Source organism: Micromonospora sp. NPDC018662 (assembly GCF_044391475.1).
Lineage (GTDB): Bacteria > Actinomycetota > Actinomycetes > Mycobacteriales > Micromonosporaceae > Micromonospora.
Map to the genome: position 1 here is coordinate 1 of NZ_JBISAC010000006.1, position 57,671 is coordinate 57,671.

A 57,671-nucleotide genomic window follows, 5' to 3' on the forward strand; every position below is an offset into this window, starting at 1 on the left:
ACCTCGGCCAGGTCCAGCTGCTCGAACCGGGCCGGCAGCCCGGCCGCGGCGCCGAAGCGCTGCGCCATCTCCGGTCCGGTCAGCTCGTCGCCGGCCAGCTCGATCGCGCGTCCCACGAACTCGTCCGGCTCGTCGAACGCGGTCGCGGCCAGCCGGCCGATGTCCTCCGCGGCGACGAGCTGCACCCGCGTCGACGGCGCGAGCGCCAGCCGGACCACCAGCGCACCGTCGACCACCTCCGGGCCGAACCCGAGGAAGTTGTCCATGAAGAAGGTGGGCCGCACCACAGTGGTGGGCACCCCCACCCGGCGCAGGTGCCGTTCGATGGCCCACTTGCTCTCGAAGTGCGGCACCCCGCTGGACCGGTCCGCGCCACCGACCGAGCTGTAGACCACGTGGCGTACCCCGGTGGCGGCTGCCGCGTCCGCGACCGCGCGCCCCTGGCGGACCTCCGCCCCCAGCCCACCGGGGGCCATGAACGTCTGCACGCTGAAGACGCCGTGCACGCCGGCCATGGCGGCCCGCAGCGACGCCGGATCCGTCAGGTCGCCGCGCGCCAGCGAGACGCCCCGGGCGGCGAGCGCCCGGGCGGCGTCGCCGTCCGGGTCGCGGACCAGCGCGCGCACCGGCCGCCCCCGGTCGAGCAGGGCCCGCACGGTGGCGCCGCCCTGGGTGCCGGTGGCGCCGGTGACGAGGATGGTGCGGTCGTCGGGCATCGACGGTTCCTTCCCGGAGGTCGTCATCGGAACAGGTGGGCGTTCGCGGCGGCCCACTCGCGGAACGTCCGGGGCTTGCGGCCGAGCAGGCGCTCGACCGTGTCGGTGGTGCGTCCCCACGGGACGTCGGGGCTGTGCAGCGCCGCCACGTTCGACTCGGCGGCGGGCCGGTCACCGGTGATGCCGGCGAACATGGCGACCACCTCGTCCCGGCTCGCCACCTCGAAGGCCAGCTCGCGGCCGAGTTCGTCGGAGAGCACCCGCGCCTGCTCCGCGGAGGTGAGCACCTCGGGGCCGGTCACCTCGTACCGGCGGCGGGCGTGCCCGTCCCCGGTCAGCGCGGTGACCGCCAGCTCGGCCAGGTCGTCCGGGTCCACCGGGGCGCCGGGGGTGTTGCCGACCAGGCAGCGGACCAGTCCCCGCTCGCGGATCGTCTTCGCCCACCACAACGCGTTGGTGTGGAACGGGCCCGGCCGCAGCAGCGTCGCGTCCGGCGCGGCGGCGCCGATCGCCTCCTCGGCGGCCCGGTGCTCGTCGCCGATCCGGTGCCGCACCGGGTGCAGCACCGCCGACGAGGAGAGCAGCACCACCCGACGCACGCCGCCGACCCGGCGGATCGCCTCGGCGAACGCCCGGGCCTGCGGCTCCACGTCGCCCACCAGGCAGACGAACGCCGCGTCCACGCCGGTCAGCGCCGCGGTGGCGGCGTCGACGTCGGCCGGGCTGCCGGCGACGGTCTCGACGTCGGCCGGCAGCCCGGCCCGCGCCGGGTCGCGGCTGAGGGCGCGGACCGGCCGGCCCGCCTCCCGCAGGCGGGCCAGCACGTGCCCACCCACCTTTCCGGTCGCGCCGGTGACCAGGATCATCGGTTGCTCCTTTCGCTCGGGACAGGAACCGCCGGGGACCGGGCCGGTCCCCGGCGGCGGGAACGTCGGGTCAGTGCCGCCAGCCCTCGGCGGTCGGCCAGGGCTCGTCGAGCTGCCGGTAGGTGCCCAGGTAGTCGGGCCAGTCGCGGTGGTCGCGGATCTTGCCGTCGACGAGCTTGATGAGGTGGATCTGCTCGCCGGAGAACCGGCGTCCGGTCGGCTCCATGCCGACCAGGTTCCCGACGTGACGGCCGTAGAGGACCAGGTACGCGCGCACCCAGTCGCCCCGCTCCTCGTAGCGGATCTCCTCCAGGCGGACCTCCTCGGAGAAGGTCATCCGGAGCCACTTGACGGCCATCGCGAACGCCTCCGGCCCGCGCAGGTCCATGTGCTCCAGCGAGGCCGGGTTCAGGTAGTCGGGGTGGATGTACTCGGCCACGTCGTCGGTCTGTCCGGTGTTGTACGCCGCCACCATCCGGCGTACCGCGTCGATGTTTCTGCTCATCCGCTGCCTCCTCGGTCTGTCGTGGACGGGTGGTCAGGCCGGGCCGGTCAGGGCCTGGTTGGCGAGGTCGAGCAGCGCCCGCGGCGTCTGCGCCTGGGTGACCGCGTCGTCCTGCAGCCGCGCGCCGTAGCGGCGCTGGATCACCCCGGCGGTCTCCAGCAGGGCCAGCGAGTCGTAGCCGAGGTCGGCGAAGGGCACGTCGAGGATGTCGCCGGTCAGCTCGGCGTCCTCGTCCTCACCGGCGCACTCGCGCAGGATGTCCTTGAGGGTCGGCAGGTCCAGGGTGGTCATCTCTCCTCCTCGCAGGGGTCGTTCGACGATCCGGTCAGGCGGTGAGCACGAGCGCGGAGTTGAAGCCGCCCTGCCCGCGGGCCACCACCAGCGCGGTGCGCACCCGCGCGGCGCGCGGCGTCCGCACCAGGTCCAGCCGGTACGCGGGCGCCGGCGCGGCCACGTTGACGGTCGGCGGGATCACCCCGTCCCGGATGCTGAGCAGCGCGGTGGCCACGTCCAGCGCCGCGCCGCCCGCGCCGAGCCGCCCGGTGGCCGTCTTCGGCGCGGTGACCGGCACGCCGTCCGGGCCGAACACGGCGGCCAGCGCCGCCGCCTCCACGGCGTCCGCCTCGGGCAGGCCCACCGCGTCGGCGAACACCACGTCCACGTCGGCCGGGGCCACGCCGGCGTCGTCCAGCGCGGCCTCGATCGCCCGCCGCAACGTCGGCTCCCGGCCGGAGCGCGGCGGCGGGTCGAACGTGGCGGCGTAGCCGGCGACGACGCCGTACCGGTGGCGGACGCCGCGCGCCCCGGCGTGCGCCGCGGACTCCACCACGAACAGCGCGCCACCCTCGCCCGGCACGTAGCCGGCGGCATCCGGGGAGAACGGCAGGTACGCGCGGGCCGGATCGGTGTGCCGGCTGAGCAGGCCGCTGGCCTGGTGCGCCACCCAGCCCCAGGGGCACAGCCAGCCGTCCACCCCGCCGCTGACCACGGCCGGCAGGTCGGACCGGACGTGCCGGCGGGCCTGCCCGAGCGCGTCGAGCCCGCCCGCCTGCTCGGTGACCAGCACCCCGCTCGGCCCGCGCAGGCCGTGCCGGATCGAGACCTGGCCGGTGTTCACCGCGTAGAACCAGGCGAACGACTGGTACGCGCTGACGTGCTCCGGCCCCCGGCTCCACAGCTTCTCCAGCTCCCGGTGGCCGAACTCGAACCCACCGGCGCTGCTGGCGGTCACCACGCCCACCCCGAACCCGCCCGACGCGGCCACCTCGACCCCGCTGTCCAGCAGCGCGGCGTCGGCCGCGAGCAGGGCCAGCCGGGTCATGTGGTCGGTCTGCGGGAGCAGCCGACCGGGCAGGTGGTCGGACGGGTCGAACGGCGGCACCTCACCGGCGAGGCGGCTGGTGTAGCCGCTGGCGTCGAACCGGGTCAGCGGCCCGATCGCGCACCGGCCGGCGAGCAGTCCCGCCCAGTGCGCCTCGGCGTCCAGCCCGGCCGGGCTCACCACGCCCAGGCCGGTGATCACCGCGGCGGTCACGTGCCGGCCCGATCCGGGCGGCGCAGCACCATCGCGCTCTGGAACCCGCCGAAGCCGCTGCCCACGCTGAGCACGGTGTCGACCCGGCGTTCGCGGGCCCGCAGCGGCGTGTAGTCCAAGTCGCACTCCGGGTCCGGCTCGTGCAGGTTGGCCGTCGGCGGCACCAGGCCGTGCTCCATGGCCAGCGCGCACGCCGCGATCTCCAGAGAACCGATCGCGCCGAGCGAATGGCCGATCATCGACTTGATCGAGCTGACCGGGGTGGCGTACGCGTGGTCGCCCAGGCTGCGCTTGACCGCCGCGGTCTCGTGCCGGTCGTTCTGCTTCGTCCCGGAGCCGTGGGCGTTGACGTAGTCCACAGCGGTCGGCCGGGTCCGGGCCTGCCCGAGCGCGGCCCGGATCGCCTCGGCCATCTCGACGCCGTCCGGTCGCAGGCCGGTCATGTGGTAGGCGTTGGCCCGGGAGGCGAAGCCGGCGACCTCGGCGTACCCGGTCACGCCCCGCCGGCGCGCGTGCTCCCGCTCCTCCAGGACGAAGACCGCGCACCCCTCGCCCAGCACGAACCCGTTGCGGGTGCGGTCGAACGGGCGGGACGCGGTCGCCGGGTCGTCGTTGCGCGGGGTGGTGGCCTTGATGGCGTCGAAGCAGGCCATGGTGATGGGTGAGATGGGCGCGTCGGTCGCGCCGCAGATCATCACGTCGGCGGCGCCCTCGGTCACCAGCTCGGCGGCCCGCCCGACCGCGTCCAGGCCGGAGGTGCAGCCGGTGGAGACCAGCGACACCGGCCCCTCCGCGCCGACCTCCCAGGCCACCTCGCGGGCGATGGAGCTGGGCACCAGGTAGTCGAACAGGTGCGGCACGGCGTGGTCCTCGTCCACCAGCCACTTGGCGCCGCCGTCGCTGACCACGACGTACTCCCGTTCCAGGCTCATCGTGGCGCCGACCGCGCTGCCGATCACCACGCCGAGTCGCGACGGGTCGGCGACCGCGAGGTCCAGCCCGCTGTCCGCGAGCGCCTCCCGGGTGCCCACCACCGCGAACTGCGCGGCCCGGTCCATCCGCCGCGCCTGCTGGTGGGACAGCCCGTCCCGGATCGGGTCGAAGTCGCACTCGGCCGCCACCTGCGACCGGAACGGCGTCGGGTCGAAGAAGGAGATCCGCCGGGTGGCGGTACGGCCGCTGGCCAGCAGGTCCCAGAACGACTTCTTGCCGGTGGCGCTGGGGGCCAGCACGCCGATGCCGGTGATGACCGCGCGTCGGGTCATCGGGTGTCCCCCGCGCCGGCCCGGGCCGCGTCCCGGCGCAGCACCGGCCGGTACAGGTTCGGCTCGCTGGTGGCCAGCGCCCGTAGCGCCGCCGCGTGCGGCGCGAAGCCCGGGTCCGCCAGCGCCCGCCGGAACGACTCCTCGTCCCGCCAGTACGCGACGTTCACGTACGCGCCGGGCTGCCCGACGTGCCGGACCAGGGTGTGCGCGACGAAGCCGGGCCGGCCCGCCATGAACTCCGACGTCTCGGAGAAGGTCCGTTCGAAGTCCTCCGCTGGCGCGTGCACCGTGAACCGGTTGACGAAGACAACCGCGTCCCGGTCGGCCGGGTCCGACTCGCCTGCCCGCATGTCCCACTCACTCCCCATGTCCTCGAACCGCGATCCGCGGCTGCCGTGGTCGTGGTGTCGACCGTCCCCGGCCGGGGTCGCATCTGCCTTGAACCTGGCTGGAAGTGGGCGTGCCGGCGCGGACGTCGAGAGACCCTCGAGCGGCCGCTGGCACGCTCGGCCGCACCGTGCACGTCGACGTGAGGAGACACGGAATGCCAGGGCAGAACGGTGCGGTCGCGCTCGTCACGGGCGCGACCAGCGGGATCGGACTCGCGGTGACCAGGGCGCTCGCCGAGCAGGGGCACCGGGTCTGGATCTGCGCCCGGGACGCGGCGGCGGTCGACCGCACCGCGGGCGAGCTGCGGGACAAGGGCCTGGAGGTACGCGGCACCGGCGCCGACGTCCGCGACCGCGCGGCGGTGTCGGCGCTGGTCCACGCCGCGGTCGACGCCTGGGGGCCGCTCGGGATCCTGGTGAACAACGCCGGCCGCAGCGGCGGCGGGGCCACCGCCTCGATCGCCGACGAGCTGTGGGACGACGTGATCGAGACGAACCTGAACAGTGTCTTCCGGGTCACCCGGGAGGTGTTGACGGCCGGCGGGATGCTGGCGGCCGGCTGGGGCCGGGTGGTGAACATCGCCTCGACCGGCGGGAAGCAGGGGGTCGTCTACGGCGCGCCCTACTCGGCGTCCAAGCACGGCGTGGTCGGCTTCACCAAGGCCCTCGGCCTGGAACTGGCCAAGTCGGGCGTCACCGTCAACGCGGTCTGCCCCGGCTACGTGGAGACCCCGATGGCGCAGCGGGTCCGCGACGGCTACGCCGCCTTCTGGGAGACCACCACCGACGACGTGCTCCAGCGCTTCGAGGCGAAGATCCCGCTCGGCCGCTACTCGACCCCCGAGGAGGTGGCCGGCCTGGTCGGCTACCTGGTCACCGACCCCGCCGCCCCGATCACCGCGCAGGCGATAAACGTCTGCGGCGGTCTCGGCAACTACTGATCCCCGCCCCGCCCACCGAAGGAGGACCGCGTGAGCAAGCCGCCCCCGGAACACACCGAGCACCGCGAGGTGGTCGACGCCCCCGCCCAGACCGTCTACGACCTGGTCGCCGACGTGAGCCGCTGGCCCCTCGTCTTCCCGCCCACCGTGCACGTGGAACACGTCGAGCAGGGCCGGACCACGGAGGTCATCCGGATCTGGGCCACCGCCAACGAGACGGTGAAGGGCTGGACCTCCCGCCGTGACCTCGACCCGGCGGGCCGCCGGGTGCGTTTCCGCCAGGAGGTCTCCGCGCCGCCGGTGGCCGAGATGGGCGGGGAGTGGATCATCGAGCCGGCGGGCGCGGGCCGGTGCCTGGTCCGCCTCACCCACGACTTCCGGGCCGTCGGCGACGATCCGGCGTCCACCGCCTGGATCCACCAGGCGGTGGACCGCAACAGCCGGTCCGAGCTGGCGGCGCTGCGCACCGCCGTCGAGTCGCCGGCGGACGGCGACGGCCGGTTCCTGGCCTTCGACGACGTGGTGCACGTCAACGGGGACCCCCGCGACGTCTACGACTTCCTGAACGAGGCCGGGCACTGGGACCGCCGGCTGCCGCACGTGGCGCGCGTCGCGCTCACCGAGGACACTCCGGGGGTGCAACTGCTCGAGATGGACACCCGCACCCCCGACGGCGCCACCCACACCACCCGGTCGGTGCGGGTCTGCTTCCCGCACCGGCGGATCGTCTACAAGCAGCTGCGCACGCCGGCGTTGATGTCCGTGCACACCGGGCAGTGGCTGGTCGAGGCGTACGAGGACGGCGCGGTGGTCACCTCCACCCACCGGGTGGTGCTGATCCCCGACGCGGTGCCCGGCGTGCTGGGCGAGCGGGCCACGCTGGGCGACGCCCGCACCTACGTGCGGGGTGCGCTGGGGCGCAACAGCACCGCCACCATGTACGCCGCCAAGGAGTACGCCGAGGGCAGGCGGATGGCCACCCGGTCGTGAGACCGGGGCACCGGCCGGAGGGCGTGACCCGCACGGGTCACGCCCTCCGGCGTTCGCACGTCGCCGGCCGGTTCAGGTGACCGACAGGGCGCCGTCGACGGCGACCACCACGCCGTTGGCGTAGCGGGCGCCCGGCTCGGTGAGGGCCACCACCCACCAGGCGATGTCCTCGGGCACGCCGACGCGCCCGGACGGGATGCGCGGCAGCATCGAGGCCAGGAACTCGTCGTACGCCTCGCGGGGCATGCCGGCGCGGACCGCGACCTCCGTGTCGACCAGCCCGGGGGCCACCGCCACCACCCGGACGCCCCGGGGGGCCAGCTCGACCGCCCAGGTGCGGGTGAGGGCGTCCAGTCCCACCTTGGTCGCCGCGTACACCCCGCTGCCGGGCATGGCGCGCAGGCCGAGCGAGCCGGCGGAGCTGATGTTGACCACCGTGCCGCCGGCGGCGGCCAGCGGCTCCACGGCCCGCTGGGTGAGCAGGATCGGCGCGAGCAGGTTGGTGGTCACCTCGGCCCGGACCACGGCCGGGTCGAGGGCGCCGAGCTGGTCGAAACCGGCCGTGGCGGCGTTGTTCACCAGGACGTCGAGCCGTCCGAACTCGCGCACCGCGGTCTCCACGATGGCGTCCGGCGCGGCCGGGTCGGCGAGGTCGACCGGGAGGACGTGGATGCCGTCGCGGCCCTTCGCGGTCTCGGCCAGGGTGTTCTCGGAGCGGCCCACCACGAGCACCCGGTCCCCGCGGTCGGCGAAGGCGTGGGCGGTGGCCCGGCCGATGCCGGTGCCACCGCCGGTCACCACCACCCCGCGGGGCGGATCCGGACGGCCGGTCGTTGCGCTGGAGTCAGTCATGTCGACACGGTAGGGAGCGCCGCTCGAGGCCGGCTCGGGCCGGCGCCGGACGGGTCAGCGTCCGGCCGCCGCGTAGCGCCGCTCGGTGGCCGCCTTCTGCGGGCCCCACCACCACTCGTTGCGGCGGTACCAGTCGATGGTGGCGGCCAGGCCGGCCGGCAGGTCCGGGTGCCGGGGTCGCCAGCCCAGCTCGCGCCGGATCTTGCCGCTGTCACAGGCGTAGCGCAGGTCGTGCCCGGGACGGTCCGGCACGGTGTCGAAGTCGTCCGCCGGCCGGCCCAGCATCCGCAGGGTGAGCGCCAGCAGGTCCCGGTTGCTCCACTCGGCGCCGGAGCCGACCAGGTACGTCTCGCCGACCACGCCGGCGGCCAGGATCAGCAGCACGGCGTCGTTGTGGTCGTCGACGTGCGTCCACTCCCGCACGTTGGCGCCGGAACCGTAGAGGCGCGGACGCCGGCCGCGCAGCACGTTGGTGATCTGCCGGGGCAGGAACTTCTCCACGTTCTGGTAGGCGCCGTAGTTGTTGGCGCAGTGCGAGATCGTCGCCCGCACCCCGTACGAGCGGACCCACGCGCCCACCAGCAGGTCGGACGCCGCCTTGGTGGCCGAGTACGGGCTGGACGGGTCGAAGCGGCTCAGCTCGGTGAACCGCTGGCCGCCCTCGCCCGGGAGGCTGCCGAAGACCTCGTCGGTGGAGACGTGGTGCAGCCGGCGGTCGTGTCGCCGGACCGCCTCCAGCACGCTGAAGGTGCCCTCGACGTTGGTCCGCAGGAACGTGCCCGGGTCGCGCAGCGAGTTGTCGACGTGCGACTCGGCGGCGAAGTGCACGACGGCGTCGGTCTCCCGGACCAGCCGGTCGACGAGTTCCCGGTCGGCCACGTCGCCGACCACGAACCGGATCCGGTGCGCCACGTCGGCGAGGCTGGCCCGGTTGCCGGCGTAGGTGAGCGCGTCGAGGACGGTGATCCGCAGTCCGGGGCGGGTGGCGAGCGCCCGCCGTACGAAGTTCGCGCCGATGAAGCCCGCGCCGCCGGTGACCAGCAGGTGATCCATGGCGGCGAGGTTAGGCGGGCGGGCTCGAGCGCCGGTGGAGACCGGATCGCCGTTCGGTCCGGCCGCGACCGGCCGTCGACCCGGCTACCAGGACGGCGGTCGACAGTGGCCGGGTCCCGCGACGGAGCGCGGGGCCCGACCGACGAGGAGGTCCGACCATGCCGAACGGGAAACCGCTGCGCGGCATCCTGCTGGCGGGCGGCACCGGCAGCCGCCTGTGGCCGATCACCCGCGGGGTGTCGAAGCAACTGGTGCCGATCTTCGACAAGCCGATGGTCTACTACCCGCTGTGCACGCTGGTGATGGCCGGGATCCGGGAGATCCTCGTGATCACCGCCCCGGAGGACCGGGAGCAGTTCGTGCGGCTGCTCGGCGACGGCAGCCAGTTCGGGCTGCGCCTGGAGTATGCGGTGCAGGAGCATCCGGGTGGGGTCGCCCAGTCGTTCCTCATCGGGGAACGGTTCATCGACGGCGGGCCGGTGGCGCTCGTGCTCGGGGACAACATCTTCTACGGCCCCGGCCTGGGCCGCCAACTCGCCATGCGGCACCGTCCGACCGGGGCCCGCATATTCGCCTATCCGGTGGCCGATCCGCACGAGTACGGGGTGGTCGAGTTCGACGAATCCGGGCGGGTGCTGTCGATCGAGGAAAAGCCGGACCGGCCCCGGTCGCGGTACGTCGTGCCGGGTCTGTACTTCTACGACTCCCGGGTGGTGGACATCGCCCGGGAACTCAAGCCGAGCGACCGTGGGGAGCTGGAGATCACCGCGGTGAACGAGGCGTACCGGCAGTTGGCGGAGCTGTCCGTCACCGTGCTGGCCCGCGGCACGGCGTGGCTGGACACCGGGAACGTCGAGTCGATGATGCAGGCGGCCGAGTTCGTCCGGGTGATGGAGGCCCGTCAGGGCCTCAAGATCGGCTGTCTGGAGGAGACCGTGTGGCGAGCCGGCCTGATCGACGACGACGGACTGCGCCGGCTGGCCGAGCCGCTGCTGCGCAGCGGGTACGGCCAGTACCTGCTGCGCCTGCTCGACGGGCTGCCCGGCCCGATCTGAGCCCGGCCGGCACGTAGGGGCATTCGTGAAGACTGCTCACTGATTCGCGCGCGACAATGCGTAGCCATTATCCGACGACAGTCTCGACCGGCTTCGGAGTTGGTCGGGCGACCTGACCAGCGCCTTCGATCCATAGCGGCGTCACTTTCCGTCACGGCCCGCCGAAGGCAACCCCTACACTTCCCCACGAGATCGACTCGAGCGTCGATGGAAGGTAACTCAAGGTTAGGTACCGCTTGCGCATCGTGTAGACGTGTGCATACGATGTGGCCAGTTCCGGACCGCGGGGACTTGAAATGGGGGGTCTATTTTGATTGCCTTCGCCAACTTTCCGGCAACGCAATTGTCTCCCCGTGCAATAGTCCCCTAGGGCCGATCCGTCCCCGCCCCACCATGACCGGCGAACCGCGCCGGCGGCGGAACGACGACGCGGCCCAGGCCGTGACAGGTGCAGCTCACATGGGTGGCAGCCAGGTGCGCCGGTTTCGGCGCGGGGACCCCGGCCGCGCCGCCCGGCACCGTTCCGTGCCCACCGAAAACTGATCCGCCGACACACGGAAATGGGTGCGGCGGTCGCCGAGGGCCGTCACCGGCCGGCTCGGCGACCGCCGCTGTCTGGAATCCCCGATCGGCTCCGCCACAGTTTCGGAGGAGGCCCCTGGACGACGGTACCGATCCCGACGAATGACAAGGCGAAATGCCGCTGACGCCGAATTCGCAGGAGAAGGACGCACACGTGCAGATCAATTTGCTGGGCCCACTGTCGGTGTCCATTGATGGAAACGACGCGACTCCTACCGCCCCCAAGACAAGAAGGGTGCTGGCGCTGTTGGCCGTGCACGCTAATCGCGTGGTGCCCAATCAGTTGCTGATTGAAGAACTGTGGGAGGACCAACCGCCGCCCAGCGTGACCACCACCCTGCAGACCTACGTCTACCAGTTGCGGAAGCACCTGCACGGTGGCTTCGCGTCGTCGACCGGCCCGGTGCCCAGCGGGTGCGCGCCGAAGGAGGTCCTGCGCACGTACGCCGGCGGCTACATGCTCTGCCTGCGTCCCGAGACGCTCGACTCGCTGCGCTTCGAGCAACTGGCCCAACGGGGCCGGACGGAGCTGGAGCACGGTGACGTGGAGACCGCCGCCCGGACGCTGCGCGAGGCGCTCGGGCTCTGGCAGGGCCCCGCGCTCGTCGACGTCAACCCGGGCCCGCTGCTCCAGGTGGAGGCGCTGCGCCTGGACGAGATCGGCAAGAGCGCACTGGAGTTGCGCATCGAGGCGGACCTACGCCTGGGCCGGCACCACGAGCTGCTCGGCGAACTGACCGGGCTGACCGCCCGTCAGCCGACCCACGAGGGGTTCCAGAGCAAACTGATGCTGGCGCTGCACCGGGCCGGCCGGCGGTCGGAGGCGCTGGACGTCTACCACCGCACCCGCGAGACCCTCGTCGACGAACTCGGCGTGGACCCGTGCGGGGAACTGCAACAGCTGCACCGCGCCATCCTCGCCGGCGACCCCGCGCTGAACCCGCCCGGCACCGACACCCTGACCGGCATCCGGCGCCACGCCACGGTGCCCCTCCCGGCCCGCGAGGCGCGCTGGGCGCAGGCCCGATCCGCGTGACCCCCACCCGGCCGGCCCGCGTCACGGGCCGGCCGCGGTGGCCCGCCCGCGGCGCGTCGCCGGCCTCCGCGCCGCCACGTCCCACCGGACCGGACCGGACCGCGCCCGACCGCACCGGCCCGCCGGCCGGTCACTGCCGCGCGCGGTGGTGCTCGAACGCCGCCAGCCAGCGCGGCAGGTCGTCGCCGGCCCGCAGCAACTCGGTGCCGATCAGCAGTCCCCGGTAGCCCGCGCGCAGCAGCCGGGCCGCGCCCGCCGGACCGTCGATGCCACTGGCGCTGACCGGGCAGTCGGTGCCGGTCGCCGCCACCTCGTCCAGCAGGTCCAGGCTGCGCCGCAGGTCGCCGCCGCCGCGCTCGCGGTCGCCGATGTCGGCGTTGTTGACCGCGACCACGCACTCCTGCGGCCGGGGCACGGACCGGATCTCCGCCCGCGTCGCGACCTCCACGAACGGCGTCAGGCCCCGCTCCACGGCGGCGGCCACCAGCGCGTCCAGGGTGGAGCGGGCCAGCAGGCGGGCGGTGAGCAGCACCGCCTGGGCGCCCAGCGCCACCGCCCGGTCCAGGTCCCGGCGACCGGTGATGAAGTCCTTCTGCAGCAACGGCCGGTCGGTCAGCGACCGCACCTCGCGCAGCAGCTCCGGGGTGCCGCCGAACCAGCGCCCGGTGACCACCGACAGGCAGGGCGCCTGCGCCCGCTCGTAGGTGGCGACGATCCGGGCCACGGACCGGCCGCCGAAGAGGTCCGACCCGGCCGCGTTCCGCCGCTTCACCTCCATCACCACCGGCCGTCGCGCGTCCCGCAGGGCGGTACGGAAGTCGCTGCTCATGCCTCACTCCCCTCCCCCGGCCGGGGCCGGTGCTCACGTTCCCCAGGCGGCCACCAACGCCGCGACCCGCCGACCGTCGAACCGGCCGTCCGCGCCACGGGCCGCGCTGTCCACGTCGACCCCGCGGAAGAGCGGATGCGCGACCACCGCGTCGTACCCCCCGCGGTGGCCCGCGGCGATGCCACCGGCCAGCAGGAACGGGCGGCTGCACCGCGCCACCACGGAGAGCACGTCGGCCACCCCGATCGTGGTGCCGGTGCTGCCGACGCGACCGTCCGCGCCCAGCGCGTCCAGCAGGAACAGGTCGGTGCCGGCCCGCTCGTACGCCGGCACCAGCGGCGCCTCCGGACAGCGCCCGTCCCGCACGTGCAGCACCTTGACCACTGTCGGGTCGGCCTCGGCCTTGAGCCGGCGCACCAGCGCGGGTGGCTGCCAGCCGTGCAGCTGCACCCAGTCCGCGCCGGTGCGCCGGAGCAGCTCGCCGATCCGGTGGCCGTCGCCGAGCGTGGTGACCAGCACCGGGCGCGGGCCGCCCGCGACGGCGCCGTCGCGCACCAGCGCGGCGGCCCGCCCGACCGGCAGGTCACGCGCGCCGCCCGCCACCCCGCACCAGACGCCCACCAGGTCGACGCCGAGGGCGCGCAGCAGCGCCACCTCCGCCGTCGTACCCGCCCCGCAGACCTTGACCAGTGGCACCGGTCAGAGCCCCAGCATGGCGGCGATGCGGTTGCGCTGCGTCTCCGAGGTGCCGGAGTAGATGGTGCCGGCGACCGCGTTGCGCAGCTCCTTCTCGACGCCGTACTCCGTGGTGTAGCCGTTGCCGCCGAAGATCTGCACCGCGGCCAGGGCCGAGGCGAGGTTCGCCTCGCTGGCCACCACCTTCGCCACCGCGATGTCGGTGGTGACGGTGGCGCCGGCCGCCATCCGGGCCGCCGCGTCGTAGAGCAGCGCCCGCGCCGTGCGTACCCCGATCTCCATGTCCACGATCCGGTGCGCGACCGCCTGGAACGTGCCGATCGGGCGGCCGAACTGGGTCCGGCCGCGGGCGTACTCCCGGCAGCGGTCGACGCGGGCCCGCATCTCGCCGGCGTTGACCGCGAAGCCGCAGAGGATCTCCCACTTCATCACGTGGTCGAGCACGAGGAAGCCGCCGCCGACGGCGCCGACCACGTTCGTCGCCGGCACCCGCGCGCCGTCGAGGTAGAGCTCCCCGAACGGTGAGGTCCGCAGCCCCATCTTGGCCGTGGGCGGGCCGACGACCAGACCCGGCGTGTCCCGCTCGACCAGGAAGGCGGTGACGCCCAGCGGGCCGCCCCCCTCGGAGGTGCGGGCGTAGACGACCACGACGTCGGCGACCGGGCCGTTGCTGACGAACGCCTTCTGGCCGGTGAGCACGAAGTGGTCGCCGTCGCGGACGGCCCGGGTCCGCATGGCCAGGGCGTCGGAGCCGCTGTCCGGTTCGGTGATCGCGTGCGCGCCGATCACCGCGCCCGAGGCGACGTCGGGCAGGTAGCGGTCACGCAACGCGGGCGAGCCGAAGCGCTGCACCGCGATGCCGGTGCTGACCAGGTGGGTGGTGACGGAGAAGTTGAGCCCGGCGTCCCGGCAGCCCTCGCCGAGCCCTTCCAGGACGTACATGGTGGTGGGCAGATCCTGCCCGAGGCCACCCCAGCGCTCCCCGATCGGGAGGCCGAGCAGGCCGGTACGCCGGACCGCCTCCCACTTGGCGCGGGGGAACTCGGCCCGGGCGTCCAGCTCCACGTGCTCGTCGTTGAGCACGTGGAGCCAGGGCGCCAGACCGTTTCGCAGGGCGTCCTGGTCAGCGGTCCATGAGATCACTGGCTGACTCCAACGAGGTCTGGTCGTGGTCGGTACGCGGGCGCCGGACGGCGCGCGCCGGTCAGTACTGCGAGAAGCCGTCCGGGTCGATGCTGTGCTGCTCGCCGCCGTGCAACGCCGGGGTGAACACGCACACCAGGCGCAGGTCGCTGTCCGGGGCGGCGACCAGGCAGTGCGCGTCGTGCTTGTCCAGCGCGTACATCACGCCCGGCCGGATCGGATAGGTGTTGCCGGCCAGGTCGATGACGCTGCCCTCGCCCTCGATGCAGTAGCACGCCTCGAGGTGGCGGCGGTACTGGAGGCGGGCCATCGTGCCGGCCCGCACGGTGGTGTCCGTGATCGTGTAACCCATGCCGTCCGATTCGAGCAGGAACCGCCGGCTCAGGCCGTTGCCCCAGTCCACCGTGGTCACCTCACCCAGTTCCCGGATGATCATCGGTCTGTCCCTTCTGTGAAGGTCGGCTGACGATCGCCATTGATCGCAGGAAGGTGTCGAACCCGGCCAGCAGATCCTGACCGGTCCGTTCGGCCCGCTCGACGGCCAGCGCCGCGGCGGTTCCGACGACGGCGGCGTCCGCGCCGGCCGCGCCGATCTGCCGCACGTCCGCGGCGTTCCGTACGCCGAAGCCGACCGCGATCGGGGCGGGGCCGGCGGCCCGCAGCCCGTCCACGGCGGCGCGCAGCGCGGCGTACCCGTGCTCCGGCGCGGTCCCGCTGCGGCCGTAGGCGGCGACGAGGTAGACGTAGGCGCCGGCGTCCCGGGCGGCGGCGGCGCGCACCGGCGCCGGCGAGGTGGCGTAGCAGGTGGTCACCACCGGCAGGCCCGCGTCGGCGGCGTGCGCCAGGTGCGCGGTGCGCAGCCGGGGCGGCAACGCGTGCACCAGCAGCCCGTCCGCGCCGGCGTCGGCGACCCGGCGGACGAAGGTCCGCTCCCCGGCGGGGCGCACGGTGTGCCGCCAGTCGGCCAGCAGCGCGATCCGCAGCCGGCGCAGCCGCGGCCGGACCCGGGCCACGAACGCGAGCACCCCGTCGGCGTCGGTGCCCCGGCGCAGCGCCCGGTCGGCGGCCCGGCGCAGCACCGGCCCGTCGGTGACCGAGTCCGGGAACGGCACCGCCAGCTCCAGGCAGTCGACGCCCCGCTCGTCGAGCAGCTCGACCAGCCCGGTCAGCCGGTCGGCGGGCGGGTCGCCGGCGGTGAGGAACACCGCCAGGCCCGGCTCGGCGCCGCGACGGCCGGCGAAGAAGTCAGCCACCGGCAGCCACCGCCCGACGCCGCCCGGACCGCTCCGCGCGCATCCGGGTGAGCAGGTCCGACGCGGCACCCGAGGCGACCGCCTCCCGGGCCGCCGCCAGGGCGTCCGGCCACCGGGTGGCCGGGTCCGCCACCACCCGCATGGCGGCGGCGTTGAGGCAGACCACGTGGGTGGCGACGGGGCCACGCCGGCCGGCCAGCACGTCGTGGAAGTCCGCCACCGGATCCGTGCCGGGCGGTGGGGGACGCAGGTCGGCCAGGCTGCCCGACACGTCGGGCAGACCGAGGTCGGCCAGGCGGACGGGCGGTCCGTCGGCGGGGTGCAGCACGTCGTCCGCGAAGCCGGTCAGCTCGTCCGCACCGACGTCGTTGGTGCAGAACCAGACCCGGGCGCCGCCCCGCCGGGCGGCCAGCCGGCGCAGCAGGTCCAGCACGCCGGGGTCGGAGACGCCGGTGAGCTGCGCGGTCGCCGGCGCCGCCGCGAGGACCGGCCCCAGCACGTTGACGAAGCGGCCGATCTCCCGCAGTTGCAGCGGCAGGACGGCGCGGGCCAGCAACGCCAGCTCCGCCGGGTAGACGAAGTAGCCGGCGAACGCCAGGCCGTGCCGGTCCAACGCCTCCTCGACGTCGTCGTGGCCGGACGCGAGCGGGATGCCGAGCAGCTCCAACAGGTCGAACGAGCCCCGCCCGCCGCTGTAGGTGCGGGCGCCCGTCTTCACCACCGGCAGGCCGGTCGCCGCCGCCACGAACGCCGCCGCGGTGGACACGTTGAACGTCCGGGGACCACCGCCGGTGCCGACGACGTTGACGCACCCGCCGGGCACCGGCCGCACCGGCGGGCGCCGCTCGTTCAGGGAGTCCAGCAGCGCCTCCGCCGTGTCCGCGTCCGGTGGGCTGGTGGCGAGCGAGGCCAGCAACGCCACCGCCTCGCCGCGCCGGAGCGTGCCGGCGTGCAGCGCGTCCCAGAGGGAACGCCACACCGGCAGGCCGACCGGCTGGCGCGGCGCGAGCAGCGCGGTGATCGCCGGGTGCACGTCTACTTCGCCTCGGCCGGTTCGGCCCCGGCACGGGCCAGGAACGCGTCGATCGCGCGGATCGAACGGAAGTGCTCCGGCGCGAGTTCCACCTGGTCGGCGGCGATGCCGAAGCGTTCCTCCAACCAGGCGATCACCTTGAGCAGGCCGAGGCTGTCGACGACCCCGTTGTCGATCAGGTCGAGGTCGACGTCGAGCTCGCCGGGCGGTACGTCGGGCAGGAACTCCTCGACGATGAACTGGGCGATGACCGGTGCGTGCTGCAACTCAGGCTCCTTCCGGGAGGCCGCTGGTGAGGTGTGCCTGCCGTACCGCGAGGCGGTCGACCTTGCCGGTGGAGGTACGGGGGAACGGGGCGTCGACCACGCGGACCGTCTCCGGGATGGCGCCGCGCGGGAGCACCCCGGCGCAGTGCCGGCGCAGGCCGAGACTGTTCAGACCGGTGCCGGGCCGGCGGTGGACCACGGCGTGCAGCCGCGACCCGACCAGCGCGTCGGGCACCGCGAGCACCACGGCGTCGGCCGCGTCGGGGTGGTCGAGCAGCGTCTGCTCCACCTCGGCCAGGTCCACGCCGACACCGCGGACCTTCACCCGGTGGTCGTCGCGGCCGACCAGGAACAGCCGCCCGTCGGCGTCCCGGCGGACCAGGTCCCCGCTGCGGTACCAGGCCGGTCCCGGCCGGCCGGACGGGTCCGGGCCGAACCGGCCGCTGGCCGCGGCGGCGCCCAGGTAGCCGCCGCTCTGGAACGGGGTACGCACCCACAGTTCGCCGGCGCCCGGTCCGTCGACGAGCGCCCCGTCCGGGCCGACCACCGCGGCGTCCACCCCGGGCAGGGGCTCGCCCAGCGGCACCGGCCCGTCGAGCGGGCCCGTGCGGTCCACCTCGTGCAGGAAGCTGTCGTTGGTCTCGGTGCAGCCGTACAGGTTGTAGAGGCGCGCCGACGGGAACGCGGTCGGCAGTCGGCGCAGCAGCCGGGCCGGCATCGTGTCGCCGGTGAAGATGACGTGCTCGACGTGCGGAAAGACGCGGGTGTCGCCGGCGGCGGCGGACGGGCCGGCGTCCGGGCCGGCGAGCAGGCCGAACAGCATCGGCACCGCCTGCACCACCGACACCCGTTCCCGGGCCACCAGGTCGGCCAGCGCCGCCGGCTGCAACGCCTGGTCCGGGTCGACCAGCACCACCGTGCCGCCCCGGCCCAGCGTGGTCCAGACGTCCAGCAGGCAGAGGTCGAAGTTGAGCGGCGCGTAGTTGAGCACCCGCACCCCGGGGCCGATACCGAACCGGTCCCCGGCCCAGCCGACGAACCGGTCCACGGCCGCGGCGTCGAGCGGGACGACCTTCGGCAGGCCGGTGGAGCCGGACGTGGTCAGCATGAACGAGGTGCCGGGTGGAACCCGGCCGGCCGGCACGTCGGGCAGCCGCAGGGTGTCCCGGGGCGACAGCACGTGCCGGCAGCCGGCCTGGCCGAACAGCTCGCGCAACGTCGCCGACGGCAGGCTGGCGGCGGGCAGCAGGAACGGCCGGCCGGCGCGCAGCACGCCGAGGATGGTGGCCACCGCCTCCGGCGACTTCTCGGCCAGCACGCCCACCGGCTCGTCGTCGGCCAGGTCGAGCGCCGCCAGCCGGTCGTGGGCCGCCGCGGCCAGGTCGACCAGGTCGCCGTAGCTGACCGTCCGGTCGCGCCAGACCAGCGCGGTCAGCCAGGGATGGGTACGGGCGGTGCGCGCGACGCTGTCCACCAGGGCGGAAGGCGCGGTCATGGCGGGTCCTCTCCGGGTCGGCACGGCGCTCACTCGTCCAGCAGCGCGACGGCCCGGGTCCAGCCGGCCCCCGCCCCCACCAGCCGCACCGGGAAACAGACCACCCGGAATCCGTACGGGGGCAGCGCCTCCAGGTTCGCCAGGCGTTCCACCTGGCAGTACTCCCGGTCCCGGCCGGCCACGTGCGCGGGCCAGAGCACCGCCGGGTCGGCGGTCTCCTGCCAGCGCCGCAGGATCGTCGGGAACGGGGCGTCGAGGCTGAACGCGTCAGTGCCGATGACCCGGACGCCGGCGTCGAGCAGCAGGTGCACCGCCGGCCCGTCGAGGCCGACGAAGTCGGTGAAGTAGCGGGCGGTGCCGGCCCAGGCGCTCGCGCCGGTCCGCAGCAGCACGATGTCCTGCGGCTCGGGCCGGCGGCCGATGCGGGCGAACTCCTTCTCCAGGTCCGCCACCCCGATCACGCCGGGCTCGTCGCGCGCCACGTCCAGCACCAGCCCCGGCCGGTGGAACCACTCCAGCGGCAACTGGTCGACGTGCCGGGGCACCCCGTCGCCGTACCCGGCCCGGCTGCCGTAGTGGGAGGGGGCGTCCACGTGGGTGCCGGTGTGACTGGTCAGCGTGAGCCGGTCCAGGGAGAGGAACTCGCCGTCGGGCAGCACGTCCGGGTCGAACTCCAGCCCGAAGTGCTCGCGCATCTCCGCGCTCATGTGCAGCGCGCCCTCGCGCGGGCTGAGCACCTCGTGCCCGACCGGGTCCGGCTCGTACGCCGACGCGTCGATCGGCGACGACAGGTCGATGATCCGCACAGTTACCTCCTCGGCTCCCGTCCACGGTCGCGGTGCGGGCTCGAGGGGCGTTGGAAGCCGGGTGGACGGCCGGGGTCACGGCCTCCGCCGGGGCGCGGTCGGGTGACGCCGGGACGGCGCGGGCGTGGCGGAGGGCCTCGCGATGGCGGATCGGCCCGAGAGAAAAGGCGGGGACACGCGTCCCCCGCCACCACCACCATATAGCGGACCCCGGGTCTTGCGGCAAGGCCCCGGTGGGGGCGCAGAATGGCCGGCCGAAGCGATTCCCCTTCCCTGGAACACGGCCGCGAGGAGCGGCGGACGGGTCGTGCCCGCGTCCGCCCGGACCGGCCCGCCACCAGCGATGCCGCCCACCGGCCGACCGCCCGGCCGCAGATCGGAGCTGATTTCGTGAGTCAATCCGCCACCAGTGTCTTCGACCTTCCCGAGCGCCTGTCCGCGAAGGCCGATCCCGGCCTGATCGCCGCCGACGAGCGGCACTTCGCGACCATCGGGGAGAGCCTGCGCCGGTCGGTCGCCGAGCTGTCCGACCGGCTCGACGCCGAGCGCCGGGCCGCGGGCGGCAAGGGCCGGCAGGCCGTCGACCGGGACCAGGAGATCCGCCGGCTGGCCGCGCGGCTGCGGACCCTGCGCCGGTACGGCCTGGACCTGTGCCTGGGCCGGATGGTCGGGGCGGACGGCACCGACCCGGTGTACGTGGGCCGGCTCGGTCTCACCGACGGCGCGGGCGGCCGGCTGCTGCTGGACTGGCGCTCCCCGGCCGCCGAGCCGTTCTTCGGCGCGACCCACGCCAACCCGATGGGGCTGGCCAGCCGCCGCCGGTACCGCTGGACGCGGGGCCGGATCACCGACTACTGGGACGAGGTGTTCACCGCGGAGGGGCTGGCCGGGCACGCCGCGCTCGACGACCAGTCCGCGTTCGTCGCCAGCCTGGGCGACACCCGGTCGGCCCGGATGCGGGACGTGCTCGGCACCATCCAGGCCGACCAGGACGCCATCATCCGGGCCGGGTCCCGGGGCACGCTGGTGGTCGACGGCGGGCCGGGCACCGGCAAGACGGTGGTCGCGCTGCACCGCACCGCGTACCTGCTGCACGCCGACCCGCGGTTGGGTGAGCGCCGGGGCGGCGTGTTGTTCGTCGGCCCGCACCAGCCCTACCTGAGCTACGTCGCCGACGTGCTGCCCAGCCTCGGCGAGGAGGACGTGCAGATCTGCACGCTGCGCGACCTGGTGCCGGAGGGCGCGGCGGCGACGGCCGAGACCGACCCGGCGGTGGCCCGGCTGAAGTCGTCCGCGGAGCTGGTCCGGGCCGTCGACGCGGCGGTGCGGTTCTACGAGGAGCCGCCGACGACCGGGATGACGGTCGGCGTCGAGGACGCCGAGCTGCGCCTGACCGCCGACGACTGGGCGGACGCGTTCACGGCGGCCGGGCCCGGCGCCCCGCACAACGAGGCGCGGGACGACGTGTGGGAGGAGCTGCTCACCATCCTGCTGGAGCGCTACCGAGGCGACGGGCCGGAACACGCGGTCCGGCGGTCACTGGCCGGCAACCGGGACCTGGCCACCGCGTTCGGTCGGGCGTGGCCGCTGCTCGACCCGGCCGACGTGGTGGCGGACCTCTGGTCGGTGCCGGCCTACCTGCGCCGGTGCGCCCCGTGGCTGAGCGTCGACGAGATCCGTACGCTGTGCCGTGCCGACGCCCGCGCCTGGACGGTCGCCGACCTGCCGCTGCTGGACGCGGCGCGGCAGCGGGTCGGCGACCCGGCGGCCGCCCGGCGGCGACGCCGCAACGCCGCGGCCCTGGCCGCGCAGCGGGAGCGGATGGACACGGTCGTCGACGCCCTGATCGCCACGCACGCCTACGACGACGGCGAGGGCCTGATGACCATGCTGCGCGGCGAGGACATGCGGACCAGCCTGGTCGACTCCAGCGTGCTCGCCGTCGCCGACCCGGACCTGCTGGCCGGCCCGTTCGCGCACGTGGTGGTGGACGAGGCGCAGGAGCTGACCGACGCGCAGTGGCAGATGCTGCTGTCGCGCTGCCCGTCGCGCAGCTTCACCGTGGTCGGCGACCGGGCCCAGGCCCGGCACGGGTTCACCGAGTCCTGGCGGGAGCGGCTGGAACGGGCCGGTCTCGACCGGATCACGGTGGCCTCGCTGACCGTCAACTACCGCACCCCGGCGCAGGTCATGGCCGCGGCCGAACCGGTCATCCGGGCCATCCTCCCGGACGCCAACGTGCCGACGTCCATCCGCACCGGCGACCTGCCGGTGCGGTACGGCGACCGGTCGGAGCTGGCCGCGGTGGTGGACGACTGGCTCGCCGCCCACCCCGAGGGGACCGCCTGCGTCATCGGCGAGCCCGCGTACCCGGCCTCGGCCCGGGTCCGGTCGCTGACCCCGGAGCTGGCCAAGGGGCTGGAGTTCGACCTGGTCGTACTCGTCGACACGGCGGCGTTCGGCGACGGCGTCGAGGGCGCGGTGGACCGCTACGTCGCGATGACCCGGGCGACCCGGCAGCTCGTGGTGCTCGGCTGAGCGCCGACGGCGGGGCGGCGACGGGCCGTCCCGCCGCCGGCGCCCGTCCGCCGTCAGCGGGCCAGCAGCGCGCGCAGCGCGGCGCTGACCTCGGCCGGCGCCGACTCCGCCAGGAAGTGCCCGGCGGAGGTGGTGCGGTGCTCCAGGTCCGGGGCCCAGGCCCGCCACAGCGCCGCCGCGTCGTAGCCGAGCGTCGCGCCCCAGTCCTGCTGGACCACCGTGACCGGCATGGTCAGCCGCCGCCCGGCCGCCCGGTCCGCCCGGTCGTGCGCGACGTCGATCCCGGCCGACGCGCGGTAGTCGGCGACGATCGAGTCGACCGCCTCCCGGGAGGCCCGCAGGTACTCGGCGCGCACGTCGGCCGGGATCGCCGCCGGGTCGCTGCCCCAGGCGTCGAGGAAGTGCCCGAAGAAGTCGTCCGCGCTGGCCGAGATCATCCGCTCGGGCAGGCCGGGCGGCTGCGCCATCAGGTAGAGGTGGAACGCGACCGACGCGGACGCGCCGTGCAGCACCTCCCACATGTCGAGGGTGGGCAGGACGTCCAGCGACGCCAGGTGGGTGACCGCGTCCGGGTGGTCGAGGCCGGCGCGGACCGCGACCAGGGCGCCCCGGTCGTGGCCGGCCAGCGCGAACCGCTCGTGGCCGAGCGCCCGGGCCAGCGCCACCACGTCGGCGGCCATGGTCCGCTTCGCGTACGTGTCCTCGTCGCGCGCGGCCGGCTTGTCGCTGGCCCCGTAGCCGCGCAGGTCCGGGCAGATGACGGTGTGGTCGGCGGCCAGGTCGGCGGCGACGTGCCGCCACATCAGGTGGGTCTGCGGGAAGCCGTGCAGCAGCACGATCGGGCGGCCGGCGCCGCCCACGGCCACGTGCAGCGCCACGCCGTCGGCGACGGTGACCCGTCGCGTGTCGAATCCGGCGATGGTGGAGGTCATCGGTCGTTCCTTTCTCCGCTCAACTGGTGCCCGACCAGCGTCGCCGCGCCGGATGAGCAACCGATGAGCGCGGTACGGTGGCCCGGTCGGAGAGGGGACGGTCGGTGCAGGTCAGCGTCGGTGTGCTCGGTCCGGTGACGGCCTGGGACGACACCGGCGCGCCGGTCGACCTCAGGGGTCCCCGGCACCGCGCGGTGCTGGCCCGGCTGGTCGTGGCCCGAGGTCGGGTGGTGCCGGTCGGGCACCTCGTCGAGGACCTGTGGGACGACCCGCCGGTCGGCGCGGTCGGCGCGGTCCGCACGTTCGTGGCGGCGCTGCGCCGCGGTCTGGAACCGCACCGTCCGCCACGGCAGCCGGCCCGGCTGCTGGTCACCGACGGACCGGGGTACGCGCTGCGCGCCGCCCCCGACACGGTCGACGCCTGGCGCTTCGAGACCGCGGTCACCGACGCCGCCGACGCGCTCCCCCGGCCCGCGCTCGACCGGCTCGACGCGGCGCTGGCCCTGTGGCGCGGGCCCGGGTACGCCGACGTCGACCGGCCGTGGGCGCACGCCGAACGCGCCCGGCTCGACCAGGTGCGGCTGACCGCTGTGGAACGGCGGGCCGAGGCGCTGCTCACGCTCGGGCGGGCCGCCGACGCCGTACCGGATCTGGACGCCCACGTCGCGGACCACCCGTGGCGGGAGGACGGCTGGCGGCTGCTGGCGCTGGCGCTCTACCGCGCCGGGCGGCAGGCCGACGCGCTCGCGGTCCTGCGCCGGGCCCGCGAGCTGCTGCGCGACCAACTCGGCCTGGACCCCGGCCCGCGGCTGCGCCGGCTGGAGACCGACCTGTTACGCCAGGCCGACCCGGAGCCGGCCGGTCCGGCGCACGTCTGGGCGGAGGCCGCCGCGGCGTACGAGCGCAGCGTGGTGCCGGGCGCGCGGGCCCGGTTGGAGTCCACCGTCGGCCTGCTGCGCAGCCTCGCGGTGACCGGGCCGGGCGGCCTGGTCGCGGCCCGCGACCAGCGACTGGCGACCATCGACGCGGCCGAGCAGCTCGGCGACCCGGACCTCACCGCGCGGGTGATCGGCGGCTACGACGTGCCGGCGATCTGGACCCGGTCGGACGACCCGGAGCACGCGGCCCGGGTGGTGACGGCGGCGGAACGGGCACTCGCCGGCCTGGGCCCGGACGCGCCGGAGACGACCCGGGCGCGGCTGCTCGCCACCGTCGCGGTCGAGTCGCGGGGTCTGTCGTCGACGCGGGGGCCCGGGGCGGCACGGGAGGCCGAGGCGGTGGCCCGGCGGCTGGCCGACCCGGCGCTGCTGGCCCAGGCGCTCAACGGCGTGTTCCTCCAGACGTTCCACCGCGCCGGGCTGGCCGCCGACCGGGACGCGACCGGTGCGGAACTGGTGGCGCTGGCCGCCCGGCACGGCCTGGCCCCGGTCGAGATCCTCGGTCACCTGATCCGGATGCAGGCCCGGGGCGCGCTCGCCGACTTCGCCGGCGCCGACGCGCACGCGGACGCCGCGGACCGGCTCGCCGCCCGGCACGAGTCCCCGCTCACCGGCGTGTTCACCACCTGGTACCGGGCCATGCGGACCGCGGCGGCCGGCGCGCCGTACCCGCGGGCCGAGGCCGCCTACCGGTCGGCCGCGCCCCGGCTGGCCGGCTGCGGCATGCCCGGCGTGGAGCGCGGCCTGCTCCCGTTGGCGCTGCTGTGCCTGCGGGTGTGGCACGACCTGCCGGCCGACTTCCCCGACGACACCGACTGGGGCCCGTACGCGCCGTGGGCCCGCCCGCTGCTCCTGCTCGCCGCGGACCGCCCCGCCGACGCCGCCGCCGCGCTGCGCCGGACCCCCGCGCCCCCGCCCGACCTGCTGCTCGAAGCGCTGTGGTGCCTCACCGGCCGGGCCGCGGTGGCGCTCGACGACCGGGCCGCGATGCGGCGGGCCCGGGCCGCGCTCACCCCGGCGGCGCACGAGCTGGCCGGCGCGGGCAGCGGCATGCTCACCGCCGGGCCGGTCGCCGCGCACCTCGCCCGGCTCGACGCCGCGCTCCGGTCCGCATGAGCGCGGTCGCGGGCGGACGCGGGCCCTCGGCCGCGCCGGACCGCCGCCCCGGGGGCTGCCGGTCCCCGGCCCTGCCCGCCTCTGACGCGGATGGCCGGCGGCCGGGCTAGGGTGCGGCGATGGACGAGCTGAGGCACCTGTTCCGGCGGGCCGCCGACCACGCCGCCGACTACCGGCGGTCGCTGCCGGAGCGGCCGGTCGGCGTACCTGTCGACCAGGCCGCGCTGACCCGGGCGTTCGCCACCGGGCTGCCGGCCGCGCCCACGCCCCCGGAGCGGGTGCTGGCCGAGCTGGTGGCTGCCGCCGACCCGGGGCTGGTCGCCACCGCCGGGCCGCGCTACTTCGGCTTCGTGGTCGGCGGCGCGTCCCCGGCGGCCACCGCCGCCGACATGCTCGCCGCCGGCTGGGACCAGATCGCGTTCAACGCGGTCACCTCGCCGGCCGCGGTGGCCGCCGAGACCGCCGCCGGCACCTGGCTCAAGGAGCTGCTGGGCCTGCCGACGGCGGCGTCGGTCGGCTTCGTCACCGGCGGCCAGGCCGCCAACACCGCCGGGCTCGCCGCGGCCCGGCACCGGGTGCTCGCCGACGCCGGCTGGGACGTGGAACGGCGTGGCCTGCTCGGGGCGCCGCCGGTGCGAGTGCTCGCCGGCGCCGAACGGCACGCCACCGTCGACCGGTCGCTGCGCCTGCTCGGCCTCGGCACGGACGCGCTGCGCGAGGTGCCGACCGGCCCGCAGGGCGCGATCGACCCGGACGCGCTGGCGGCGGCGCTGCGCGACGCCGGGCCCGGCCCCACCGTCGTCTGCCTCCAGGCCGGCAACGTGAACACCGGCGCCTGCGACGAGCTGCGCCGCACCTGCGACCTGGTCCACCGGCACGGCGGCTGGGTGCACGTGGACGGCGCGTTCGGGCTGTGGGCCGCCGCCAGCCCGGCCACCCGGCACCTGGTGGACGGCATCGAGGCGGCCGACTCGTGGGCCTGCGACGGCCACAAGTGGCTGAACCTGCCGTACGACACCGCGTTCGCGTTCTGCGCCCGGCCCGACGTGCACGCGGCGGCAATGTCGTACGCGGCCGCGTACCTCGTGGGTTCCGGTGGGGTGCCGGCGGGCGCGGACCTGACCGCGGAGTCCTCACGCCGCGCCCGTGGCTTCGCGGTCTGGGCCGGCCTGCGGGAGCTGGGCCGCGACGGCGTCGCCGCGCTGGTGGACAGGTGCTGCGCGCTGGCCCGCCGGTTCGCCGAGGGGTTGACCGCGGCCGGGTTCGAGGTGGTCAACGACGTGGTCCTCAACCAGGTGCTGGTCGGCTTCGGCGACGACACGCGCACCGACCGGGTGGTGGCGGCGGTGCAGGCCGACGGTACGTGCTGGGTGGGCGGGACGACGTGGCGGGGCCGGCGGTTGATGCGGATCTCGGTGTCGAACGCGACCACCACGGCGGCGGACGTGGACCGGTCGGTGGCGGCGATCACCCGGCTCGCCCGCTGAGACACCCACACACGATCGGACGCCGCGTCTCATCGCCCGAGGTGGGTGAACGCGGCCCAGGCCAGCGGTCGGGCGTTGTCGTCCCGACCGCACTGGGACGCCAACGCGGCGGGCATACCGGGTGGCGGTTCCCGGCCCGGGTCCAACATCCACAACTGCGCGCGGTGCAGCGCTTCGGCCGGCCGGCATCCGTCCTCGTACAGGTGGTGGTGCACGAGATACATCAGCAGCGAGGTGCCGACATCGGGCACCGACCACAGCGAGCCGAAGACGGTCTGCGCGCCGGCTGCCAGAAATGCCGTGGCCAGGCTGAACGCCTCGTCGTGGAGGCCGCCGACCAGGTTCGTGGTGCAGGCCGCGAGGAAGACCTGCCCCAGCTCCAGACCGGCGAGCCGGGACGTCTCCAGAAGCTGGCGGGCGGGCAGCCGGCCGCCGGCCAACGCGAGCCAGGAGTCAGCGGGACGAGCCGGGTCGACCTGGCCGTGGCACGCCAGGTGCAGCAGGATCGGTCCCGGCGCGGTTCGTAGCCACGCCAACACCTCGTCCGGGCGGGCGACCCGGTCCGGATCCGCCGACGGGCCGCCGAGGTACCGCCCCAGCGGATGGAACCGCCGGTGGATGGCGCGCGCTTCGGCACCGGCGAACGGCAGGTCCCCCAGCGGATCCCCGACCACGAGGGCCGACCGGATCGGGGCCTGCGGGCGGATCGCCGACCCGCAGAGCATCCGCGCCGACGGACTGTAGGAGATGACCAGATCCTGCACCGCGTACCGGCGACCCGAGGGGGTTTCCCGGTAGGCGGCGTGCCACGGCACGAGGCCGAGAACACCCATCGGCACGACGACGACCCGGGCCGGGCCGTCGGCGCGCATGGTCCGGGTGGCGTCGACGACCCGTCCCATCGCGGCCCGCCAGGCCCACCGGCACAGGTCATCGAGCGGCGTCCCAGCCATGGTGGAGCCTGCCTCACCCGCAGGGCCGGCGTCCCGTTCCCTCCCCGAACCGGTGTCCCGACGGCGCGCGGCCCGTCCGACGCCGAGCCCGACGCCCAGCAGCGCGCGCACCGGGGACCCGTCGCCGGCGACGAGGTGCGGCAACTCGATCAGGTCGATCCTTCCCCGAGCCGGTACGACGACCGCGAAACCTGGCGCCGGGTGGGCGGCCGGCACCAGATAGACCAGGGCGTCCAGGTCCAACTCGGCCAGCGCAGCACGCACGTCGTCGAGCCGCACCGGCGTCCACGGGTCGTACCCCCGGTCCTCCAGGACACGCAGCACGCGCGGACGCAGGTCGTCGGGGATCTCGCCGGCCCTCGCAACGGCGTCGAGGGGGTCACCGGTCCCCTGGTCGCGTCCCAGTCCTGCGGTGTCCCGCCACTCCTGCGCCAGCTCGGGGCATCCGGCCTCGTCGAGCAGGTCGGCAACGGTGCGGGACCCGGTCGCGGCGTGCAGGACGAGCCCTCGCCCCGCGTCCAGGGCGGCCACCAGGTCGTCGTCGGCCTGGTCCTGCAGGCACCACCGGACGACTGTGGTCGCGTCCGCCGCGACTGCCCGGACCGCGTCCATGGCCTGGTCCGTACCGGCCTGCAGCAGGACGCGCCGGGCGTGGCCGTGCAGGGCGGCCAGCCCGAGCCGGCGGGTGTGGGCCCGATCGGGGTGGCCGGCCAGCCGGAGCGCCCGCGCGTGATCACGGGTCAGGTCGATCCACAACAGGTCCTCCGGGCCGACCTCAGCCGTCGCCGCCCGCAGGTGTTCGGCGGCACGCGCGGCAGCGGCCCGACCCGGGTGCGCCAACTCGGCCTGCGCCGCCAGCTTCAGGCATCCCACCCGCGCCGCGTGTCCCGGCGGCAGCCGGCCGGCGAGGTCGGCGAGATGGTCGGCCCACCTGCGCAGCAACGACCGGTCACCGCGCCGCTCGGCGGCGTACACCTGGGTGGCGGCGACCATCACCGTGGACATCACCGCGTGCTGCGACAGCGGTCCGGCCGGCAGCCGGACCGGCGCCCGGGGCGTCACCTGCCCGGTGCCGGAAATCAGCGCCACCGCCTCGCGGAGGGCTCGGACCAGCGGTGCCAGCGCGAGGTCACCGTGGTGCCCGTGCCGCAGCGTGGTCGCCTGCTCGACCGCCTTCCGCATACCGTCAAGATCGCCCCGATAGCCGCGACCGGCGGCCGCCATCAACAGCGACATGACACGCGCGTCGATGGATCCGACATGCGCACTCCCACGGTCGTCGACCGCGGCCGCGGAGCTGGTTGCCAGGTCGAGCGCGGCACCGTAACCACGCAGGTCGCCCAGGCGGGAGGCCCTGGCGTTCAGGACGTAGGACAGCACCGTCCGCAGTCGTGGTCCCTCCGCTCGCATCAGCGCCTCGTTCCGTTCGGCGCGCAGCAACGCGTCCATGCCCGCGTCGGAGCCCTGCTCGGCCGCGATGGCCGCGCTGTACTGGGCCAGCAATCCCTCCGCCATGTCCAGTAATCCAACGACCAGCGGAGGCACCGCGTCGCCGGGCGACCGGGCCAGCGCGAACAACCGACGAAGCTTGGCCATGTCCACCCCTCCCCCGACCGTTCCGAAGTGGCCGAACTCGCCGCAGATCATGACCGCGGCCAGTTCGGCGCGTCGGACGGGATCGGCGGAGCCGGGATCGCGCAGCGCGTGGTCCGCGTCGTCCAGCGCCGCGCGCAGGCGTTCGAGGCCGGCGCCGGCATCGCGGCCCCGCACGACGCCGTCCGTGTGCACCTCGTTCGCGACCACGATGCGGAGCATGTGCGCCGCCAGCAGGTCGTCCTCCGCCTGGCCGGAGGCGGCGACCGCGTCGTCCGCCCACCGCACGGCGCGCTCGAGATCCTCGGACGCGCCGGCGAGCTGCCACCTCAGCAGATGTGTCTTTCCGAGCTGGTGCCATACCGGCGCCGGGTCGGCCACGAAGGGAAGCGCCCCGGTCAGCAGGTCGACGGCTTCGGCGAGGCCGTGCGGCTGGCCGGTGCGGGTCGCCTCGTCCCGCAGCAGTTCCGCCAGGTCGAGGTGCACGGCAGGGTCGGGTCCGCTCTCCTGCACCGTCCGCCAGGCCGAGATGGCGGCCGTCAGGTCGGCCGGGTCCTCGTCGAGCGCCCAGAGGACCTGGTGGGCGGTGCCGAGGACACGGTGCAGCGGAAGCCAGTCGGGTGTTCCGGGGACGCACGCGTCGAGGGCGCGCCCCGCCACCGACACCGCCCGTTCGACACTCGTCCGGTCCTCCCGGAGCCCGGCCAGCTCCAGATGGGCTGCGGCGAGGTCCAGGGCGGCGTCGGCGAAGTACGGGTCGGTCTCGACCGGGAGCCGACCGAGCGCGTCAGCGAGGACGGCGATGCCCTGGTCCAGGTCTTCCAGTCGCCTCCCGCCCTGGTCGTACCGGGCGAGCAGCGCCATCCCGAGCATCGCGCGGACGTGAGCGGCCGGCTCCGGGGACGCGGATGCCACGTCGATGTCCCGTAACGCGGCCACCATCTCGTCCACGTCATCCGCGACGCCCGCCAGCGGACGCGCGGGGTCCGTCAGCCGCGCCCAGTAGCGATCCCAGATGGCCTCGGCCAGATCGATTGCCAGGTCGTCGCGGCCCGGGTCGTCCGCCGGCCAGTGGCGGTACGCCTCGACCAGCTCCGTGACGAACGCGTCGTGGTCGATGGTCATCGCGCGGCCTCGGGCACCTCGGTCACCACCGGCAGGACGGCTGTCACCCAGTCGCAGGCGCCTGCCTCCGCCGCACCCGCGTCGCGGTGCACGGCGGCCAGCCCGAGCCGCCCGAGGAGGCCGCTCACCGCCAGTGGCGCCCGGGTGCGTCCCGGCCACACCTGGTCCACCGCCGGCAACTCGAACGGCGACGAGGTGAACTCCTGTTCGGCGGCGAGAAGCACGAGCCAGTCGCGGGTCACGGCGCCGGGCGCCACCGGACGGCCGGGCGGCAGCCGCAGCTCGACGGGACGCCCGTGCAGCGCCGCGGCGGCGTGCCGGGGCGCGACATGGGCACCCGGAAAGAGGCCGGCGTGGACCCGGTGACGTTCGGTCACGTCGAGCAGCACGTAGTAGAGCCGCCGGTCGCCGTCGTTGCGCATCCGGACGAACACCGTGGGCGGCACCCATCCGCCGTTCTCCCGGCGATAGCGCAGATGCACCGCGCCGTCGCCGCCCGGCCGCAGCGGCGGCCGGTCCGCGGGCGCGACCACCTCCCCCGGCCCGGCCTCGACGAGCTCCAGCGACACGTCCTCGACCAGGGTCGAGACCGGGTTGACCAGCGACCGGACCCGTTTCACCCGGGCGAGGTGCTCCAGCACCGCGGCCACCCGCCGGCCACCGTCACGGGACACGTCGGTCAGGTCCGCGCAGAGCGGCGCGTCCTCCGCGTCGCAGACGCGTACCCGGTCCCGGTCGACGACGGTCAGGCGGAGCTCCGGCGTCCGCTGCCCGTCGTCGAGGGCGAGCACCCGGACGTGCGGCGACGCGCCACCCCCGGGCCCCGCCGTTTCCAGCGCGGTCAGCACCAGGTCCAGGGTGGGTCGGTGGCCGGCCTCCACCGCGACGGTGGTCGCCGGTGTGGGCACCCGGCTCAGCACCACCGGGTACTGCCGGTCGTCGTCGGGCTCCCAGCCGATGGGGCGTACGACACTTCGCTCGGGATGGATCCGCACGACACGTGCCTCGTGCAGGTCCGGCCCGGGAACGGCGACCCGGATGTCGTCGTCGCCGTGCGCCACGAGCCCATGGCAACTGCCGACGTCGATCTCCCAGTCGTGCCGGACCCGGCGCATCCGCATACCGGTGGCAGCGGGACTGATGTGGCCGCCGAGGAACGGCTGGTCGACGACGCCCGCAGTGACCGGCTCCAACTGCGGAACCTGCTGGTAGACGTATCGTTCCACCTCACACCGGGCGGCGGCCAGCAACTCGCGGTAGGTCGCAGAGGGCCCGAGCCGCCGCATCGCGCCGATCAGGGACCAGGTGAAGAGGCCGTGCGGTCGTCCCTCCACCCAGGTCTCGATCGCGGCCTCGAACGACCGACAGGCCGTCAGCACGACGTACTCCATCGGGGGCCGGGCTGCGGCGCGGAGCAGTTCCGGCAACAGCGCCTCGATCAGCGGCGCTTCCTTGACCGGCGGGAGGGATCGGCGCGGGTTACGGGTGGCACTCTGCGAGTGGCAACTGTCCAGCACCACCACCAGGTGGCAGCCGGTCGCGGCGATCTCGCCGAGGATCAGGGACAGCTCCTTGTCGTAGAGCTCGGGTACCCCGTCGGACCGGCTGTCGTGGCAGACCAGCGTCTGCATCTCCCCATTCGGCTCCAGGTGCCACAACTCGGCCGGGACCGGCGCACACGATCCGTGCCCGCTGAACCAGAACAGCGCGGTGTCCCCGGGCCCGGCCTCACCGAGATGGCCGCGAAGGCCCGCGATGACCGCCGCCCGGGTGGCCTGTCCGTCCCGCAGGACCCGGACCCGTGACGGGTCGTGCTCGGGATGCCGTTCGCGCAGAAACCGCTCGACGAGCAGGACGTCGTGGCCGGCTCCCTGCAAGGAGGTGGCGGCCCGATAGCTGTCGATCCCGACCAGGAGGGCGAAGACGCGCCGGCTCATCCGGCCTGCCCCGGCGGAACGTGGATCCAGGCGTGTTCGACGAACTGTTTCTCGGGCAGCTCGACGGCGACCTCGCGGAACTGGTCGGGCAGGGGCGGCAGCGCCGAGTGCCGCAAGACGTCGCGGTACAGCACATCCGGCACCCCGAGGACGTAGTCGACGCCGGGGTTGTCGCGCAGCGCGGCCCGCAGCGGCGGGCTGTCGAGGATCCGGTGCACGGCGATCGCCGCCGTGCCGACCCAGCCACTGTCCGCCGGCTTCATCAAGCCGCGGTGCAGGGCCACCCGCAGCCGCATCCGTTCGTCCGCCGTCAGGTCCTCGTTCGTCCGCCGCAACGCCTCGGCCAGGCCACCGACCAGACGCGGGATGACCTCGGACTCGTCGATGCCGACCGGAAGGACGGCGAACTGGCCGTCGCCCTGCGGCTGCACCGCGACGGCGGTCTCGTCGAGGCCCGCGGCGCGGCGCGCGTCGGCCAGTGCCCGCACCAGCCAGGACTGCGTACGCTCGGCCAGGTGGTTGGGTCGGCGGCTGTAGCTCGCCACGTCGGCGGCCATGCACAGGCGTACGGCCGCGACGCTCGGTTCGACCACGCCGGGCAGCGGCTCGTCGAACCTGACCGTGTCCTGCACGGCGGCTTGGTGCCGGACCGTCCGGCCACGTCCCGTGGCGGACGTCTCGACCCGCAGGCCGACGCGACCGGACAACGTCGTGGCGGATGCCGGCAGCTCCAGCATCGCGTGCATGCCGTAGGTCAGGGGCAGGAGGGCCCGACCGGCCGGATCCTCGTACGACCAGCCGAACCGGTGCCGGTACGCCCCGAACGACCAGGCCCGAGGTCTGTCGTTGCGGGGTGCCAACCGGAGCAGCCAGCCGGGGCGGGACGCGCCCGCGGTCACCGCCCGGTCGGCGGCGACCGTCAGCGGTCGGGGCGGCCCCAGCCCGTAGGCGAGGCCCAGTGCCCCGCCGTCGGCGTCGATCCGGACCGCGACCGCCTCCTCGTCGTCCAGGGTCACCTCGAAGCGGACCCCGGTGTAGCGCTGCCCGCCCGCCAACGCGTCCAGGTCGAACGCGACCACCATCCCGACGTAACGCCGCCCGGTCGCCTCGGCACGCAACCGGAGCGGCGCCGGAAGGTCGGCGGACGGAACGGGGAAGAGCAGCGGGCGACCGAAGCTCACCGAGGTCCGACCGGTGGGGGGCGCGGGATCGTCCGGGTCGCGGGGCCGCCCCGTCCAGAGCGCCGAACGCGCGAGCACGTCGGCCGGCCGCAGCGGGGCGTCCCCGAGCGTCACCTCGTCGCCGGTCATTGACCCTCCGCCCCTAACTGCCGCGCACGGATTACCGCGCGAGGACAAATACAAGTTCGTCACGTGTGCGTTACAGCCGGCCATGCCGTCATTCCACTTCCGGTAGGACACAGATCCTTGCCGCCCGAAAGCATCACCCAATGTCGAATGTCAGCCAGCCGACAATGAGGCGGATCATTCGGCCGATCACCGGTCCACCGCCCCGCGCGCCGTTCACGATGACCGGGCTCTCCTGGGAAGATCCCGTAGAAATCCGGGGTCTGCGGAATCCCGCCGTGCCAGGCTCGCCCGACGACGAGCATCGAGGAGCGAGAGTGGACACGCGGTCACCCCGGCCACCGGCACGGCCGGCGCCGTCGAACTGCACGACGGGTCGGCACCCCGTTGCGGGCGCACGCCGGATGTCGCAGACTTGCTGGGTCATCAGCGGCCCACGTTCGCACGACGAGGTGAAGGTGGACGGTGTCATCCGGCATCCGGACGCACTACCCGCCAGCTTCCTCGGCCGCCTTCCGCCGGCGATCCGACAGGAGATGCTCGGCCAGGGCCGTCCGCGTCGGTACGGGCCGGGCGACCGACTCCTGCGCGAAGGTGGCACCGACACTCACGTGATCCTCCTGACCAGAGGCTTCGCGAAGGTGACCACCAGCGTGGAGGGCATCGAGGCACTGGTGGCCATCCGATGCGCCGGCGACCTCGTGGGCGAGGCGGCCGCCCTCGCCGACCGCCCCCGCATGGCCAGCGTCACCGCCTGCGGCACGGTCACCGGACAGTCGCTGACCGCCGAGGTCTTCCGCCGCCTCCTCGCCCGTTATCCCGAGGCGGCCCGACTGGTCACGGCCACGGTCGCCGAACGACTGCACTGGGCCAACGCGAGACGGGTCGACTTCGTGGCCTTTCCCGCCGACGTACGCCTGGCGCGGGTCCTGGTCGAGATCGCCGGGCGGCACGGGCACCGGGGCCCCGACGGAGGTGTCACCATCGGCCTCCCGCTGAACCAACGGGAGTTGGCCGGCATGATCGGCGCCTCCGAGGACACGGTCCAGAAGGCCCTGCGCTCACTGCGCGAGAAACGCCTGGTCCGCTCCGCCTACCGTCAGCTCACCGTGCTGGACCCGGCCGCCCTACGGCGGATGTCCGGCCATCCCGCCGATCCGTCCGAATAGCCGCGCGGCTACCGCACCGGGCGGTCGGGGTCCGAACAGGCACAGTCTTCGGCATCCATTCGGTCACCGGAACAACCCCTTCGGTCGACGCGCCGATCGAGCCGGCACCGCAAATATTCAGAAACGACTTTGGGAATGGTCACAGTCCCGTCCTCGGGATTGGATTTCGAACTTCGCCATCCCTTCTCTGACCCCACCGGAGAATCATGTCCGACTTGAGCGGCGTCCAGCGTCAACTCGGGAACCTCACCAATGCCGTCAGCCAGCTCAACCGACACGTCCATAGTGTCGGTGTCCAGGTCGACGTCATCGGGCAGGAACAGCAGGCCACCCGCAGTGACCTGAACGACCTGCGCCTCGCCCTCACCCGCCTCGCCGAGCAGGCGGAGCGCGCCGCGACCCTCCAGCGCGCGGAGACCGCGATCGGCAACTTGAAGAACGACATCGAGCACCAGTTCGGCCACCACAAGGTGGTCCGGCGGACCACGGTCGGCATGCTTCACTCCTTCGATCTCGGGCTGGTCAGCGAGGAGACCGTCCAGGCCGTCGGTGAGCAACTGATGATCCAGACGCCCCGCTACTGGCTGGCCCCGGTGCTCGTCGCGTTGGCGGCCTGGGCGGGCGACGACCCCGAGCTGTGCGTGCGGGCGGTGGACGAGGCGTACCGCCGCTCACCGGAGCGCACCTCGCTGCTGATGATGCTGGTGCTGCGACGGCAGGGCCGACGCGCCAGCGCGGTGCGGTGGCTCCGGCACTACCTCGACGCGCAGGATCCCACGGCGCTCAACCGCGAGTTCGCCGTCATCCTGGAGGCGATCGCGCAGGGCGCCTTCGGTCCGGCCGCGCTGGACCTCGTCCAGGACCGGCTCACCGCCTGGCGTCGGCTCCTGCTCGACGACGAGGTGAGCACGCGCATCCAGCTCGACCGGTGGCGACGCGAGGTGGAGACGCACGTGCGACCCGACGGAATCGAGAAGGAGTTCCCGCGACTGGCCGCGACGTCCCCGCAGTGGCTACCACTACGGGACGCCCTGGCCCGCGCCGAGGCGCACGGGTCGCTCATCGAGCGGTACACCGCGTTGCTGACCGCGGAAGCCCCATCCGGCGGCCGCATCGAGGACGCCATCGACGACATCCTCGATCGGCTGGTCGACGACTACGACCCGGATGAGCTCCCGCTACGCCGCAAACTCGCGGCCAAGGAGGCGATCGTCGCCGCCGGCGGAGACCCGGCGGCGGCGACCCGAGCGCCGCAGTTCCAGGGCGCCGGTCTCGACGACACCCGCGACTACCTGACGATCCAGACCGAGTCCGCGCTCGACCCGGAGAGCATCGGGGTGTCCGCGCACACCCAGCGGCTGGCGGTGGCGTCCTGCCACGACTGGCTGAACCAGTCCCACGCGGCGTTCACCCGGGACTACCGCCTGACGGTGCCCGCCACCGTCGAGGTGACGCTGGACCTGAGCGGCGGGGACTGCCCACCGGGCTTCCGGCCACCGCGCTGGACCGGCGCCTTCAACCGTCCGATGGACGCCCTGGAACGGTCTCTCGGCGCGCACTGGGACCGCAACGCCGAGCCGTTCATCGCGGGCCTCACCTTCAACCTGGGTAGGCGGATCGTCGCACCGGTCGTGGTCCTCGTCCTCGCTCTGCTGATCCTGAGTGGCGTCGCGAACGTGGGGCTGGCGCTGCTCATCACCGCGGCCGGCGCTCTGGTGTGGGGCCTGGTGCTCAAGTCACAGGCGGACGACGCGGTGAAAGCTCAGGAGCGGGCCGGCAAGCAGATCGCCGCCTCGAAAAAGAGGTCGCTGGCCACGTTGCGGGCCACCGAGGCGGAACTCACCGACTGGATGAGCCGGTTCAAGGCCGCCGACGCCAGGGAGGCCGAGGCACAGGCGTTGATCGCCGACCTCGCCACCGCCGGCGCCCCGAGTGGCCGGCACGAACGCCGGGTCACCGACCGGATCGACGAGGAGGAGTGACATGGAGCCGTCCGAGCCGACGCAGCCCACGGAGGCCACCGACGTCCCGTGGGCGCGGCGACCGATCGCCCCGAGCCAGCGCAGCACCGATCGGGTCCGACGGATCGCCGAAGGGCTTCCCGACTGGGAGCCGATGCCTCCGGGGGAACTCGTGGTCCGCCGTCCGGACCGGCGGTGACATGTCCGTCGACGGCAGCGGCTACCAACGCTGGGCCACGTTCCTGGAGAGCTGGCAGTCCGGCGCGGCGCGCGATCCGCACGGCTTGCCGCACCTCGCGGAGGACGACTACCCGGCCGACGTGTGGGCCAGGATCGTACGCCGGGTGACGGAGGCGCTCGACGTGCGGCTCGCCTCGTGGGCCGACGGGCTGGAGCGCGACCTGGCGTCCGCGCGGGACGAGTTCGAGGTCGCGCGTGCCCTCGTGCAGTCCCGGCGCGGTCTGGCCGCCATCCACACCGTCGCGGGTCACCCCGGTCTGCCGGAACCGCTGCCGCGGCAACTGCGCGCGGCGGTCGACGCGCAGATCCACGCGGCGCAACGTGCTTTGGAGGACGGGGTGGAGGCGGCCCGCCGCGCGGGCGTCGACGACCGGCAGGTCCAGGCCCGGCTGCGCACCATCCGGGAGAACGCGCTGACGGTGACCGCGATCCCCGACCCGATCCATCGAGCGGGCCGGGTCGCGACGGCGCCGCGGCAACCCCGTCGAAGGTTGATCGTCGATCGACCCCGTGACCGATCCGAGGAGTAGCGTGTCCGACTACGAAGAGGCCCGCCGGGACCTCGACAGCTACATCGCCGCTCGCGTGCCGCTCATCGGCATCCGCAGCGCCGAGCAGACGCGCGCCGTCCGACTCGTCCGTGAGGTCGCGGGAAGCACCCGTCGCGCCAACCTGCCCTTCTGGATCTACACGCGAGCCACCGGGCTGCGGGACCTACGCACCAACAGTCCGGTCCAGGAGGACCGCTCCCTGGTCGCGGCCATGGAGTTCGCCGCCGGTCAGCTCACCCGACGGGCCCACGCCACGGTGATCTTCGTCGAGCCGGACGACCTGAGCGCCGACTCACCTGTCACCCGGCACATCGCGGAACTCGCCCGGCTCGCGGACGACCAGTCCGGCGGCGTGGTCCTGATCACCGACACCCCGCTGTGGAGCGGTCTGCAACGCCTCGGCATGAGCGTTGCGCTGGATCCGCCGAACGCGGCCGAGATGTACGACATCGTGGTCGACTTCCTCAAGGACCAGGAGGGGTCGGTGACCATCGACTGGACCGAGGCCGACGCACGCCGGGTGGCCGACTTCCTGGTCGGCGTACCCGCGGGCACCGCCGTCAACGTCCTGGCGACCATCGCCGCGTCCGGGCGGCTGCGCCGGGAGGACGTCGGCCGGCTGGCCGAGATCAAGGACAAGCACTTCTCCGACCTGGCCGGCCTGGAGCGCATCACCCTGGGCGCGTCGGACCACCAGATCGGCGGCTTGGCCACCCTGCGTCAATGGCTGCACCGGCGGCACCAGGTCATGCTCGCCGACCTCCGCTCCACCGAGCTGCGCCCCCCGCGCGGGGTCCTCCTCGTCGGTGTGCCCGGATGCGGTAAGTCCCTGTCCGCGAAGGCGGTGGCGGCGCAGTGGCGACTACCCCTCTACCGGCTCGACTTCGCCGCCATCCTCGGGATGTACGTGGGGCAGTCCGAGGCACGGTTGCGGGAGGCCCTGAGCATGGCCGACCGGACCGCGCCCTGCGTCCTCTGGATCGACGAGATCGAGAAGGGGCTCGCCGGCCAGCAGGACTCCACCGGCGTGGGCCGCCGGATGGTCGGCCAGTTCCTGTTCTGGCTTCAGGAATCCCGGTCGCGGGTCTTCGTGGTGGCCACCTGCAACGACATCCGCTCACTTCCACCGGAGCTGCTGCGCAAGGGCCGATTCGACGAGCTCTTCTTCGTCGACCTGCCCGACGACGCGGATCGCGCCGAGATCATCCGGCTCTACCACAAGCGGTACGTCGGCGTGGAACCGCCGCAGGAGCTGCTCGATCGGCTGACCGCCCTCTCCGAGGGCTTCGCCGGCTCCGACATCGAGGCCGCCCTGAAGGAGGCCGGCTTTCAGGTGCTGCTCCACGGCGCCGCCAGCCTGACCACCGAGTTCATCGTGGACACGTTCGTCGACACGATCCCCCTCAGCCGCACGCACCCCGAGGAGATCGCGGAGATCCGGGCCTGGGGCCGGGACCGTGCGATACCAGCGGGTGCGATAGGCACCGCCGGCTCCCCCTCCGCGGGCGGACGCCGGCGGGTGATCGTGCCCGGTGACGCGTGACCGGAAGGAGCGAGATGAGCAGTGATCGACAGCCCGGCGGCGCCACCTGGAACGTGAGGTCTCTCATCGGCGACCTCGCGGATGAGCTTCCCCCCACGCTAGCCGACCGGCCGGTGAGAACGCCTCCCAGCCGGCCACCGGCCGAGCGTCCGGTGGCGGTGGCGCCCACCGTCCCGACCGACGCGCCGACGCTCCTCGACGCCGCGGGCGATCCGGAACTGCCCGACCAGGACGCACGGCATGGCTGGGTCAGCCACGGCGAGGTGGTGCCACGCACGAACGGCAACTCCCTGTGGACAGTGACCGCACTGGTGGGCATCGGGGTACTGGTGATCGTTCTGATCCTCGCCGTCGTCGGACTCGCGACGGACCGCGACCAGTCCGACGACGAGGCCGGCTCGACGTCGTCGTCCGTCGTGCCCGAGACGCGCCACGACGAACCCGTCGGCGGCGACACCACGGAAGAGAGCCTGCCGGAGCCCACCACCACCCCCACGGAGGCCGTCGATCCGGAGGACGAGGCACTGTCGACCCTGCAGGTGCTCAGTCAGCAGGATCTGCCCACGGTCACCCTTGACGGCGGATACGCGGCCCAACTCGCGTCGAAGGCGGTGGGGATCCAGGACCCCCGTCAACTCGCCACGAACGGTTCACACACGTTCTACGCCCGTGACATCCTCGCTGAGCACAACGACCTGCGGGACCGGTTCGGCGGCGAGACCCGCGTGGTCCTCCTGTCGAGCACCGACTACGGGCGACAGCAGCGGTACGAGGGACAACCCCTGTGGGTCACCTTCGCGCTTCCGCCCGAATCGGAGAAGGACGCGGTCGCGGCCTGGTGCGCCCGAGAGTTCTCCGGCTACCGCGGGTCCGAGTTGGCGAACCGATGCGTGCCCCGCCGGCTGAACCCGCCGGGAGCGTCGAGCTAGCCGCCCGGCAGGGACATACACGCAGCGCGACTGGTTGCTACCGTGGCGGTCACCGGTGTCCCCTGGGGAGGGTGGCCATGTGGGCGAACGAGGCCGCGCTGGACGCGGCGGGGCGCCGACTCGACGAGTGGGAATCGAGCCTGGCCGACCGGGCCGCACGCGCGACGGCGCTGTCCACCCGGGCGCGGGCCCTGACCGGGTTCGCCCGCAGCGCCGACGGCCTGGTCGAGGTCACCGTCGACGCCGCCGGGCTGCTGGCAGACCTGCGGCTCGACGAACGCACCCGGCAGCACTCCGCCGCCCACACGGCCCGGCAGGTCGTGGCCACCACCCGGGCCGCGCGCGCCGACCTGCTGCGGCAGCTCACCGACGCGACCACGGAGACCCTCGGCGCGGACGACCCGGCCGGGCGCGCGATCGTCGACTCCCACCGCCGGCGGCTCGACCCCGACCAGGACCCGCCGGATGCCCGCCGGTGAGATCCTCCAGGTCGACCCGGACGACCTGACCGCCCACGCCGCCCACCTCGACCGCTGCGCCGACAGCATGGACACCGCCCGCCAGGCCGGGCAGCACGTCCGGCTCGGCGCCGACGCGTACGGTCAGCTCTGCGCGATCATGCCGGCGCTGCTCGACGGCCTCCAGCGCACGCTGGTCGACGGCGTCGGCGCGGCGGCCACCTCGGTCCGGGACACCGCCGGCAAGGTGCGCACCAGCGCCGAGCGCTACCGCGCCTCCGACGCCCACGCCGCGCGCATGCTCGACCAGGTGCGGAACCGGCGATGACCACCAACCCGCTGGTCGCCGGCGCGGCGGACGCCGGGCCCAGCGCCTGGGCGGGGATCTGGATCTGCGAGGACATCGACCTCATCGCTCAGGGCGTCCGCACCGGCAGCTGGATCGACGGCAGCCTCGGCGTGGTCAGCGCCGGCCTGGACGCGCTCGCGCTCGTCTCCGACCCGGTCGGCGCCCTCCTGCAATACGGCATCGCCTGGCTCATCGAGCACGTCAGGCCGCTCAGCGAGGCGCTGGACTGGCTCGCCGGCGACCCCACCGAGATCACCGCCCACGCCCGAACCTGGCGCAACGTCGCCGCGTCGCTGCGCGAGGACGCCGCCGAACTGACCCACGCCGTCCGCACCGAGGTCGCCGGCTGGACCGGCGCCGCCGGCAGCGGCTACCGGAGTTGGGCGAGTGAGCAGCAGCAGGCCATCACCGGGCTGGCGCAGGGCGCCGAGGCGATGGCGGCGATCACCGAGGGCGCCGCCGGCCTGGTCGCGGCCGTCCGACTGCTGGTCCGCGACGCCGTCGCCGCCTGTGTGTCCCGGCTGATCGGGTACGCGACAGAGCTGGTCGCCACCGCCGGGCTCGCGACGCCGCTGGTCGTCGAGCAGGTCACCACGACGGTGGCGTCGTGGGGAGCGCGGATCGCGCGGTTGTTGCGGGGGTTGTTGGCGAGCCTGCGGCGGCTGATGCCGGAGGCGCGGCGGCTCGGCGACCTGATCGAGAAGCTCCGGCAGGCGCTGAACCGACTCACCAGTTCCTCGCCCCGGTCTCCGCACAGCCCGGTCGACGGGGTCCACGGCGGGCACACCAGCCGCCCGCGCAACCTGTCGGACTACGACCGCCAGGAGGGCTGGGCCAGGGACGCCTACGCGGCGATCCGGCAGCAGGACGATGCCGGAGTCATCGCCCGCAACCTCGCCGATGCACCTCGCCTCGACGGGTCCCGCGGGTTCTCGTCGGCGGAGATCGAGCAGATTCGACGGCACATCTTCTTCGAGGAGCATCCGATGGACGACTACGCCGGTGGGATCATCCGCCAACGGTACGATCCGAGCGCACCGATGGCCGAGGCGTGGTTGCGCCTGCGTCGAGGTGCTCCCCTACCGGAGGACGTCCGGCTCCTGGAGCACGAATTGGCCGAGTCGCGGTACTACTCGGCCAACCCGCACGCGGACTACCGGGAAGCTCATCTCGCCGCGAATCGCGTATCGAACTGGGAGAACTCGATTCCCGGCCCGACGTACGAGGACTACGCAGGATTTGGAGAATAGCGACATGGGCATGATGGTGGTCGCCCGTCGGGTCGAGGCTCCGGCGGAAGAGGTGCGCTACGAGTTCGGGTTCGAAGACAGGTTCGATCGCCTCCTCGTCATCGATCCGCAGACCCTTGAGGCCCGGGTCGAGGACGGCGACTTCAATGCCGCTGCCAGCGCCATCACCGCCAAGATCGTAAACTCCTGGCGCACCGCCGGCGACTTCCCACAGCGGATGATCTTCGCGAGTTGACTGATCGGGCCGTCTCGCGCACGGTCACGACGCTGCGGTCAGACGCTCCATCCGCTCACGCCACCGGGCGATGGTCCGCTTGTACGGCTCCGGCATGCGCAGGCCGGGCACCTCGTCGTAGGTGAACACGCCCAGTTCCTTGTGCTCGGCGGAGCAGACGAGACTCTCGTCGCCCGTGTAGACGGCACCGAAGCTGACGATGAACACGTGGCGCTGAGGCGTGATCTCGTAGACCCACGCGTCGACGATGTCGACGTCACTGACGGACAGGCCGAGTTCTTCGGCGACCTCACGGCACACCCCGTCCTCGGGTGTCTCGCCGACCTCCAGCTTGCCGCCGGGCAACTCCCACTCGTCGCGCTCGTTCTTCAACAGCGGCACCCGCCCGTGGTGGTCCACCACCAGCTTCACCGAGATCGGCAGTTGATATTCGACGTAGCCGGGGTTCCGCTCGACGAGATACGGCGGTCGATCGGTCATGCGGCAGCCTTCCCAGGGTCAGTCTCGGGTGATCAGAATCGCGGCGACGTCGTCGGCGCGCTTGAACCGGCCGCTCACCGTGCCGGCGTCGGCCTCCACGTCGCGGATCAGCTTCTCCAGGTACGGCAACCCGCGCTCGCACGCGTCGGCGACGACCTCCGGCCATCCCGGATAGAGCCGATAGTCGGTGACCAGCCGGGCGAAGCCGTCGGTGCACAGGAGGACGTGGTCGGTGTCCGCCCAGGCGCCTACCATGCCGTGCGGACGCAACACCCGCCGCGGATGCCCCGAGAAGACCGATTCGATGTCACCGGACGTCATGGTGTGCAGCCGCCGCTCGTGCATCGCCGCCGCGACCCGCTGGGCGTCCGCGTCGCCGAATCCCACCGCCGCCGCCTCCCGCCGGTCGAAGTAGCCGGTGGCCAGTACGAATGGCTCCCGCCCGCTGATCGCTGCCGTGGCGTCACCGATCCGACTGATCGCGAAGTGGGCACCCTGGTCGACGCAGAGCGCGACCGAGCACGCCGGCGGCACGCGATCGTCCGGAAACCCGAGCCTGGCCTGGCGCTGGGCCACGTCGGCGGCGACGCTGTCCAGCAGCTCTGCGGGGTCGTCGCGGTAGGCATCCATCCCGGCCTCCGCCAGCCGCTCCCCGACGGTGTCGACGAGCCACTGCACGTCACTACCGGCGGGAAGCGCAGCGTCGTCGTACAGGTCGGTGGCCCCGTCGATGACCCAGCCGAGCGTGCCACGGTGACCGACGCGGTCCTCATTCGCCCGCACGCCGCCCGCGGTAGTGATCATTTCTCGTACCTGCATGGACTGTCCGTTCTCATGACATCCAGGAGCTGGGCACGAACATCCCTGCCCCGACCAGCGCGCCGCCGAGAAGGATCGCTGCCGCGACCCGGCGGATACTGCTGTTGTTGACAAGAGAGAAGGTACCGAACACGATGCCGATCGCACCCGAGGCCACCAGCATCAAACGGATGGCGTCGGTTCCCTTGCTCTGACTCGCGATGTTGCTCGCGGTGGCGATGAACGCGACGACCGCCGCCAGCAGACCGAGGAGTTGCAGTTGCTGCGCCTTGAACTCGGCGAGCTCGGTGCGAAACCGTCCGTGGGCACGGGCCCAACGGCTCCGCTCCTGCATGAGATCGACGCGTACGCGGGTGGCCTGATACTGCGTGAGCCGGCGAAGATAGTCGCGGGACGTGCGGTGTTCCAGTTCGACTGCCTGACCGACGGCGGCACGCGCCGCCTCGAACTCACCGCGCAGCGCCAGCACACGTCCCTTCGTTTCGTAGTAGTGGGCGACCCGACCCTGAGTCAGGGTGATCGCCCGATCGACCTGTCGCTCGATCTGGTCGAGGTCGTTGGCGGGTGCGGCCTCCTCCAGCCGTTCGAGGTATTCCACCCAGAACGCGGCAAGCTGGTGAACGACCGCCGGCACGTCCGGCAGGGCTTCGACCGCCTGCCGTGAATACTCGACGGAACTGCGCAGCGACGCCAGATCGCCTCGGGTCCGGGCCACGATGGCGCGGAAGGTCTGGAAGTAGGGCTCAGCCCCGAACTTCCCTTCGTAGTCGCGGACGATCCCGCCGTACTCGGCATGCCGCTCCTCCCGTCGCAGGCGCAGGAGCAGCGCGTACAGGGCCGCGAAACGGACTCGCGAGCGCAGGCTGCGGTCGTCGAGGATCGTCCGCAGCACCGGCTCCGGATCGGGATGAGCTTCCACGACCTCCCGGATGACCTGCGGAAACGCCGCGTCGGCGGGCGGAGGCACCGAGGTCAACGCGCTGATCAGGCGGGTACGGTCGGCAGCCGCCGCCTCTCCCGGCCTGGACCTAGGAATTCGCACTCGAGAACCCCCTGTTGAGCCAGGCGTACGGATGATCGGATCGGACCCGGGCGAGGAACCGCACCAGGCGGCGGTCGCCGGTGAAGGCCGTGCGCCCGTGCAGGAAGCGGTGGTTGTGGACGAGGTAGCCCTCGCCGGCGGCAAGCTCCAGCGTGACCGTCGCTTCGACGATCAGGCGACGCAGCCGCGCCACCATGTCGAAGCTTCCGTGTGGGCCGGCTACCTGATCGTCGCGGTACCGGACCCGGGTGAGGCCCGCTGCCGTCTCGACGACCGGACGCTCGGCCGAACCGTCGGCCGGCATCAGTCGCAGGGCCGTCACCGCGGGGTCGCCGACGTGACGGCGTAGCCGGGTCAGGACGCGGGCGCCGTCGACCAGGGTCGTTGCCCCGCCTGAGTCCACCGGCGAGACCATCAGCGCGGCGAGCACGCTCGGAGGCGTCACCTGCAGGCTGCGGTCGGTGTGCGGACGTAGGGCCGACCGGGTGAAACCGGCCTCGGATTCCGTACCCTCGGCGTGGTGGTGCGGGGTGATGATCGTCAGGCCGTCGGCCGCCTGGTGCGGGTGGTCGACCGGCTCCGTCCATCGGCGCAGAAGTTCATCGACCTCGCCGACACTCGCCTCGCGGATCAGCACGACGCCGTCGTGGCCGAGAGCGCTCGGTATCTGATCAGGGCCCAACTCCGCGAGGGATTCCGCTCTCAGCAGTCGCACGACGCTCCCCTGCCAGCCTCACGACATCGATAATCATACGCGCCCTGGGTCGCCGTCAGGCCGTGTCGGATTCCTGCCCCGGGTCTTCGTCATCCGCTCCTGGCGATCGACAGGTACGGGCTGGGCGCGCCGCTCCAGGACACGTACAGGGCCTCGCGGGCGCGGGTGGCGGCGACGAACAGCAGGCACCGCTCCCGGAGCAGGTCGTTGTCGTGCTGCACCCGGTCCACCTCCGCCGGGGTGACCTCCTTGACGAACGGGATCGCCTTCGCCGTCACCCCGGCCAACGCCACGCAGCGGAACTCCAGCCCCTTCATGGCGTGCATGGTGGCCAGCCGTACCCCGTCGACGTCCGCGCCCGGCTGGTCCCGCACCCAGGCGGTGGGGATGCCGGCGGCGGTCAGGGCGTCGTGGACGCCGCGCAGCGTGGTGGTGAACCGGGCGCAGACCGCGATCTCGCTGAGCCCGACGCCGTGCGCCATCCACTCCCGCACCCGCTCGACCAGCGCCGTTACCTCGGCCTGCGGGGACGCGTACCCCTGGGCCTGAGGTTTGCGGCCGTGCAGCAGTGACCGGTAGCCGGCGAGGCTGTCCTCGCCGTCACCGCCGAGTTCGTCGACCCGGGCCCCGACGAGCACCTGGGTGGCCCAGGTGAGGATCTCCTCGGTGCTGCGGTAGTTGACGCGCAGCCGGCTGCTGCGCCCGGCCACCGAGATGCCGAGCGAGCCCAGCGACACCCGAGAGTCGTAGATGCGTTGGTGCGGGTCGCCGGTGATGAAGAGGTCGTCGGGGCCGGGCGGCACAGCGGCGCGCAGCACCCGCCACTGCGCCGGGTGCAGGTCCTGCGCCTCGTCGACGACCACGTGGGCGAAGCCGTGGTCGGCGAGGTCCGCGTCGGCGAGCAGGTCCGCGGCGCGGGCGCAGATCTGCAGGTACGTGGCGGAGCCGGCCGCGGACAGTTCGGCGTGGAACATCTCGACGGCGTCCCACACCCGGTCGCGTTGCCGCGCGCCCAGCACGGAACCACGGCCGCGTCGGCTGGCCGCCCGGTAGTCCTCCCGGCTGCGCACGTCGTGGGCGAGGACGACGTGCCGGTGTTCCTGGGCGAGGAACTGCTCCGGCCACGGCAGTGTCAGCCGCCGGCACACCCGCCGCCAGACCTGCCGCTCGTCGACGTCGCCGACGGGCGTCGGCACCCGGCCGGCGAGGGCGCGCACGGTGCGGTTGGCGAACGCGTTGACGGTGGTCACCTCCACCCGGGCGAGTTGCTTCTCGTCGTCGAGCAGCAGCGCCAGGTGCTCGCGCAGCGTGGCGGCCAGGGCATTGGTGTACGTGGTGAGCAGCACCCGGCCGTCGGCCGAGCGGGACAGCAGGTGCTTGACCCGGTGCAGCGCCGCCACCGTCTTGCCGGTGCCCGGTCCGCCGCTGACCTGAGCGGGCCCCTTGTAGGACACCCGGTAGGCGACCCGTCGTTGCGAGGGGTGCAGGAACACCCGCCAGGCGGCGAACGGCTTGTCGAGGATCTCGGCCAGTTCGTCGGGGCGGGTGACGAGCATGATGCGACTGCGGGTGTTGGAGATCGCGACGGCCAGGCTCTCGCTCGGCTCGGGTGTGGCATCGGCGGGCCGCCGTTCGACGACCAGATCCCGGTAGACGTCGTCGGGCGTGAACCCTTCCGCGAGGTATTGCAGCACCTCGAACTGGTCCTCGGGCAGCAGGGTGCCGAACGCCTCCAGTTGCGGCTTGTCGATGATCGTGCGTACGGCCCGCAGCACCTGGTCGTCGATGCCGAGGTGCCGCAAGGCCGTGTCCGAATGTTTGGCGAAGAGCAGGGTTGGCGCCTGCGCCGCCGCCTTCTCCAGCGCCGGCGTGAGCTGCTCGATGGCCACGACGTTGCGCACCTCCAGCGCCCGCGTGGCCGTGTTGACGGTGTAGAGCAGCTTCGTCGCCCAGGTGTACGCGTCGTCGTGCGGCACGACCTTCAGCAGCAGGAACGTGTCGCTGCCGTCGTCGGGCGCGAGCACCACGCCGCGCCAGAAGTCGGTGACGCGGATGGTCCGCATCCGCGGGTCGCGGGCGTTGTGCACCGACTCCAGGTGCAGACCCTTGTCGGCGTACAGCTCGGCGATGGTGAGCTGCTGGAACTTCTCCATCGCCTTGCGTACGCCGGCCTTGATCGGTTTTTCCAGGACGTCGAAGCTGTGCCAGAAGCTGTTGGCGAAGGCGAGCTGCGGCACGGGCGGACCTCTCAGGGGCGGCGGACGGTCAGTCGACGAGTGGTTCGTCCGAGGCGGGCACCTGCGCCTGGTCGTAGAACCAGCGGAGGTGGTCGAGCAGCGCCTCGCGCGCGTCGGCGTCGGCGAGGACGGCCAGCGGGAAGCCCGGTCGCAGGGTGAGCTTGGCGGCGGCGATCTGGACACCCGGCAACTGGTTCAACCGCTGCCGCAGCTCCTCCCGCAGGGCCACCGCGTCGAACGGCGTACGAATGCTGAGGTGCTGGAAGACGACCTCGCACTTCCCGCTGGGATAGAGCGCCACCGGCCAGATGTTTCCGTACTCGTGTTCCTTCCCCCGGGCCAGGAGGAAGCAGGAGGTCTCACCGCCATTGCCGTAGCCCAGGAGCCCGCCCATGGTGGTCCACGCCTCGAGCACGACGGCGACGGCCGTGGCGACCGCCGGCCCCTGGGACGCGGTGAGCTGTTCGATGAACCGCGCGGCGTGGTCGACGGCGCCGGTGGCGCGGGCTCGCGGCTCGGGCAGGTCGGGCGGCGTCACGCCGGCGAGCTGCGCCAACTCCTCGACGGTGATGCGCTGGGCCTGGTCGGCGCGGCCGTGCTGGTCGAACGTCACGCCCTCGGCGCGCAGCACGTCACGCGGGTCGTCGGTGCGGCCGGGTTCGAGCCACTTGAAGTTGCCCGCGACGACCCCACCCGCCTGGAGCACCCGGTGGGCGTTCAGGGTCGGGTGGTTGGCCAGCCGGTTACCCACCGGCTGCGGGGCCGTGCCGATCAGGGCGGCCAGGTCGCCGTAGGTGGTCCACGTGCCGGCCGGCAGCTCGGCGAGGGCCTTCGCCAGCACGTCCCAGGGCACCTCGGACTGGTTGCCGCTCTCCTCGGTAGGGCCGGGCCAGATGGTGACGATCCGGTCGGCGAGGGCGTCGGCCCGCGCCAGGATCTCCGAGCGGCCCCACCGCTGCCGGTCGGCGATGTCCCGGCTCAACTGGACGCCGCTCTTCGCCAGGGCGGTCCGCTTGACAGGGAACGGCTTGTTGCTCAGCTCCGAGTTGTAGCCGGTGAGGGTCAGATTCCCCAGGGTGTGCACGAGCGCGTCGTGCGCCTCGTCGGGCGTCTCGTCGGTGTCGAGGTCGGCGGCGAGCATCTGCCGCCACTCGTCGCTGAGGCTCTGCGGCAGCACGTGCTCGATGGTCAGCTTGTCCAGCGCCACCGGCTCCTTGCTGCCGTGGGACTCCTCCAGCCAGCGCAGCACCAGGTTGCGCTGGCTGGCCCGGCCGTTGAGATAGAACGGGATGGTCCGCACCAGGGCACGCAGGCTCGCGTCGGTGGCCCAGTACTTACGGCCCGTCGACAGGTATCTGCGCACCGCCTCGTGGACCGGCAGGTCCCGGTCCATCTCGGTGACCACGGCGAGCAGGATGCGGTTGATGTTCATCGTGCTCCGGCCGATCAGCAGCCGCCGGACGAAGAAGCTCTCCAGGCAGAGCATCGCGGCGACGATCTGCTCGGAGGTCGCCGTGCCCCGGTCCCGCCGGTCGAGCAGGTGCAGCAGCACCGGATAGACGGTGGTGGTGCCCCACGCGCTGAGCCGCTCCAGCCGCTGCCGTACGGCCGGGTCGTGCTCTTCGGCGGGGTGCAGGATCACCCGCAGGAGCGCGCCGAGCCGGCTGAACCGCTGCACCTCGGCTTCGACGTCCGCTTCCGTCCGCAGCTTCTCGAGGCGGGCCTGTTGGCTCGCATACGTGTCGGTCTGCTTGACCTTCGGGTCGCGGTGGACCAGGTCGAGCCAGAAGAGCAGGACCAGCTCCGTCGGGGTGAACCGCTGCTGCAGCGGCAGCCAGAGCGACTCGTAGACGACCGGTCCCCGGTTGGGCAACCGCATGAAGATGTAGTTGCGCAGCAGGTCGGCCTGAGTGAGCGTCAGCCCGGTGTTGTTCAGCGACTCGAAGATCCGGTAGACGTTGTCGCCCGGCTTGGCGGTGATCGCCACCAGCGCCAGCCCGGTGATCACCGCACTCTCGATCTGCTGGACGGTGATCGGCTCCTCGGAGGTGCCGAGGGCGTCCAGCGCCTTGGCGAAGAACTGGTACGCCCGGCCCACCGCGTGGTTCCCGCCGGTCTGCGGCGTCGACTTCACGCAGGCCACGTACGCGTCCCGGTCGGCCTGGGTGGGGACCAGCTTCAACCAGCGCTGTTCCTCGAACGGGTTGGTCAGGTATTGCTGGTCGAGCCGGAGCCGGTGTTTCTGGTCTTCGTGTTCGGCCAGGTGATCGCGGATGGCGCAGAGCAGGATGGTCAGCGTGGTGAGCCGCTGCTGGCCGTCCACCACGAGGTATTCGGCGACGCCGACGGCACCCATGGCCGGGCTGGGCGCGAGCACCAGCGAGCCGATGAAGTGGGTGGCGGTCGGGTGGTCGACCCGGTCCCTGGCGAGCTGGCAGACGTCGTCCCAGATCCGCTTGAACTGAAGCTCGGTCCACGAATAGGTCCGCTGGTAGAGCGGCACAAGGTATTGCCTCGTGCCTTCCAGCAGCCCCTGCACCGTGGTTTCGTGCGCCGTGACCATTCCACCCCGTCCTTTTTGGACCCGCCTTGAGCCGGCAAGACAACCAGATCAATGCGGCCGGGGGCAACACGCATGGAAGGTTGCCGCGTCGGATAGTTGACAGCCATCCGGGCGGTACCCCGTCTGCCGCTCAATGAGCCGCAGCATGGGAAGGTCTCAGGGCAGTACGACGAGCCCGGGAAAGCCGTCGAAGTGCCGTCGGTTCAATGTCAGCAACGGAGCCTCGTAGCGGATTGCCGTGGCACAAATCCCAAGATCGTTGGTCTGCGCCGTCTGCCCCAGCGCGTGGCCGGCGGACTGCGCCTACGCCTTGAGCCGTCCCCACAACCTGGCCAACTCCTGGTCGTAGGGGGCCACCACGTAGCGCCTGACGGCCTCCTCAAGCGCCAAGACACGACGGTCACCCCATCCCGCCTTCGCCGCGCCGTAGTGCAGCTCGGCGACGGTCGCAAAGCTGAGGATGGGCATCGAGCCAATCAACTGCTGTGCGAGGTGATCATCGGCGCCCTGCCAGATGACCGAGAAGGCATCAGTGTCGACGAGGACCTGCTTCACTGGCCTTCACCCTCACCTCTGGCCGAACGCAGCGCCGCCAGAAAGTCGTCCATGTCGTCGATCGGTGCCCCTCGTAGCTCTTCGACCGAACGGACTGGCGTCACACCTTGCTCCCTGGCGAGGTCGTCGAGGCTCTTCGGCTCGGAAGAGTCGAGCCTGCGCAGGCTCGACAGGTGCAGAATGTGGATTGTCGTGCCGTTGGGTTCGAGCTCGGCGACGCCTTCCGCCATCACCACCTGGTCCATCGCGTCCAGCACGGCGTCCCGCAGGTCAGAGTCGAAGTCACAGAGGATACTTCCGGCATAGGTGTCGATCCGGCAGCGCAGGGTCGCAGGCGAGAAATCTCCCATGTGCAGCCGGCCGACGATTGTTGATTCCTGAGCGACCTTTTCGAAGGACGTCCGTCGGACGGCCCGGTGGAGCGCTTCGTCGATCACGAACCGGGTGCGCCCGCCCTGCCACAACTCCACCCGCATGACGCTTCTGGCGCTGATCCCACCAGTCAGGCTTCTGAGCTGGTTGAGCACCTGCGGGCCGAAGTGAGGCGGCAGGACATCTGGTCGCTCGCGGAGGCGGTTCGTGCCCTCCTCCAGCGCCGTCAGCGCCTGCTCCAACACCCCCTCGTCGAGTGAGAGCTGTCCGGTTCGCGCGATGTCCAGCAGCGCCGAACCCGCTCGGAATCCGACGAAGTCGAGGCGTACCGCGTCCACGATCTCGCGAGGCCGGCGACCGGGACCGGTGGCTTTGCCGGCGATGCTCAGTGCCAGAAGTTCTAGGGCCGCCTGCAACCCGCTTGCCAGCCGGGACAGCTCGGCGAGTGGCAAGCGACCGCCCTCCGTGGCCGGCCCGACCGCCCGCAGTGTCAGGTCGACAGCAGACGAATCATCACCCGCCATCGTCATCTCCTCCACCGCCGCGCGCTGCCAGCCCAGACAATGTACGCGCCTCTCGGCACCACACCGGGCGACACTCCGGTCACCGAACGCTCAACCGTGGTGCACCTCCTCCAAGATCTTGATGATCAGCCGCTGGGACTCCGCCTCACCTAGCGCCAGCGCGTCGAGGCCCGCCCACACCGTCTCGTGCGCGAACACTTCCGCCGGCCGGTCGAGATAGAGCGCCCCGGTCAACGACTCGCGACAGACCACCGGCGGGTCCGGTTCGATGCGACTGCCGAGCGGGAAGTCCAGCAGCACGAACGCCCCCGCGACGGCCCCGGCGGGCAGGCCGGCGGCGAGTGGCACCACCCGGATCGTGACGTGCGGCAGCCGGCTCGCCTCGACCAGGTGCCGGAGCTGCCCGGCCATCGTCACCGGCCCGCCGACCACACGCAGCAGCACCGCCTCGGAGAGCACCACGTCGAACCGGGGCGGTGGGGGCAGCCGCCGGCGCAGCAGTTCCCGCCGGCACAGCCGTACCTCGATCAGGTGGTCCCGCTCCTCGGTGGCGCGGTCCGGGTGGGGCTGGCACACCGCGGTCGCGTACCCCCGGGTTTGCAGCAGGGCGGGCACGAGCGTGTCGGCGTGCTCGCGGAGCCGGCTGGCGGCGGCATCCAGGCCGGCGTGCAGCGCGAACCAGTCGGGGACGGTGTCGCCGTAGGCGTGCCACCAACCCTTCGCCCGCGTCTCGGTGGCCAGGCCGGTGAGCGCGCCGGTCAGCGCGGGCGTCGCCGCGTACAGCTCGCACATCGCCCGCACGTCAACGCCGCGCACCGCGCCGATGCCGCTCTCGATCCGCCACACCTTCTGCCGGCTGCACTCCAACGCCGCCGCCGCGCCGTCGAGCGTCATCCGCGCCTCGGTGCGCAGCTCGCGCAACGCCCACCCGAGCGCCCGGCGCGGCACCGACGACCCCGCCAGCTCAGCCATCCGCACCCCTCCCCCGGCCGTAGCGGTCCGCGCGCTGGTTGCGCGCCACACACGCCGCCCGCCGCCCGGCCCACTGGTAGACCTCCGCGCCGTCGCACCGCGAGGTCATGACCACATCGGGTACGCGGACAGCCGCGCTCTGCTGTTGCCGGCGCCCCGGCACGTCGCCGTCGGGTACGGCCTGCTCAGCCGCGCCGACTGCGACCTCGCCCGGCCGCCAGAACCACTTCCACCACCTACCCATGCCGCTCCCCCTACGTGCCGGCCCGACAACCCTAGTTCATGCTCCTAGCATTCCTAGCAAAGTTGGGGTTGCTCGTCTACCTCCCCTCGTGGAGTGGTGCCATCGGGACATGCCCTACGCCCAGCCCCTGTGGAGATCCATCCGCGATGACCTGAGGGCCAGGATCAAGGCAGGGCTACTCAAGCCCGGCGAGAAGATCCCGACCACCAGGGAACTCATGGATCAGCACTCGACCAGTTCGGCGACCGTCCGAAGAGCAGTGGACTCCATGATCGAATCCGGGGAACTCGTCGGCCGGCAAGGGCTGGGCGTCTTTGTAGCCGAGACGGCGGAACAAGAGTAGGTCAGTTGCTGACGCGCTCCCGCAATACCCCCAACCTCAGGAACTGGCAGTCTCGGGTCCGAAGATCATAATGCCAATCACGAACAATGAGAACACAACGCCGACCGCGCCCATAATGATGCCGACTAACGAGTAGCTGAAATTCTCCCCGCTCTTAAGGCCTTGGCGTCCCAAAAATATCGCAGTGCCACCCAAGATCAGGCCAATCCCGAAGCACACGGAAACTGGCACCGAGGCAATGCCTAGACCAAGCGCGAGCGGGGCGTTGCTACGTGGCTGCCCTGGATTCACCACCTGGTATGCTTGTCGGCTTCCCCCATTTTGCGGATTCCACTGAAATTCAGCGGGCAAATCAACGACCTGCGACAGCAGGTCGTTGATCGTCTTCGCTGACTGAACAGCCATCATCCTCTGCTCGTACTCGCCGAGCTCAAGGTACCCTTGCTCAAGCGCCTTCGACAGATTTTCCAGCACAGCCACACGGTGGGCCGTTCCAATACGCTCATTCCTATGCACAGTATCTCCTTCACGAATGCGTGATCTTCGCCACCGGCGAACAAACCCGAGGCTTGGGCGACTGAACGAGCAAACCGATCAGCAATGAGGCTGGTGTCGCGCACCTTGGCCAGGTGGTGGCCTAAGCGACGTCGCACAATCGCTACCTGCAGCTCTGGCACTTGCCATTCGGTCGTAAACATCGAGAATGAGGACCTTGGTTCGATATGTGCCATGCTTTGCTTCATCCGAACGCCTGACAACCGGGAAGGCCTCAAGGATATAGTCGGCCTCGTTACGGTTCACTCCATACAGATGCAGAAGCGCCGCGTCAAGTTCAGCGCGCATGGCTTCGCGACGCACTTCATCCCACCGGAACGGCATGCCGGCGCACTGCAGGTCTTTCCCATAGCTAGCGGAATCCATACTGGTATAAGACAACTCGGCTACCCGATCGGTAAACCAGCGCACGCCGCCGTGGAAGGCTTCAAATGCAGCAATCGGCGGCACCGGAAGTTGGTAGAGATAACCATACGTTAGATGAGTTCCTGCGATCTTTTGCCGGAGAACGTAGTCGAAGACGAACGAACTGAAACAGGCTTGCAAGAGGGCTCCGGCTTCGGCGCTCGCCGGAAACATCAGAGGGCTTGTATGGCCCACCCCATAGTTTGGCAGCACGGTAGCCACCATCGTCCGCGCGTCCGTCGAGCGAGCGATGTCTCGCCATCCCAGCAGCCAGCCGTGCTCCCAACCCCGCTCGGCTAGCCGCGACCTGACACCTAGCTCAAAGGAGAGGTTCCCCTTCTTGGTCCGGCGCTCGGTAGGAACGTCGAACTCCGGGACCCAGTATCTCGGCATTGGGACGAATTCCGGATCGTCGTGCTGTTCACGGGTGAGACGCGGGAGCGTGCCCATATTGGCTTGGGCCTCAGTCTGCCCCTCGTACGTTCCCAGCCGGTGGTCGAAGTGATGAAGCATCTTCGCCTCATACAGCGGCAACATCCGCTGCTGGCCACGCTCGAAAATGTTGCCGGCGAGTGTCCAGCCATCCGCCTCCAATTCCATGCGGGTGCGAAACAGGTGAGAGTCGTTCGACATATCAAACATTCTCAGGAACGAGAGGCCCCATTGGTTACCCTGCGGGTCATTTTCCTTGATCAGCACGGGCAGGCGACGGTAGATGCCGAGGGTAATTTCGGCGTCACGCCGGGAGCGAAAGACAGGTAGAGTGCCGGTATTAGGGTTGGCTAGGAGGATCTCATCAGGCGGCATGGTGAAGCGCCGACTATCCAGATCTTCGATATAGCGAGTGCCGAAGGCAAAAGATGCCCTATCTACGCGTTCAGCCCTACCCGTAGCAGTCAGGAGCGCGAACCGAACCGAGTGATGCACTGCCTGACTAAGGATAAAAGCCTCGTTCTCAAAATCCAGGAATGAAGCCAAGCGCCCGCTGCGCACCAGGTCTGAAAAGAAGTGGGCGGTAGTGGCGTCTGTCGCGATTCCTGTAGGCAAGACCAGCCCAAAACGACCACGTGACGCAACAGCGAAAGATGCGGTCTCCGCGAAGACCGCATACGTGTTCACGTCACCCCTGCCTGCTAGCGGGTAGCGACCCGAATCACGTAGCAGATGGCTGACACCTTCCGCCATCCGGCGAGCCGCAACAAACTCAGCGTACAGCGCTCGGTGGGCCTCCTCCTGGCTATCCGCCAAGCCATTGATGAGCTTATCGCGCGCAGCCTTGTTTGTCGCCTTCGCGATCTTCTCAACACGGGTGGCGAAGAACTCCTGCTCTTGGAGTTTAACTCGCTCCCACGGCGGGTTCCCCAGAACGCAGGCGAAGCCACCGGCCCAGCCCGTGGCCGGATCGACATCGAGGCCGCCCTCCGACACCTCGAACACGTCAGGAAACTCGAGATGCCAGTGAAAGAAATTGTATTTTTCTCGTAGCCGCACGATTTCCGCATCCGTCTCGACGTCCACAGCGCGTCCGACCGGATCTTGCAGCGAGCGAAAGACACCGTCGGTGACCCCGGGCGGCGCATCGGGCGTCTTGTGCCAGACGAAGGCAGCGCACCAGGCGTCAGCACTGTGGCAAGCGCGCTGGTAGTCGGCCGCTTCTGTCCAGGATTGATATGCGGACGCTTGGCCGCGAACGCTACTGAGGTCAGTGGTCGGGGCGTCGATGATGCGACGCATGCTCTGAGCGAAGACTACGTTGGCAGTGCTCACCGCCGAGTCCGAGCTGTAAAAGCTTAGCTGATTTCCCCGCTGCTCGGTGTTCTGTTTCTCCAAGCCCTTTGCGTGCTGCTTGTCGTCGCCCTCGATGGGCTTGAACGCCTCGTCGGGGATACCGCGCTTCAGTAGCGCGGGCGTTGCGCCGATCAGAGCGTTGCCGTGCTTGATGTGGGCGTCGAGGAAGCTCAGCGGCTTGCCCGGTTCCAGCGCTTCCAGCCACAGCGACACCTTGGCCAGTTCGACCGCCATCGGGTTGAGGTCGACGCCGTAGATGCAGCGGGCGATGACCTCATGCAGGGCGTGGCGTACCGCGTCGAGGGTGGGCTCCGGGTTGCGCTCGCGGACGGCGGCGACCCGCTTGGCGATCCGGCGGGCCGCCGCGACCAGGAAGTGCCCGGAGCCGCAGGCCGGGTCGCAGACGGTGAGCGACAGCAGTTCGGTGACGATCACGTCGGATGGGTCGGGTTGGCCGGCTGCGGTGGCCGCCACCTCGCCACGCTTGACCGCGTCATCGATCACCGGGTCGAGTGCCGAGTCGAGCAGGCATTCGATCAGCGAGGCAGGCGTGTAGTAGGAGCCGGTGGTCTTACGGGTGTTGCCCGCGAGTTCGACCAGCTCGAAGGCGCGGTCGACTGCGCTGTGCTTCGGCACCAGTTCCAGCAGGGATTCGTAGACCGAGCCCAGTTCCTCGGCACCCAGGTGTCGGTAGTCGACGGTCCGCCAGCGGCGGGTGCTCGTGTCGCGCACCTGGGACAGGTGCCGCACGGCGGTCAGCAGGTGCTCGTTGCCGAGCGACAGGCCGTACAGCGGGTCCTTTCGGTCTTCGTCGGTGGCGGCGGGGATGGTGCCGAGCTTGCCGTCGAAGATGCCGCCTAGGCCCGGCAGGCCCAGCTCGGGACGGCCGTTGACGTCGGCGAGGGCGTCCAGCACGACGCACAGCGACCGGTACAGGTCGGCGTGCGCGCTGCCCCGGCGGCGGCGGGCGTGGGCGCGCAGCCGGGCCGAGGAGAAGTACCGCGCGTACCGGTCGCGGGTTTCCTCGTCGGTGCCCGGCGGGTGCAGCGCGTCGCGGTCCTCGGCGACGAACAGGAACAGCAGCCGGTAGACCAGGCGCAGCAGGGCGTTGTGGAACGCCTGCACGTCGAAGTCCTCGCGCAGGCGCTGGTTGTCGGGGTGGCGCAGAAAGCCGGTGCCGAGCGTGGTGATGGCCTCCTGCACGCCCTTGCGGAGCTGTTCCAGCGCGCGGACGCCCGAGGAGATCGCCTCGGTGCGCCACTTCTCCAGCCAGCACGTTGACGGGGCGGCCCCCTCCCCAACCGCGAAGCGGGAGACGTGCAGCAGGCGGTAAAGCAGCACGAACTCGCTGAACAGCTCGCCGTCGAAGATGGCTTCCAGGTCGAATTCGACGTAGGCGGCGGTGGCGAGCGCGTTGGAGTCGCGCAGCAGCCGCAGTTGCCGGCCGTTGGTGAGCAGGCCCCACAGGTGGGCGTCGGAGCGGTTCAGGCACTCCTGCACCAGCGACTGCGGCGGAACGCCGCCGGTGGCGGGGCGCTTGTCCAGCGTGGCGTTCCACGGGGCCAGGTGCACCGGCACGCGGTCCCACCGGTGGCTGATCGGGAACGTCTTGCCGCCGTCGTCGGCGGTGATGCCCGCCTCGCCCAGCGCGGTCAGGCGGCCGAAGCCGAGTTCGGCGAAGAGGTGCTCCAGCCACTGGGTGCGGGCGAGACCGGTCGGGTCGGCGGGGGTGTCGGCCTCCGGCGCGGCGGGCAGCTTCGTCCGCAGCTCCTTCCAGGCCGCCCGGAGCCAGTCCCAGTGGCGTTCGGCGTCGTCGCGCACCGATCGGGAGACGATGACGCCGTAGTCGGCGGGTTTGCAGCCGCTGACGTCCTTGCCGTCGGCGATGCGGACCAGCATGTCGGCGGGGAGCAGGCCGCCGATGGTGTGGACGGCGGTGAAGACCTGGTTGCGGGCGGTGGCGGACATCAGGCGACGGCTCCGGCGGTCGGGGCGGGCAGATAGACGTAGGCGCCGAGGACGTCGGCGCGGTCCTGGACGGTGACGGCGAGGCCGCGGACGATCTCGCCGGAGGCGCTGCGCACCCGGCGGTGTGAGGCGAGCAGCTCGGCGGCCAGCTCCTCGCCGTACTCGCGGAGGTG

The 57,671-nt window shown here is 72.5% G+C and carries 53 protein-coding genes (1 of these 53 running past the window's edge); 18 read left to right on the forward strand and 35 right to left on the reverse strand.

All coding sequences use genetic code 11. The features are described from left to right. The 7 genes from ACH495_RS18840 to ACH495_RS18870 form a co-directional block, all read right to left on the reverse strand. Positions 1–716 (reverse strand): NmrA/HSCARG family protein (locus ACH495_RS18840; RefSeq protein ID WP_396859014.1); only part of this gene is annotated, 716 nt, incomplete at its 3' end. A gap of 23 nt (positions 717–739) precedes the next feature. Continuing rightward, a complete protein-coding gene (locus tag ACH495_RS18845; protein WP_396859015.1) occupies positions 740–1,582 on the reverse strand; it encodes an SDR family oxidoreductase in 843 nt (280 codons plus the stop codon). Positions 1,583–1,652: 70 nt separating this feature from the next. After that, entirely contained in the window at positions 1,653–2,087 is a 435-nt protein-coding gene (locus tag ACH495_RS18850) for a SnoaL/DnrD family polyketide biosynthesis methyl ester cyclase (protein WP_396859016.1), read from the reverse strand. Between the two features lie 33 nt (positions 2,088–2,120). Beyond that, positions 2,121–2,378, reverse strand: coding sequence for an acyl carrier protein (locus ACH495_RS18855; protein WP_396859017.1), 258 nt, complete (start codon positions 2,376–2,378; stop codon positions 2,121–2,123). 34 nt (positions 2,379–2,412) lie between these two features. Continuing rightward, on the reverse strand, positions 2,413–3,621 hold the full coding sequence (locus ACH495_RS18860; RefSeq protein ID WP_396859018.1) for a ketosynthase chain-length factor: 1,209 nt from the start codon (positions 3,619–3,621) through the stop codon (positions 2,413–2,415). Then, on the reverse strand, positions 3,618–4,886 hold the full coding sequence (locus ACH495_RS18865; protein WP_396859019.1) for a beta-ketoacyl-[acyl-carrier-protein] synthase family protein: 1,269 nt from the start codon (positions 4,884–4,886) through the stop codon (positions 3,618–3,620). The genes ACH495_RS18860 and ACH495_RS18865 overlap by 4 nt, the downstream gene beginning before the upstream one ends. After that, positions 4,883–5,236, reverse strand: a complete 354-nt coding sequence (locus ACH495_RS18870) for an antibiotic biosynthesis monooxygenase family protein (RefSeq protein WP_396859020.1) — start codon at positions 5,234–5,236, stop codon at positions 4,883–4,885. Before ACH495_RS18870 ends, ACH495_RS18865 begins: the two co-directional genes overlap by 4 nt. Positions 5,237–5,430: 194 nt before the next feature. Between ACH495_RS18870 and fabG the strand changes: the two genes are divergently transcribed. After that, on the forward strand, positions 5,431–6,216 hold the full coding sequence (fabG, locus tag ACH495_RS18875; RefSeq protein ID WP_396859021.1) for a 3-oxoacyl-ACP reductase FabG: 786 nt from the start codon (positions 5,431–5,433) through the stop codon (positions 6,214–6,216). A 30-nt stretch (positions 6,217–6,246) separates the two neighbouring features. Then, entirely contained in the window at positions 6,247–7,206 is a 960-nt protein-coding gene (locus ACH495_RS18880; RefSeq protein ID WP_396859022.1) for an aromatase/cyclase, read from the forward strand. A gap of 72 nt (positions 7,207–7,278) precedes the next feature. On the opposite strand, the gene ACH495_RS18885 is transcribed toward ACH495_RS18880, so the two are convergent. Next, entirely contained in the window at positions 7,279–8,058 is a 780-nt protein-coding gene (locus ACH495_RS18885; protein ID WP_396859023.1) for an SDR family NAD(P)-dependent oxidoreductase, read from the reverse strand. A 54-nt stretch (positions 8,059–8,112) separates the two neighbouring features. Beyond that, the gene (rfbB, locus tag ACH495_RS18890; protein WP_396859024.1) at positions 8,113–9,111 is read right to left on the reverse strand and encodes a dTDP-glucose 4,6-dehydratase; all 999 of its coding nucleotides are present in this window, start codon (positions 9,109–9,111) and stop codon (positions 8,113–8,115) included. A gap of 176 nt (positions 9,112–9,287) precedes the next feature. Here rfbB and rfbA point away from each other — a divergent pair, with 176 nt between their 5' ends. Both rfbA and ACH495_RS18900 read left to right on the forward strand, forming a co-directional pair. After that, a complete protein-coding gene (rfbA, locus tag ACH495_RS18895; protein ID WP_396859241.1) occupies positions 9,288–10,166 on the forward strand; it encodes a glucose-1-phosphate thymidylyltransferase RfbA in 879 nt (292 codons plus the stop codon). A gap of 697 nt (positions 10,167–10,863) precedes the next feature. Further along, positions 10,864–11,784: a BTAD domain-containing putative transcriptional regulator gene (locus tag ACH495_RS18900; RefSeq protein ID WP_396859025.1), complete on the forward strand. Its 921-nt coding sequence runs from the start codon at positions 10,864–10,866 to the stop codon at positions 11,782–11,784. A 130-nt stretch (positions 11,785–11,914) separates the two neighbouring features. Here the strand turns inward: ACH495_RS18900 and ACH495_RS18905 are convergent, their stop codons facing one another. The 9 genes from ACH495_RS18905 to ACH495_RS18945 all read right to left on the reverse strand — a co-directional run bounded on the left by ACH495_RS18905 (position 11,915) and on the right by ACH495_RS18945 (position 19,305). Further along, positions 11,915–12,613, reverse strand: a complete 699-nt coding sequence (locus tag ACH495_RS18905; protein WP_396859026.1) for a hypothetical protein — start codon at positions 12,611–12,613, stop codon at positions 11,915–11,917. A 33-nt stretch (positions 12,614–12,646) separates the two neighbouring features. After that, positions 12,647–13,309, reverse strand: coding sequence for a hypothetical protein (locus ACH495_RS18910; RefSeq protein ID WP_396859027.1), 663 nt, complete (start codon positions 13,307–13,309; stop codon positions 12,647–12,649). 3 nt (positions 13,310–13,312) lie between these two features. Beyond that, the gene (locus ACH495_RS18915; RefSeq protein ID WP_396859028.1) at positions 13,313–14,452 is read right to left on the reverse strand and encodes an acyl-CoA dehydrogenase family protein; all 1,140 of its coding nucleotides are present in this window, start codon (positions 14,450–14,452) and stop codon (positions 13,313–13,315) included. A gap of 61 nt (positions 14,453–14,513) precedes the next feature. Further along, positions 14,514–14,888 (reverse strand): ectoine synthase, encoded by a 375-nt coding sequence (locus ACH495_RS18920; protein ID WP_396859029.1) that lies wholly within the window; start codon positions 14,886–14,888, stop codon positions 14,514–14,516. Beyond that, entirely contained in the window at positions 14,866–15,705 is an 840-nt protein-coding gene (trpA, locus tag ACH495_RS18925; RefSeq protein ID WP_396859030.1) for a tryptophan synthase subunit alpha, read from the reverse strand. The genes ACH495_RS18920 and trpA overlap by 23 nt, the downstream gene beginning before the upstream one ends. Then, positions 15,698–16,738 (reverse strand): anthranilate phosphoribosyltransferase, encoded by a 1,041-nt coding sequence (locus tag ACH495_RS18930; protein ID WP_396859031.1) that lies wholly within the window; start codon positions 16,736–16,738, stop codon positions 15,698–15,700. The genes trpA and ACH495_RS18930 overlap by 8 nt, the downstream gene beginning before the upstream one ends. Positions 16,739–16,740: 2 nt before the next feature. Then, on the reverse strand, positions 16,741–17,004 hold the full coding sequence (locus ACH495_RS18935) for an acyl carrier protein (RefSeq protein ID WP_396859032.1): 264 nt from the start codon (positions 17,002–17,004) through the stop codon (positions 16,741–16,743). A gap of 1 nt (position 17,005) precedes the next feature. Then, entirely contained in the window at positions 17,006–18,499 is a 1,494-nt protein-coding gene (locus tag ACH495_RS18940) for an AMP-binding protein (RefSeq protein WP_396859033.1), read from the reverse strand. A 29-nt stretch (positions 18,500–18,528) separates the two neighbouring features. Further along, positions 18,529–19,305 carry a cyclase family protein gene (locus ACH495_RS18945; RefSeq protein WP_396859034.1) on the reverse strand — a complete coding sequence of 259 codons (777 nt, stop codon included), beginning with the start codon at positions 19,303–19,305 and terminating at the stop codon, positions 18,529–18,531. A 390-nt stretch (positions 19,306–19,695) separates the two neighbouring features. Between ACH495_RS18945 and helR the strand changes: the two genes are divergently transcribed. Then, positions 19,696–21,843 carry an RNA polymerase recycling motor ATPase HelR gene (gene helR / locus ACH495_RS18950; protein ID WP_396859035.1) on the forward strand — a complete coding sequence of 716 codons (2,148 nt, stop codon included), beginning with the start codon at positions 19,696–19,698 and terminating at the stop codon, positions 21,841–21,843. Between the two features lie 53 nt (positions 21,844–21,896). Here the strand turns inward: helR and ACH495_RS18955 are convergent, their stop codons facing one another. Next, positions 21,897–22,775 carry an alpha/beta fold hydrolase gene (locus ACH495_RS18955; protein ID WP_396859036.1) on the reverse strand — a complete coding sequence of 293 codons (879 nt, stop codon included), beginning with the start codon at positions 22,773–22,775 and terminating at the stop codon, positions 21,897–21,899. 104 nt (positions 22,776–22,879) lie between these two features. Here ACH495_RS18955 and ACH495_RS18960 point away from each other — a divergent pair, with 104 nt between their 5' ends. Together ACH495_RS18960 and ACH495_RS18965 are read left to right on the forward strand one after the other, a co-directional pair. Further along, a complete protein-coding gene (locus ACH495_RS18960) occupies positions 22,880–24,829 on the forward strand; it encodes a BTAD domain-containing putative transcriptional regulator (protein ID WP_396859037.1) in 1,950 nt (649 codons plus the stop codon). Between the two features lie 119 nt (positions 24,830–24,948). Next, positions 24,949–26,316, forward strand: a complete 1,368-nt coding sequence (locus ACH495_RS18965; protein ID WP_396859038.1) for a pyridoxal phosphate-dependent decarboxylase family protein — start codon at positions 24,949–24,951, stop codon at positions 26,314–26,316. Between the two features lie 29 nt (positions 26,317–26,345). Here the strand turns inward: ACH495_RS18965 and ACH495_RS18970 are convergent, their stop codons facing one another. Genes ACH495_RS18970 through ACH495_RS18980 form a run of 3 tightly spaced genes read right to left on the reverse strand, consistent with a single transcriptional unit; the run spans position 26,346 to position 33,234 of the window. Further along, positions 26,346–29,987, reverse strand: coding sequence for a CHAT domain-containing protein (locus ACH495_RS18970; RefSeq protein WP_396859039.1), 3,642 nt, complete (start codon positions 29,985–29,987; stop codon positions 26,346–26,348). Further along, complete coding sequence (locus tag ACH495_RS18975; RefSeq protein WP_396859040.1) at positions 29,984–31,924, reverse strand: caspase domain-containing protein; 1,941 nt, start codon at positions 31,922–31,924, stop codon at positions 29,984–29,986. Before ACH495_RS18975 ends, ACH495_RS18970 begins: the two co-directional genes overlap by 4 nt. Next, positions 31,921–33,234, reverse strand: a complete 1,314-nt coding sequence (locus ACH495_RS18980; protein WP_396859041.1) for a hypothetical protein — start codon at positions 33,232–33,234, stop codon at positions 31,921–31,923. Before ACH495_RS18980 ends, ACH495_RS18975 begins: the two co-directional genes overlap by 4 nt. Before the next feature lie 455 nt (positions 33,235–33,689). Between ACH495_RS18980 and ACH495_RS18985 the strand changes: the two genes are divergently transcribed. The 10 genes from ACH495_RS18985 (at position 33,690) to ACH495_RS19030 (ending at position 41,916) form a co-directional block, all read left to right on the forward strand. Next, positions 33,690–34,400 (forward strand): Crp/Fnr family transcriptional regulator, encoded by a 711-nt coding sequence (locus tag ACH495_RS18985; protein WP_396859042.1) that lies wholly within the window; start codon positions 33,690–33,692, stop codon positions 34,398–34,400. A gap of 206 nt (positions 34,401–34,606) precedes the next feature. Continuing rightward, a complete protein-coding gene (locus ACH495_RS18990; protein ID WP_396859043.1) occupies positions 34,607–36,382 on the forward strand; it encodes a hypothetical protein in 1,776 nt (591 codons plus the stop codon). A 1-nt stretch (position 36,383) separates the two neighbouring features. Next, complete coding sequence (locus tag ACH495_RS18995; protein WP_396859044.1) at positions 36,384–36,560, forward strand: hypothetical protein; 177 nt, start codon at positions 36,384–36,386, stop codon at positions 36,558–36,560. A gap of 1 nt (position 36,561) precedes the next feature. Beyond that, positions 36,562–37,131: a hypothetical protein gene (locus ACH495_RS19000; RefSeq protein WP_396859045.1), complete on the forward strand. Its 570-nt coding sequence runs from the start codon at positions 36,562–36,564 to the stop codon at positions 37,129–37,131. Between the two features lies 1 nt (position 37,132). Then, entirely contained in the window at positions 37,133–38,695 is a 1,563-nt protein-coding gene (locus ACH495_RS19005; RefSeq protein WP_396859046.1) for an ATP-binding protein, read from the forward strand. Between the two features lie 14 nt (positions 38,696–38,709). Then, the gene (locus tag ACH495_RS19010) at positions 38,710–39,624 is read left to right on the forward strand and encodes a hypothetical protein (protein ID WP_396859047.1); all 915 of its coding nucleotides are present in this window, start codon (positions 38,710–38,712) and stop codon (positions 39,622–39,624) included. 77 nt (positions 39,625–39,701) lie between these two features. Continuing rightward, positions 39,702–40,103 carry a YbaB/EbfC family DNA-binding protein gene (locus ACH495_RS19015; protein ID WP_396859048.1) on the forward strand — a complete coding sequence of 134 codons (402 nt, stop codon included), beginning with the start codon at positions 39,702–39,704 and terminating at the stop codon, positions 40,101–40,103. Further along, complete coding sequence (locus tag ACH495_RS19020) at positions 40,090–40,410, forward strand: type VII secretion target (protein WP_396859049.1); 321 nt, start codon at positions 40,090–40,092, stop codon at positions 40,408–40,410. The genes ACH495_RS19015 and ACH495_RS19020 overlap by 14 nt, the downstream gene beginning before the upstream one ends. Continuing rightward, positions 40,407–41,681: a WXG100 family type VII secretion target gene (locus ACH495_RS19025; protein WP_396859050.1), complete on the forward strand. Its 1,275-nt coding sequence runs from the start codon at positions 40,407–40,409 to the stop codon at positions 41,679–41,681. Before ACH495_RS19020 ends, ACH495_RS19025 begins: the two co-directional genes overlap by 4 nt. Positions 41,682–41,685: 4 nt before the next feature. Next, positions 41,686–41,916 carry a hypothetical protein gene (locus ACH495_RS19030; protein ID WP_396859051.1) on the forward strand — a complete coding sequence of 77 codons (231 nt, stop codon included), beginning with the start codon at positions 41,686–41,688 and terminating at the stop codon, positions 41,914–41,916. A 24-nt stretch (positions 41,917–41,940) separates the two neighbouring features. Here the strand turns inward: ACH495_RS19030 and ACH495_RS19035 are convergent, their stop codons facing one another. The 10 genes from ACH495_RS19035 to ACH495_RS19080 all read right to left on the reverse strand — a co-directional run bounded on the left by ACH495_RS19035 (position 41,941) and on the right by ACH495_RS19080 (position 52,439). After that, on the reverse strand, positions 41,941–42,396 hold the full coding sequence (locus ACH495_RS19035; protein ID WP_396859052.1) for an NUDIX domain-containing protein: 456 nt from the start codon (positions 42,394–42,396) through the stop codon (positions 41,941–41,943). A gap of 18 nt (positions 42,397–42,414) precedes the next feature. Beyond that, on the reverse strand, positions 42,415–43,200 hold the full coding sequence (locus ACH495_RS19040; protein ID WP_396859053.1) for a protein phosphatase 2C domain-containing protein: 786 nt from the start codon (positions 43,198–43,200) through the stop codon (positions 42,415–42,417). A gap of 28 nt (positions 43,201–43,228) precedes the next feature. After that, positions 43,229–44,191: a hypothetical protein gene (locus ACH495_RS19045; RefSeq protein ID WP_396859054.1), complete on the reverse strand. Its 963-nt coding sequence runs from the start codon at positions 44,189–44,191 to the stop codon at positions 43,229–43,231. A 52-nt stretch (positions 44,192–44,243) separates the two neighbouring features. Continuing rightward, a complete protein-coding gene (locus ACH495_RS19050) occupies positions 44,244–44,972 on the reverse strand; it encodes a TauD/TfdA family dioxygenase (RefSeq protein WP_396859055.1) in 729 nt (242 codons plus the stop codon). 89 nt (positions 44,973–45,061) lie between these two features. After that, the gene (locus ACH495_RS19055) at positions 45,062–47,209 is read right to left on the reverse strand and encodes a UvrD-helicase domain-containing protein (protein WP_396859056.1); all 2,148 of its coding nucleotides are present in this window, start codon (positions 47,207–47,209) and stop codon (positions 45,062–45,064) included. Between the two features lie 28 nt (positions 47,210–47,237). Continuing rightward, positions 47,238–49,772 carry a DUF262 domain-containing protein gene (locus tag ACH495_RS19060; RefSeq protein WP_396859057.1) on the reverse strand — a complete coding sequence of 845 codons (2,535 nt, stop codon included), beginning with the start codon at positions 49,770–49,772 and terminating at the stop codon, positions 47,238–47,240. Positions 49,773–50,075: 303 nt separating this feature from the next. Beyond that, positions 50,076–50,327: a hypothetical protein gene (locus tag ACH495_RS19065; RefSeq protein ID WP_396859058.1), complete on the reverse strand. Its 252-nt coding sequence runs from the start codon at positions 50,325–50,327 to the stop codon at positions 50,076–50,078. After that, complete coding sequence (locus ACH495_RS19070; protein ID WP_396859059.1) at positions 50,324–51,238, reverse strand: hypothetical protein; 915 nt, start codon at positions 51,236–51,238, stop codon at positions 50,324–50,326. Before ACH495_RS19070 ends, ACH495_RS19065 begins: the two co-directional genes overlap by 4 nt. Positions 51,239–51,313: 75 nt before the next feature. Then, a complete protein-coding gene (locus ACH495_RS19075) occupies positions 51,314–52,195 on the reverse strand; it encodes a helix-turn-helix domain-containing protein (RefSeq protein ID WP_396859060.1) in 882 nt (293 codons plus the stop codon). Then, positions 52,188–52,439: a hypothetical protein gene (locus ACH495_RS19080; protein ID WP_396859061.1), complete on the reverse strand. Its 252-nt coding sequence runs from the start codon at positions 52,437–52,439 to the stop codon at positions 52,188–52,190. Before ACH495_RS19080 ends, ACH495_RS19075 begins: the two co-directional genes overlap by 8 nt. Positions 52,440–52,548: 109 nt before the next feature. Here ACH495_RS19080 and ACH495_RS19085 point away from each other — a divergent pair, with 109 nt between their 5' ends. Next, a complete protein-coding gene (locus ACH495_RS19085) occupies positions 52,549–52,782 on the forward strand; it encodes a GntR family transcriptional regulator (protein WP_396859062.1) in 234 nt (77 codons plus the stop codon). A 36-nt stretch (positions 52,783–52,818) separates the two neighbouring features. Here ACH495_RS19085 and ACH495_RS19090 read toward each other — a convergent pair whose 3' ends face one another. The 3 genes from ACH495_RS19090 to ACH495_RS19100 form a co-directional block, all read right to left on the reverse strand. After that, complete coding sequence (locus ACH495_RS19090; RefSeq protein ID WP_396859063.1) at positions 52,819–53,298, reverse strand: DUF1707 domain-containing protein; 480 nt, start codon at positions 53,296–53,298, stop codon at positions 52,819–52,821. Positions 53,299–53,376: 78 nt separating this feature from the next. Then, on the reverse strand, positions 53,377–57,498 hold the full coding sequence (locus ACH495_RS19095) for an Eco57I restriction-modification methylase domain-containing protein (protein ID WP_396859064.1): 4,122 nt from the start codon (positions 57,496–57,498) through the stop codon (positions 53,377–53,379). Next, a protein-coding gene (locus ACH495_RS19100) for a helicase-related protein (protein WP_396859065.1) crosses the window boundary here: on the reverse strand, positions 57,498–57,671 show its 3' portion. It continues 2,754 nt past the right edge of the window; only the last 174 of its 2,928 coding nucleotides appear in the window; its start codon lies beyond the right edge, outside the window; it ends in the stop codon at positions 57,498–57,500. Before ACH495_RS19100 ends, ACH495_RS19095 begins: the two co-directional genes overlap by 1 nt.

Coding starts and splice junctions, on each gene's coding strand:
- ACH495_RS18865 (WP_396859019.1), bottom strand. CDS start 4,886: ATGACCCGACGCGCGGTCATCACCGGCATCGGCGTGCTGGCCCCCAGC.
- ACH495_RS18940 (WP_396859033.1), bottom strand. CDS start 18,499: ATGACCGCGCCTTCCGCCCTGGTGGACAGCGTCGCGCGCACCGCCCGT.
- ACH495_RS19080 (WP_396859061.1), bottom strand. CDS start 52,439: ATGGGTAGGTGGTGGAAGTGGTTCTGGCGGCCGGGCGAGGTCGCAGTC.
- ACH495_RS19075 (WP_396859060.1), bottom strand. CDS start 52,195: ATGGCTGAGCTGGCGGGGTCGTCGGTGCCGCGCCGGGCGCTCGGGTGG.
- ACH495_RS18955 (WP_396859036.1), bottom strand. CDS start 22,775: ATGACCTCCACCATCGCCGGATTCGACACGCGACGGGTCACCGTCGCC.
- ACH495_RS19010 (WP_396859047.1), top strand. CDS start 38,710: ATGAGCAGTGATCGACAGCCCGGCGGCGCCACCTGGAACGTGAGGTCT.
- rfbB (WP_396859024.1), bottom strand. CDS start 9,111: ATGGATCACCTGCTGGTCACCGGCGGCGCGGGCTTCATCGGCGCGAAC.
- ACH495_RS18870 (WP_396859020.1), bottom strand. CDS start 5,236: ATGCGGGCAGGCGAGTCGGACCCGGCCGACCGGGACGCGGTTGTCTTC.
- fabG (WP_396859021.1), top strand. CDS start 5,431: ATGCCAGGGCAGAACGGTGCGGTCGCGCTCGTCACGGGCGCGACCAGC.
- ACH495_RS18900 (WP_396859025.1), top strand. CDS start 10,864: ATGCCGCTGACGCCGAATTCGCAGGAGAAGGACGCACACGTGCAGATC.
- ACH495_RS18990 (WP_396859043.1), top strand. CDS start 34,607: ATGTCCGACTTGAGCGGCGTCCAGCGTCAACTCGGGAACCTCACCAAT.
- ACH495_RS18920 (WP_396859029.1), bottom strand. CDS start 14,888: ATGATCATCCGGGAACTGGGTGAGGTGACCACGGTGGACTGGGGCAAC.
- ACH495_RS19095 (WP_396859064.1), bottom strand. CDS start 57,498: ATGTCCGCCACCGCCCGCAACCAGGTCTTCACCGCCGTCCACACCATC.
- ACH495_RS18855 (WP_396859017.1), bottom strand. CDS start 2,378: ATGACCACCCTGGACCTGCCGACCCTCAAGGACATCCTGCGCGAGTGC.
- ACH495_RS18965 (WP_396859038.1), top strand. CDS start 24,949: ATGGACGAGCTGAGGCACCTGTTCCGGCGGGCCGCCGACCACGCCGCC.
- ACH495_RS19015 (WP_396859048.1), top strand. CDS start 39,702: ATGTGGGCGAACGAGGCCGCGCTGGACGCGGCGGGGCGCCGACTCGAC.
- ACH495_RS19025 (WP_396859050.1), top strand. CDS start 40,407: ATGACCACCAACCCGCTGGTCGCCGGCGCGGCGGACGCCGGGCCCAGC.
- ACH495_RS19040 (WP_396859053.1), bottom strand. CDS start 43,200: ATGATCACTACCGCGGGCGGCGTGCGGGCGAATGAGGACCGCGTCGGT.
- ACH495_RS18995 (WP_396859044.1), top strand. CDS start 36,384: ATGGAGCCGTCCGAGCCGACGCAGCCCACGGAGGCCACCGACGTCCCG.
- ACH495_RS18845 (WP_396859015.1), bottom strand. CDS start 1,582: ATGATCCTGGTCACCGGCGCGACCGGAAAGGTGGGTGGGCACGTGCTG.
- ACH495_RS18885 (WP_396859023.1), bottom strand. CDS start 8,058: ATGACTGACTCCAGCGCAACGACCGGCCGTCCGGATCCGCCCCGCGGG.
- ACH495_RS18850 (WP_396859016.1), bottom strand. CDS start 2,087: ATGAGCAGAAACATCGACGCGGTACGCCGGATGGTGGCGGCGTACAAC.
- ACH495_RS19060 (WP_396859057.1), bottom strand. CDS start 49,772: ATGGTCACGGCGCACGAAACCACGGTGCAGGGGCTGCTGGAAGGCACG.
- ACH495_RS19085 (WP_396859062.1), top strand. CDS start 52,549: ATGCCCTACGCCCAGCCCCTGTGGAGATCCATCCGCGATGACCTGAGG.
- ACH495_RS19020 (WP_396859049.1), top strand. CDS start 40,090: ATGCCCGCCGGTGAGATCCTCCAGGTCGACCCGGACGACCTGACCGCC.
- ACH495_RS18975 (WP_396859040.1), bottom strand. CDS start 31,924: ATGAGCCGGCGCGTCTTCGCCCTCCTGGTCGGGATCGACAGCTATCGG.
- ACH495_RS18970 (WP_396859039.1), bottom strand. CDS start 29,987: ATGACCATCGACCACGACGCGTTCGTCACGGAGCTGGTCGAGGCGTAC.
- ACH495_RS18980 (WP_396859041.1), bottom strand. CDS start 33,234: ATGACCGGCGACGAGGTGACGCTCGGGGACGCCCCGCTGCGGCCGGCC.
- ACH495_RS18905 (WP_396859026.1), bottom strand. CDS start 12,613: ATGAGCAGCGACTTCCGTACCGCCCTGCGGGACGCGCGACGGCCGGTG.
- ACH495_RS19030 (WP_396859051.1), top strand. CDS start 41,686: ATGGGCATGATGGTGGTCGCCCGTCGGGTCGAGGCTCCGGCGGAAGAG.
- ACH495_RS19000 (WP_396859045.1), top strand. CDS start 36,562: ATGTCCGTCGACGGCAGCGGCTACCAACGCTGGGCCACGTTCCTGGAG.
- ACH495_RS19035 (WP_396859052.1), bottom strand. CDS start 42,396: ATGACCGATCGACCGCCGTATCTCGTCGAGCGGAACCCCGGCTACGTC.